The sequence below is a fragment of the Bradyrhizobium zhengyangense genome, from assembly GCF_022012435.1.
In the GTDB taxonomy this organism is placed as follows: domain Bacteria; phylum Pseudomonadota; class Alphaproteobacteria; order Rhizobiales; family Xanthobacteraceae; genus Bradyrhizobium; species Bradyrhizobium zhengyangense.
This window is the reverse complement of sequence record NZ_JAKLUA010000001.1, coordinates 452,425-509,725: the sequence shown is the minus strand read 5'-3', so window position 1 is coordinate 509,725 and position 57,301 is coordinate 452,425. Positions and strand designations below refer to the sequence as shown.

The window sequence follows — 57,301 nt, the reverse complement described above, 5'->3', positions numbered from 1 at the left end:
TCCATCGCGCCAGCGTCACCGAGATGGTGGTGCCTTACGCCGATCCGACCGCGAACCATTTCTGGAAGTCGGCGTTCGACGCCGGCGAATACGGCCTCGGCATGCTCGCCAACGCGCTGGAGCTCGGCTGCGATTGCCTCGGCCATATCAGGTATTTCGACGTGCCGGCCGCCGACAACAACGGAAAACCCTTCGTCATGCAGAACGCCATCTGCGTGCATGAAGAAGACTACGGAATTGCCTGGAAACACTACGAATTCCGCAACGGCCTGTTCGAGGTGCGCCGCTCCCGGCGGCTCGTGATCTCGTTCTTTGCCACCGTCGGCAATTACGATTACGGCTTCTACTGGTACCTCTACCAGGATGGCACCATCCAGCTCGAGACAAAACTCACCGGCATCATCCAGACCGCGGCCGTGCAGCCGGGCGAAAAGTACAAATGGGGTGGCATGGTCGACGACGTACTCGGCGGCCCGACGCACCAGCACTTCTTCAACGTGCGCATGCACATGGATCTCGATGGCGGCGGCAACACCGTCAGTGAGCACGAGTTCGTGCCGCGGCCCTGGGGCGCGGACAATCCACACGGCAACGCGTTCGACACCACCACGCGCGTGCTGTCGCGCGAGCGCGACACCGCTTCCGTTGCCAATGGCGAGACCGGCCGGTTCTGGAAGATCAGCAATCCCAATGAGACCAATTCGGTCGGCAATGCGCCGGCCTACAAGCTGATGGTCAATCCGAGCCCGCTGATGCTGGCGCAGGAGGGCAGCTATGTGCGCAGGCGCGGAGGGTTTGCGACCAAGCACGTCTGGGTCACCGCCTTCGACAAGGACGAGAAATACGCCAGCGGCGATTATCCCAACAACCACGCCGGCGGCGACGGCCTGCCGCGCTACGCCGCGCAGAACCGCAATATCGAGAACGCCGACATCGTGCTGTGGCACTCGTTCGGCCACACCCACATCTGCAAGCCCGAGGATTTTCCGATCATGCCGGTCGAATATGCCGGCTTCACGTTGAAGCCGACCGGCTTCTTCGCGGCCAATGCGGCCTTCGACATCCCGCCGGATCGCAACAGCCGCAGCGTGCTCGCAGGCGAACAGGACGCCGCCAGCGAATCGTGCTGCCACAAGGGCTAGCGGAGCGGGGCCCCGGCAGGCTCTTGCCCGTGCGGCCCCGCGATCGACGCCGGACCGGCAACGAGCGAGTCGAGATCGACCAGAAACAGATCGGCCATATGGGTGAGCTGGTGCAGCGGGATGCTGATCTCACCACGCTCGGCACGAGCGACAAAGTCGGGCGAGACGCCGACGAGGTTCGCAATCTGGGCCTCGGTGTAGCCACGCGCCTCGCGCGCGCCCTTCACTTGGGCACCGATGTGCCGCCGATGCAGGGCCTGTTCTTCCTCGGTCATCATCAGGGCCTGCTCGTCCGCGCTCGCGACGCCATCGGCGAACGCGACGCCGAGCAGCCGCCGCTTCTGCCAGGCCACCCGGCAGGCCTTGCGCAAGCCGTCGGCGAAGATCAGCGTGGCCTCTTTCGGAAACGCCAACGACCAGTCGAGCTTCAAGCGTGCGCCGGTGCCGGAGACATCGGCGATGGTGCAGGGGATGCTCACGGTTCCCCTGGCACCCTCGAACTCGATGATCCCTGTTCTCGCCGTGGATTGCCTGGTCGCAGCGCGCAAGTCGCTCATCAAGTCGCTCATGGAGCCCCCGCGAAACATTGCGGCGGATTTTACCTCTCGGTCTCCCGGCGCTCAATCGAACCCGCACGCCATGGTGAAGGATTGGTTCTCCGGCGGAGCACGGCGCGCCGCCCGGGATGAACCTTCCGGGCCGGTCGCGTCACCAAGATTGGAGACTGCCCCAAAACCCTTCGGACATCGCAATGAGATCGATCGTTCTGCTCGGCCTGCTTGCCTTCGCCACGCCTGCACACGCAGCCTCTTCCGAGCAGCACTATCTCGATCTGCGAGACCGCTACATTACTAGGTTTTCGAAGGCCAAGGAGAGCGACGAGACCAGCAAGCAACACGATGCCGCGCTCAACGAGCTGACCGGCGTGCTGCGTGGCCTGGTGGGACCAGTTGTGATCAAGGGACTCCCGGCCGAGGGCAAGTCGAACGTCGATACGCTGTTCAAGGGCGACATCGGCTTTGGTCACCTCGACGGGCTCGCCTTCGCCACAGAGGGCGACAAGCAGCAGGCAGTGGTGACGACAACGACGCTGCTCAAGCACTGGCTTGCCGAGCACCGCAGGGATCCCATGCCGCAGGAGACCGACGCGGCGTTCAAGTCCGATACCTTCTACTATGCCGCCATCCAGGACGCGGCCTTTGCCAAATATGCCGAGCTGCCCATCACCAAGCCGGCATCCGTGAGCGCCGCCGTCGCGGTGCTCGGCGTGCGCGGCAATGGCGATTTGAAGGGACCGCCGCACGAGATCGACGTGGTGGCCATCCAGGGCGAGAAGGTCTACTTCCTTGCTGCGACCGAGGCCATCAAGACAGCTGAAATCCCCGCCTGCGAAAAGGTCTGGAAGCAGATGATGGCGAAGAAAGTGCCGGAGGATGCCATGGCCAAGGAAGACCAGGCGATGGCGGCCTATACCAAGTGTTTCGCCAAGGAGGCGCCCAGCCAGAGCTGGTTCGCAGCGGCGGTCAAGAAGGCGCAGGGCCAACTGGATTTGCTGCCGTTGCGATAGCGTGCATCGGCCGGAGATCGCGACGTGCGAGAGTGGTGCCGCGGGGGGCGCGTCTCAGCGCCGCTGGTCGACCCGCAATGTCTCCAGATAGGCCACGACGGCTTCGATCTGGGACTCGTTGAGCCTCGGATTCGGCATGGCCTGGTCGGGTCCCAGTCGCCGATGGCCTGACGTCAGGAAATGCCGGAGGCCGTCCGCGGAGAAGGATGATCGGCTGACGATCTCCGGGAAAGCTGGTGGGGACGGGCGGAACGCTGGTGTTTCCTTGGCAGCGTCAGCGACGACGTGGCACGTCCCGCAAGTGGCGTTGGCGATCGCGCGCCCCTCGGACACCTGGTCGACAAACAACTGATTGGGAACGGGCAGGGTGAGCGGGATCTGCATGGCGATCCAGGCATATCCGCTGCTCCGGTGGCAACCGTTGCATTCGTTCGTCAGGCCGGCATACGATGTCATGAACGCGGGGACGTCCTTCGACTGGAGCGCCTGGCGTACGGCCCGGACCTGCTCCTTGGCGCGATCGGCTTGTGACGGGTTCGCGAGCAATCTGCTGGTCGCTTCAAGATTGGCGTCGATCTGTTGAATCTCGTAATTCGCCAGACTCCAATTGCTCAGCTTGCCCGCAAACCAAAGCTTTGCGTGCTGGAGCTGAAGTCTGGTCATGAGGTCGGCCAGTGTCGCAGACAATTCGGCCGGCGCCGCCGCGCCGAAGGCGGACAGCACGATGATGATCGCACTCAACAGAACCGTTCGTAGGCGCATGTTCGAAATGTTCCGATGTCGCATTTGAGGATGGCATTGCAGACCGTACTGGCGTTGATCCTGATCAAGACGTTGTTCGCCACGGCAAATACCTGTTGTGTCTCTCTCGGAGGAAGACATGCGCGCCCACCAGATCATGTCCAGATGCGTTGTGACGATACGGCCGGAGGCGCCGGTCGCCGACGCCATCAAGGTGATGCTTGCGCATCATATTAGCGGCCTGCCCGTGGTGGACTCAACCGGGACACTCGTCGGCATCCTGTGCGAAAGCGATTTCCTTCGGCGGACTGAAATCGGCACCGAGCATGAACGCAACCGTTTGCTCACGATGTTGCGCGGAGCCGATCGGATTGCAGCCGAGTTCGTGAAGGAACACGGACGCACAGTCGAGCAGGTGATGACCCGCCAGCCGGTGTCCACCACCGAGCAGGCGCCGCTTGTGGAGGTTGCCGACCTGATGGAGCGGCGGCATCTGAATCATGTGCCTGTCATGCGCGGCGAGCGCGTCGTCGGGATCATCACCCGATCCGACTTCCTGTCCGCAGTTGCCGGCCCCCTGACCAGTGCTTCCGGCTACTCCAGCAATGACAGCCAGATTCGTCGCTCCGTCCTTGCTGCACTGACCCGGATGCCGTGGCAGCCGACCTGCCTGAACGTCAGCGTGAAGGGCGGAACAGTCACGTTACGTGGCGTCGTCAGGGGTGAAAACGCGCATCAGGCGGTCATTGTGGCCTGCGAGAACGTTGCAGGCGTTCGAGCGGTGGAGGACCGGCTTTATCTCCAGCCCGATCGACCGGATCCCGAGGATGATTACGGCGGCGGCGATTTCGTATCGTTGCAGATGGAGCCGTCCACGCTGGACGACGAGCCATTGTAGTCAAAGCGCACACCGCAGTCGCGGGGTGCGTCCTCCTGAATTTACCTGTCGCGGGCGCGACGGTTGCCAGACGGCACGATACGCTTGGCGAATTTGCCGATTGCCGGGGAAAACAGCGCGATCTCAAGGATCCCGTAGAGCGCAAGTACCATCAGCGCCTTGATCGCTTCGTTGGTCATTCGTTGCTCTCCGTCAAATGATCTAGATTGGATGCTTCTCGTGTCGGGTCAGTTCGGTCAGGGTATGACCGGGATCAGGCTTGTAGACGGTCCGGGTCGCCGTCGCCCGCGCATTGACTTCAGGATGAGCCAAATGGGCAGTCAGCGTGATCGCCATCATGGCGATGCTGCCGACGAGCACCAAGACAACCACCTTCAGATGGGTTGTCTTATCGATGGTGTAGATCGAGTGATTCACGGCAGGCTCCATCGTCAACGAGCCGAATTCACGCTGGCAATGGATCTTTAACGCATCGGTCGGAGGGCCGAAATTCGGGCCTTTCACCTAAGGACATATCCGTAAGGACGCATGGAAGAGGGCGCGGCGGTCCGACGTTCACGAGGAGGTTCCGAAGCCGGCGTGGCGAACATTGAGAATTCTCAAATCGCGCCGAACCGCTGTTGTTAGGCTTCTTGAGTGGCGTCACTCGGATCGCCGGAGGCGTCCCTCATGCCGCTTTGTACCTTCTCCCGCTTCCTCAAATCCACGATCGTGTCGGCATTGAGCCTGGCGCTTGTGCTTGGATCGGGCGTTTGCCGAGCCAATGAATTTGACAGGGAGCAGGCAGAGACGTTCTCGACCATGAACCTTGCGCCTCTGGTCAAACGCATCTCGCCGGCCGTGGTGGGAATCCGGGCTTGGGGCCTGCCCTCGGAGCCTCGAATCTTCGATCCGGAAGCCGGATTCCCGGATCCTCCCACACCACGAGAATGGCAGGGAGCGGGTGTCGTCGTGGACGCCCTGGCGGGTTTCATCGTGACCGCAAATCACCTGGTCGCCAGCGCCTCGGTCGTAAAGGCACAGCTCCAGGATGGCCGGGCGTTGGACGCCCTTGTGCTCGTACGATCCGATCGAGACGACGTTGCGCTGCTCCGCGTCGCCCCCGACAATCTGCGCGCGATAACTCTCGATTACGCTAGCGCGCTCGAGGTGGGAGCGCCGGTCCTGGCGATCGGAAATCCAGGGGATTGGGGACAGAGCGTGACAGTTGGCATCGTGTCAGCCCTCCATCGTTCGTGCCCCGGCATCGCCAACGGCGATCTGATCCAATCGGATGTTCGCGTCGCCCAAGGGAGTTCGGGCGGCGCGCTGGTCAATCTGCAGGGGAAGCTGATCGGGGTCGTCCTGGCGCGACGGAGCGGGTTTGCCTTCGCTGCGCCGGTCGACGCGGTCAGGAGGCTCTTTGTGGCCGCACAGTAGGAAGCCGGGCGATCGCGCAACGGATCGTCCGGTTCGCGGTGGTATCGTGCTGACGCCCGACGCCGGTATCGCGGATTTCGGCCGGAGCGGGTCCCGGTTCTGTCGCGACCGAATGTCACCGGGCCTTTTGGGAGGGGAGGTGCCGGCCGTCCTGCCTTCCTGCATCAGCCAATTATTTGGGTGATCCGCCCGAGGGGCGTGCATCAGGTGATTAGAGCTGGTTTTCAGGCGGCCGCGGCCGCGAATCTGTCATTCGCAAATGCCGCTGCGCGAGATTTACCTTTGCACCTGCGGACGCTAGCCGGCAACTTGCGGGCGTGTATGATATATCTTGCGGCATCCGGTCTGGCGCCAGCTTGGGCCGTGCTTGCTGTTTGGGAACGAGCTGGCCTCGACAGCGCCGATGAACACGCAGTCCCGCGACCTGAAAGGCGAACGTCATCGATTGACGGTGCTTTTCTCTGACCTCGTCGGGTCCACCGTGCTGGGCCGGGAAATCGAATCCGAACATCTCTCCGAACTGCTGGGGCAGCTCAGGGATATCTGGCATCGCGCGGTGTCCAAGCATGGTGGGCGCGTCATCCGGACGCAGGGAGATGGCGTTCTCGCCGTGTTCGGCTATCCGCGGTCCGGCGAGGATGACGGTCGTCGTGCCGCCGAAGCCGCCATCGACATTCACAGGTGGGTCGGGTTGTTGCGCCACGACAGCGTGTCCCCAGCTCTGCTGCCGCTCCGCATGCATTCGGGCATCCACGCCGGCACCTTGCTCCTGACTGAGGGGGATATCGAGTCCGGCCGATATGACCTGGTCGGCGATGTCGTGAACACGGCTGCGCATCTGTCGCGTCGGGCTGCCCCGGGCCAGATCCTCGCCAGCGTTGATGCCCTCGGTCCGCATGCGAATTTCTTCGAGCTCGGCGCCCCGGTTCAGGTGACAGATGCGGGACCGGACATGCCGCAGGCGCGCGCGGTGCTGCGACGAAGCACGGTGACCCGGCGGTTTGACGCAACGTCCAGGCGCGGCTTGACGCCCTTCACCGGGCGCAATGAAGCATTCGACTTCTTGACCGGCTTTCTCAGCGAACCACAGCCGGTCTCGCGACGTTGTGCGGTCATCGTCGGCGGTCCTGGACTTGGCAAAACGCGGCTGCTGGAAGAGGTGCTGCGAGACTGCGATACCGATCAGTTCAAGCTGCTGCGGGGCAGTTGCGAGAGCTATGTCGGTGCGGAGGTGCTGCAACCGTTTCTGCAGATGCTGCGCACATCTTTGGGAATAGGACCGAACGCATCCATCGCCGAGGCCGACGAGACGGCGCGCGACGCCCTGCAGCCATGGTTCGCCCAACTCGGTTCACGCGCGGAAACGATCATCGCACTCGCCTCAACGGGTGCCGATGCGCGCGGCGGTCGCATGACCGTCGATGGCGTCGTCGGTGACCTGCTCGGCTTCTTTACCGTCCTGTCCGCGCAGGGCGCGTTGATGATGGTGATCGACGATTGGCAATGGTCCGACGACGCGAGCCGGCAGTTGCTGGAAAAGCTCCTGCAATTGCCTAACGGACCGCGCTTCATCCTCGCCAGCCGGCCGCGCGACGACGGAACCGAGTGGATTTCCGGCGCGCCGCATATGCGGCTGGAGCCGTTCGAGGGACAGGAAACCGACATCGCCGTACGACGCTGGGTGCCACAGGCCGATCCTTTCCTGGTGGCCCGTGTTCACGCCTATGCCGGCGGGGTGCCATTGTTCATCGAAGAGCTGTGCCATTCGATCGCAGCCAACGACAGTGCATCGTTCGAGATGCGCAGCCAGCAAGGCGGATGGATCGCCACGCTGGTCGCTTCGCGCCTGTCGCGCCTGCCGCCCGGTCAGGTGAAGGTCGTCCGCGCCGCCGCGGTGATCGGAAACACGGTGCCGAAAAGCCTACTCATGGCGGCCTGCGGCAGCGAGCCCGACGCGGAGACCTTGCGGGCGTTGGCCGACGCGGATTTTCTCTTCGCCGATCCAGCCGGCGATGTGCTTCGCTTCAAGCACGGCATCACGCGGGATGCTGTCTACGACAGCATCACCCTGCACGAGCGTCAGGCCTTGCACAAGCGCATCGAAGCCAGTTTGCTGGCGCGGTCCGAGCAGGCCGATCGCGAAGATACGCTGGAAGCCCTGGCCTACCATTCGCGCGGCGCAGGCCATTGGGAAAACGCGGCTCATTATGCCGAACGCGCTGGCGACAAGGCCATGGCCGCCTTCGCGCTGGACCTTGCCGGGTCCCAATATAAGGCCGCCATGGATGCGCTGGATCGCGTGCCGGAACGCTCGCGCGAGCAGTCCCTGCGCTGGTGCTTGCTGGCGAACAAACTCGGCATGGCCAACATCTTCGATCCCCTGTCGTTGACCGAGGACACCAGCGTGTTCGAACGGGCGGTCGCGATCGCGTCCTCGCTCGGCGACACCGGCGCAACGGCCGGTGCCTATGAGTGGCTCGGCTACATGTGCTACGGCTTCGGCCGCTTTCGCGAAGGGGTGACGCACACGAGAACGGCGCTGGAATGGGCGCACAAGCACGGCGAGCCGCGCCTGATCGCCCGGATAAAAGCCGTGCTGGGCCAGATTCTCGCCGCGAGCTGCCAATACGACGAGGCCACCGCCTTGATCGACGCCGCCATCTCGACTGCGCGCAGCCGCCGACATGGCGCGATCGCCGTCGGCTCGGCCTATTCGCTGTCCTGCACGGGCAGCATCCTGGCCGATCGTGGCGATTTCGATGGCGCTCACGAGTGCTTCAACGAAGCGATGAGCCTGGTCGAAGGTTCGACCCATCCGGTCGTCAGCTCGGTGCGCAATTGGATCTCGGTCGCGCTGGTCTGGCAAGGCCGTTGGCAGGAGGCTGAGCAATTGGCCGTGGAGGGCGCCCGCGCCGCCGAAAACATGCGCAGCCTGCTGATGCTGGCAGCGTGCCGCGCTGCGTCAGGATTTGCCCGCTGGTCCACGACCGGCGACGCCGATGGTTTGCAGCAGCTACGAAACGCCGCGCAATGGATGGAGCGGCGCAACTTTCACTTCTACACGTCGGTTCAATATAGCTGGCTGGTCGAGGCGGCGGCGGCCGAAGGCGATGTCGATACGGCACGGCGGTATGCAGCCCACGTGCTGGGCCGCGCGCGCGAGGGTGAGCGGCTGGGCGAGGCAATGGCGTGCCGCGCGCTCGCGAGGCTCGCGGCCCGTCGGGGCGATTTTGGACGAAGCCGGCGCTGGTTGCTGCGGGCCGAGAGCTCCGCAGGCTGGCGCGGCTCGCTGCGCGATGCTGCTCTGAATCTGGCCGCGCGCGCCGAGCTTCTCGCGCAGCAAGGGCAGGGCGAAGCGGCCCGTCAAACCGCAACCGAGGCTGCCGAAAGGCTCAACGCGCTCGGCATGCACTGGCATGCGGAACAGACAAGCCGTCTCCTGTAAGCCGGCGGCTCTCTTCAACCGATATTGAAATCGTTCTTGAGCTTGTCGGCGACCACCTTGGCGAGCAGGTCGAAGCCGTCCTCGGTCGGATGAAATTCGTTGGCCCATAGCAGCTTGTAATTTCCTGGAAAACGAGGGTCCGCTTCCAGCGTGCCCGCGGTTTTGACGGGGAATACGCGGCCGGGATAGCTGGCCGCGACCGTTGCCACCATCGCGCCGACCCTGTCGATCAGACGTCGCGTCACGTCTCGCGACACCGCCAGATCGGTGATCCCGCGCGCCTGGAAGATCGGGAACAGCCAGGGCCCTGCCACCGGATCCTTGCGGCCGTCAGGAATCGAATGATCGTAGTCATGGATCAGGATCGGAATGTTGGTCAGATCCTTCAGCTCGTGGACGACACAATCGAGGATCGTCCGGTAGAAGTTCGCGATCTTGACGTCGATGAACGCGTGAACCTCACTCTCGATCAGCGGATCGGTGCCGGCGGGCGGCGCCTGGAGCAGCATCTTGTACAGCGGCGTGCTCGCCGGCGAGGTGTAGCCGGAGACCACGTCATTTCCGCCGCCACCGATCAGCATGGCCTGCGGTGCCGGTACGGAGGGATCGGGGTTCTGGAAGCAGTTCCTTATCTCATCCAGACTATTGGCGCCGGCCATCTCCTCCAGCCGCCGGCCATACGTGCCGAAGCGCTGGCTGTCAGCCGCAACATAGCCGAGCTTCTCGAGCGAAGAGACGAGGCTTGGCCGGAGGCCGAATGGGAATTTGAACAGCCAGGAGTCACCGAGTGTCACGAGTTGGGCCGTGGCCACTTTCTGGAGCTTCTTGGCCTCCTGGATCTGAAATTCATGGGGATCGTGGAGCGCGGCAACAGACGGCGAACGCAATTCGAATGCACGAAAATCGTTGGCGGTTAGCATTCTGGTCTCCAGGGCAAGGGTGAGGGGAGAGCCGGGGTTTTCCGGCAGCCTTCCGTCCAAACTCAACGTCAGCGGCGCGGGGCCCGCGCGCAACGGCAGCGTCGACTCCACCAGGCCGCTGAAGAAACCCAACATCACGGCCAGCGCCGGATGCGCGCCGGGACACGCATGCGTGGGATGGCCCGCGACCCTCCTGTTGCCGCCGAAGGCGTGATAGTAGTCCTTACGGCCGTCGACGAGGTTCTGCTGTGTCGCGGAGACCGCGCCGGCGACGACGATGTCGCCTGGCTTGACATCGACCGTGTGCTCGCCCGTCCCCAACGCGAATGACGCGACAGCCGTCCGCCATATCAATTCGGGCACCGCACGCAGCTGCATCGCGGGAATGAAGTCGTCTCCCAACCGGTTGAGGGCATCGGTGTAATCCGTTGCGGCCGTGCCGGCATAGCGCGCGCGCAACGACCACAAGGTCCCTTCGCGCAGCCATTCATTCAAGATCCTGCGCAAATTGCCTTCGACGGTTGGAATGAAGCCCATCATGGAGCCGGTAATGGTGCGCGCCACAAACGGGATGTCGCCCTGAGCCCGTTGGGAATCGAGCACGGCCCGTGTCACGGGCGCCTTGATCGTCGCGTTGAAGCGGTTGAGGAAGCCGATCATGGCGGTCCGTGCCGCCGAGCCGTGCGCAGCACCAATCGCCTCCACCTGCTGATTGGGATGCGGTTGGAAGATGTAACGCGAGGGTGACAGGAAATGGCCGGGATAGTTGGGTGGCTGGCCAGGCGTCCAGTCCCAGCGATAGCCGGCGCGGCGGAAGAAACCTCCGTCCTGGGTCAGCCCGAACCACTCTTCACAGAACACGGCCAGCAGCGGCTCCAGCAGCTCGCGCACATCGACCGTCAGCTCCCAGCTCGCTTCGCCGTCGGCCTGGGCAAAGCCGATCGATAGGTCTACCAGGGTTTGCAGGACTTTCTGGGTGGTCGCACGTGCAAGCGCGAATGCGGCTGGCTGGTCGAGAGCCATGATGGCGTCATTGCAGACGGCGGATTCCTGCTCGTAGGCCTGGTCTTCCTGTCCGGCGTCGCGGCCGAGATAGAGAATGCCGAACGACACTTGCATGCGGGGGAGATAGCCGGTGATCGTCAAATGGCGGTAGGGATCGGTCAGCACCTGTGTGACCATGTCCCGGTCGGCCACCAGCACCCCGAAGGGTGTGCGCAGCACGCCGCCGTGGCGCTCGCGGATCGCAGCCCATACCGATGCATTGATGAAATTCGCAGCTGAATCCGGGTCCTCGATCGCCGTCTTCCAGCCTGCCATCGCAGCGGCTTCGCCCTCGACGCGCTCGATCTCGCGCAGCCGTGCGATTTCTTTTTCACCATCGTCCACGCTCCACGGCACCAGCGGCTTGCGGCCGAGGCTTGCGGCCCATTGTTGCAAGCTCGCCAACGCCTTCTTCGATGGCGCGAAGAAATACGCGCCCCATTCGAGACGAACGAAGGGGCGGGGTTCGTCGTGGAGCCGGTCCGAACCGTCGAGCGACATGCGAACGGTCTGGCCTTCGTGCTCGAAACGGAAATGCCGGAGACGGCCAGCTTCGGCGAGACCGAGGAACGGATCGCTCTCCCCGGAGGAACTGCCCGAGCTGTTGCCGCCGGCGAGCCAGCTCTGCACCACCTCGAACTGCTCGCCGAGGCTGGCGTTGTAGGCCATGAAGACGAGACCGCGCTCCTGTTGCAGGGCATCCTTGGCAGCCTGCGCGTCGCCACGCTTGACGGGCGGACCGTAGGACATGCCGCGTCGGACGATACGCGGCGGCCGGGCGCCGCCGTCGGCCAGAGTCAATCGCACCCGTGGATTTGCGCGCCTGATGTGCGCGTGGAACGGGCAGGACTGGGCCTTCGTGTCGTAATCATAGTTGAAGTCATTGAACCCCGGGCCGGCTGGTGGAGTAGGGGTGAGCGGCTGGCCCGCCTTCGGGTGGCCGGTGGGCCAGCGCCCCATCATCTTGGCCAGAAGCGTCTCGCGCGTCAGGACTGGGGCGGGGTCGCCGGCGGCCGCCGCGTCGGTCGCCTGCCGCGTGCTGCGAAGCAGGACCTCCTCCAGCTCCTCGATATCCTGCCGCAGTTTGCGCAGCGCCAGAAAACTGCCGTCGCGCAGCATGGCGTGAGCACGATTGCTGGCGTCGCCGTAGGGGGCGGTCTTGTCGGCCACATTCGGATAGCCGCACAGGATCTCGCCGAGATGTACCTGATTGGAATAGCGCAGGCCGGCATCGCGTTTGTTGAGCACCGGATTGGACGTCCCGTCCTTGAAACCGAAATGGTCCTGGACGTTACCGGCGGCATCGCGCTGCCGCTGCATCCACTGGATCGAGAGCGGCCTGACGCCGGGATCCACGTCGACCAGACGCTTCATCTCGGCCAGCAACGCTGCTCTCGTCTCCGCCATCGGCGTCGCCGTGGACAAGTGGCGCAGCTGAAGCATGGCGTGGACGGCGCCCAGGTCGATGCGCGGAGTAGGATCATCTGCACGCAGGTCCGGCGCATCGGCCCCGAGCGTCCAGTTGCTCGCCGGCAGGCGCCATCGCTCAGGATGATTCCAGCGGACGTCGCCCAGCAGGCCGGCGCGCCGTTGCATGCCCTGCACGAACTCATCCGGCAGGCTGCGCACCTCATCATCCGTCAGGCCGGCGTGGCGCAGGCCCTCGACCGTGAAGGCGATGTTGGTGACGATCTGCCCCGCGCTCAGAGCGTCGGCTTCGGTCGTCACCTTCAGGACGTTCAAGAAGGCGGCGAGCGCAGCGGGCGTCGCGAACTGCAACAACAGCAGGGCGCCATGGTCCGAATCCGGGTAAGCCTTCACGATGCCGGCCTGCACATTGCCGGGATCCTGCAATTTCTGTTCGTCCGGCGGGATAAATGGCAGGTCCCGGCGCGGCTCTGCGACATCAGGCGGGGTCATCAGCCAGGTCATGGCCTCGTCAATGCGCAAGCGCGCGCGGCCGATGCCTTCGGCGTAGCTGTTGCCATCGTTGATCATGGCGACGAATTCGGGCAGCAGCTCATGCGCCGCACGGTGCAGGATCACTCCGTCATGCGTGCCGGGCGGGTAGAAGTCGGCGAGATGGTAGAGCCCGGCGAGCGCGCGTACGCCGTGACGGAAAGGGGGCCGACCGGCGGCTTCGAGAGTGAGGGGCTTGCTGAAGCCTGCGTCGGTGGGATCGACACCGATCAGGCCGTCCACCTGGAAGATGGACCGTCGCGCAATCTCCTCCGGCGAGGGAATTTTGATTTCCGTGACGATCTTGTCGGCACCGGCGCCCGAGGCGCGCCGATAAACCCGCTCTTCCATCCGCAGGAAGCGGGTGTCGTCCACGGTCAGGTCCGGCGTGGTGTAGAGGAAGTAGGCTTCACTCTGCCGGCTCTTCAGCCAGATGCCCCAGTCTTCATAGGTGTTTTCGTAACCGAGGACATAGCCCTCGGTATTGCAGAAGATGAGATCGAGCAGGCGCGCGGCCTTCTGCCAGATGACGCGGACATAGGCCTCCCAGGACCCGTCGAACGTTGCTGTCAGCAGCACATAGTCGACGGGGTCCTCGGTGCCGTCCTCTGGCTCGAGCACGGCGATGCCCACCGAATGGATACGTCCCACGCGGTCCACGGAGTCGGACAGGACGCGAGCGAGTTCGTATTCATATGCGCTCGCACGTCCGCCATTCAGCCCCCGCAGAACGTATTTGGCCCGCGTCTTGTACGTGGTCGCGTCCAGGGACGGCACGAACCCCTTCTTGATCGGAGCCAACACCCTGAAATCCGACGTGCCGGCCATGCTGCCGGTCTTGATGGTCAAATCGCGACGCATGTCCTGCCTCCCTGGCGGCTGGCGGCCGACCTGTCGTCGCGACCCAGCCGAAATACATCTTTTGCGTACTATTTTACCCAATGCACTTTAAGCTTGTATGAGATCGGCCGGCGCGGCCATAAGAATTTGCCCCATGCCTTCGGTCGCAAAGTCGGCGGCACCTCAACCCAAAGTCGCTATTTCTAAACTTCAACTGTGCTGTTCCGGCGCTGGCGGTTCTATGAACTGGCCCACACTTTTTGATTCATTTTTGGTGCGCAGCGCCCCAGTCGCACGAACCAAGTAAAGCAGCTCCATTGGGGAGGGCGCCTAACCGGCGCTACGGCTCGATCCACACGCGATTCATTGACCTCGGCAGCGCGCCGCCGTCGGAGGGGCACAGGAGAGGCCATTTCGAAGGCCGGACGACGCGGCGAACGCGCCTCAGCTCGGCACAGCTTCCGAGGAGCTTTGCTGCCGCTCCGTCCCGCGCGCCGACACCGGCTCGTGCTGCCAAGGCCAGCGGCCCTCGATCTCAAGCGTCAGGGTCCAGCTCAGGAAGGTGCGGACCACAACGAGGCCGGCGAGCAGGCCCAAGCTCATGAATGTCAGCTCGATGGCGATCGTCTTCACGATATCCGCGGCAACCAGCACCTCGAGGCCGAGCAGAAGCGACCGCCCGATGCTGATCTTGTAGTTGTCGTAGCGAGACTTGATCTCTTGCCCAAGCTGTCCTGGCCCGACCGGGTTTGATCCGAGGATGTAACGGGCGGACCAGATGATCCCCACGACGATGATGAAGACGCCGAATATCTCGATGCCAACGCCGATGAGGTGAATCCAATGGCTGGTGGCAGTCTCAAAGGAGGGCGGGGAATCGACGGCGAAGTTCATGGTCGAGGCTCTTGTCGCATCGACTTTTGATCGATCCACGGATCGTCGTGCCCATGTTGATCGAGATCAACGAGCCGCAGGCAATCACGAAGATGCTAAATACTCGACGGTTCACCGATCCAGATTGCGGGACAACGGAAAGGAAGTGGCATGCAGCTCTGGCTGATCCCCACTCTCTACGCCGCTGCGAGCATCGCGGCGGGCTTTCTCGTGCCGCGCTTCGAGTCAGCGTTTCTGGCCGTTAGTCTCAATTTGTCCACGTCCTCTGCTCAGGCGTATCTGTCCGCGGTTGCCTCGGGAATGATGGCGCTGACTGGCATTGTCTTCTCGATCGCCTTCGTACTGGTTCAGTTCAATGCGGTGGTCTATTCCCCACGTCTCGTCGTCTGGTTCGCGCGCGACCGGCTGTTGTTTCACTCGCTCGGCATGTTCGTCGCGACCTTCATGTACAGCCTGGCCACGTTGGCCTGGGTCGACCGCCAGGGTACCCAAGGCGTACCCTTCCTGTCCGCAGCGATCGTGGCGGCCATGCTGATGGTCAGTGTGTTGATGCTGGCGCAGCTCGTCCAGCGCTTGAACAATCTTCAGATCGTGCGCGTGCTGCAGACGCTCGGCGATACCGGCCGCCAGGTCATCGTCAGCACCTATCAGGCCGCCCAGTGGCCCGTATCTGGAACGCGCGCGCGACCGCAGGAGCAACCTGCGCGGCCGGAGCTGATCGTCAGGCACGTCGGAAGGCCGCAATCGGTGACATCGATCGATATTTCGCGGCTGGTCGCGCTTGCCCGCCGCATGGACGGTCTCGCGGTGATCGAGTGCGGCGTCGGCGACACGCTGCTCGAAGACACTGTGGTTCTGCGAGCCCACGGGGCGGGCGCTGTCCTCTCCGAAAAAGAGCTGCGTCGTCACGTCCATCTTGACGACCAACGGACCTTTGACCAGGATCCCAAATATGCCATGCGCCTGCTGGTCGATGTCGCGATCAAGGCGCTGTCTCCCGCCATCAACGACCCCACAACTGCCGTGCAGGCCATCGACCAGATCGAAGATCTGCTGCGACGGCTGGCGAAATGCGACCTTGAAACCTGCCGCGCGATGAGTGGTGTGTGTAGTACGCGCCCGATTTTGGCACGGCGCCGGCTTTTCCCGCAACCTAACCTATTGATTTCACTGCGCCGATTTTCCGAGCCGGTGGTTGATTTTGGCACGGAAGACCGAATTTTGGCATCCTGCGCGCTGCCGCTACTCAAATCTGGCACTGACCCGTCGCGTGCGCAATGAAGGACACGAACAACCGCAGCAATTGAGCTGGTTTTCCCCGCTTTCGGATAGGGACGCCGTTGACTTGGGGCAACTTTCGAGTCGGGCTAGAACCCTCTGACGCCCCAATCGTGAGCCTCAAATGTTCGACGCGGAGAATCCAGACAGCCAGCTATTTCTGAGCAGGGTGTTTCAGTGTCTCGCTAACCCCAACACCCGCAAGATCGTCGAACTGCTGGCGTTAGGGCCGCGCTCCGTAGGCGAATTTTTACAAGTCCTGGACAGCACGGAAACTCGAATTAAAGCGGCCATGACGGTCCTTCAAACGGTCGGTCTGGTAACCGAAGGGAAGGACAGAGGGGGCACAACGACAGTCTATCTCCTGAACCGGATGGGTCTGAACCTCGCACAGTCTTGGCTCGGTCGAGTCGATGCGATCGCTGGCGATCCGGTCAAAAGCGAGAGTTGACGAGCTCGGAGATCGGCACCATCACGTCCTGGAACCCTTCGCTGGAGCCATCTAGGAAGCCGAAAAGCGTTTCAAGGCGGGACTTTACGATTGCTTGGGCCGCTGCGGACGGCAGGCGCGCGACAGAGGACGAAAGCGTGCCCGCAGCCTTGATCCGCGAGATCACGTCGCCCTTTGCCAAGTCTTCCGCAGTGGATGCTTTCATCCTTTTCAGCACGATTTCGTCAAAGCAGGTCGGCCATCGCTTCAGCAGGAGGAATCCCGCCGGCACGTTTTTGGGAGAGATAGCGAGGCCGAGATCTTCCGGCAGCCATCTGAAGTAGCTCAGCCATGCGGAAAACTTGAGCACGTCGGGGGACGGCAGGTCGCCGAGCGGGGCGGGCAACCGAATGTCGCGCTTGAGCAGATAGCGCGCAAGTTCCCTGACTGCGGCAACAGCTTCGGGTGGGCTTTGTCGGGGTGTTACCGAACGCAGGTCTAGCTTGCAGACTTGACAAGACCAGATGTTCGGGAGGTTTCTCCATGCCAGTAGATTGAGGCATGCGGGACACCGGTCGAGCAGCGTTTCACCCGTTTCGACGTCGCAAATCAGGCCCGACAGCAGCCAGGTATTCTTGACCCGTGCGTTTTCGCCCGCGGATGCCATCTGCCCGGGCGCCAGACGGCGGCGTTCGGGAACGAGCCATCCCACTGGTAAAACGCAGCCTAGGAACTCAATGCGATCCTTGAACATACGCCAGGCTCCCTTCGAGAGCTTCGCGTGATCGAATGAACCCAAGGCCGCGAGCTCGGCGATGGCGTCAGCTCTCGAAGCGATCGTTGAAACCGACTGGTCAGTCATTCCGAGATGCAACGACAGTAAGGTGTCTGTATCGATCCTGCCCATCGGTGCGAGCCGAACGGCGGTCGAGGCGATCGCCTCGTCTTCGAATTGTTCGATCGTGCGCAACCAGGGAATATTGGATCTCATGAGTGCAGATCCGTATCGTGCTTTGCGGTAAAAACCGCTTCCGGCAGTTGGTCATAATTCTCGTCTCGGAAGGGGTTGAGGCCAAGCATGATCTTTTCGTTGCGAAATACTCGATCGAAGCCGGCGGCGATGTCCGCCTTCGTGAGTTCGTCCGGCTCCGTTCCGCCGGTGCGGATGAAGGCATGAACGGTCGCCGCGTCGACTAGAAGCGCGTGTCGGCCGGGTCTCCCGCGCTGAGCGTAGAATGTCGAACGCATGGTTCGAGGATCGTCTTCGTTTTCGGTGAACCAATTCTTGCGGTAAGGGAGCCGGTCAGAAAACGTGCCCACGAAGGCTTCGTGTTCCTCGGTGTTGAATCCCAGCGGCTCCAGCTTCTTGAATCCCCCAGACCGTTGCTGGGTGGCGTCGACTTCATCTCTCATGTTCTCGAGCGCGGGCGCGCCGATTACGCAGAGCGGCGCATTGCACTGGTTTTCGAAAGAAAGAATGAGGCGACCGAGCTTCACGATGCCTTTTCGGTCGTCCGCCATGTTCTGAGCTTCGTCCAAGAACACGCCGTCGATGCCGTTGTCATTGACGTTCTCTATGAGCGCCCCGACACCTTCGTCCTCGCCCAGGCGAAGACTGCTTCGGTCGTTAAATATCTTATCGTTGATCAGGCGCGCCAACGTCCGCGGCGTCGCGCCTCCCGTAAGATCGGCGTAGATGAAGCGCTTTCCATTGCCGGACAACAATTGAACCTTCGCTTTCGAAATCTTCTTGCCGGTCTGTTCCCGCAACAGGCGCTTAACGATCTCGCTTTTTCCGCAACGAGACCAACCTATGACGTACGCACTGGCGTTCTCGCCATCGTCGCGGGCCGAGCCGAGAGACAGTCGGAGCATATCGCGCGTCTCTTTTGCCTGCGGGTGCTCGACGAAAATCTCTCGGATCGACCTACGCTTCGCGGCCAATAGCGGAGAAGAAAGGATATTTTGATAGCTGCTATCCATATCCTAGTCGCTCCGCACTTCGTCGACCGGAAACCTCAGTTTGTTTCGCGGTTTGGGCGCCGGCGAGGGCGATACGGTAGCTGTCTCTCCGTTAACGATCGTCGAGGGGGACGACGCTATCGGTGCGCCAGCAAGGACCGAATCGACTGAATGCGGCTCGAACGTCCCGAATTTTTGGATCAATTCTTCCGTGCGAGCCAGCGCCGGCCGCTCGGCGCCATAGGCCAGCACTCCGGCCAAGCGCGGAAGACGGGCATCCGGCAGATCGGAAATCTTCGGCGGCTTTTGGTCGGAGGGCACCATACCCATCGTCTCCAAAGCGGTATCGAACAGATGATTGAACCCTTCCTTGTGAGAGGCGTGGACCGTCGGGAGGTGATTTTTTCCCATGATAAACTTACGATGCATTTGCCACTGAAAGCGGTTGAGGCCGTGCGCCCTCTCATCCGTAGATTCCACCTCGAATTCCTTCGGAAGATGCTCGTTCCCGTGGTCGAGGGCGGTCGGGTCGGAGACGATAGCCCGGCCGACGTCGAGGAGAGGGATGCGCATCCTGAGAGGCGTCGGCGCCTGCTCTCTCGGTCCGAAGCAGCCGGACCGCGCCCTCATGGCCTGCAGTTGCTTGGACTGGTAGACGATGTTGTCGCGTTGAATGCCGTTCCGATCGGCTTTCGCATCGACTTCGAGCGAGGGAATCAGATCCCACTTTTCCGTCTCCTCCTTGGTCATGACCTGGGGCCGGTGGGAGGGAGACGTTGCGCCGGCGAGCCAGCGTTCTTCGGGCGTGTCATAGTCCATTCCGCGCTGCTTCCGGCGCGCATAGACCTCGATCATCCACATGTGGAGCAACATGATGAAATCGTCGATGGTGATGATGGCTTCCAGCTTGGGCCGTCGGGCGCCCCGGTGCTGCGGGCTCGATCCGGTCGATCCCTTCAGCCAATCGATGAAGTCGGATTCTAAAGTTCCGAACCAGCGCTCGATGAACGGCTTCGTGTCGGGTCGATGGGGAACGGCGTGCTCGAAACCGATTTGGACACGCGCCAGAGCCCTACGCATCTGTTCGCTGACAAACTCCTTCGCGTTGTCGTATCTGATCTTTCTCGGCTTGCCGTAAGCGAGCCATGAACCTCTGATTTGAGGAAATCGCTTCGCCAGCCAGTGCTTCGGCTTGATGGCGTTGTCCAAGGCCATCAGTGCGGGATAAAGGCCGCCTGGCTCGAAGGACGGAAACAGACCGAGCGGATAGCCCGAATGGGTATCGAGGATGACGCAGACCCAAAATCGAGGAATCGCCGCGGCCGACCAAGCCTTGCCGAAAGGCGTCTCTCCGAGAATGCCGATAAAATCGAACTTGTGGTGGTCGATTTCGGCGATGTCCAAGATGCGGGTCGGCCGTTCGAATTTGCCCGAGCCGCCGAACTCGAGGTCCGCCGCTTGTTTGCCTTTGTCTTTCGCGAGCCTGATCCACGCGTTGTAGCGACGGAACTCGTTTTGGATCGTCGTCAGTTTGGCTTCGGGAAGGGGCAGTTCGAGTGGCTCCTTCTCGACCTCTCCGTTCGCGATGCGCTCCTCGTTCGCGGCGTTCCGCGCTTCGGCCTCTCTATTTCTGCCTAGTAGAGGCGCATTCCGCTTCGAAATCTCGAGGTTGACGCGGATGAGGATCTCGGTCGGTCCGAACTTGGACGAGATGTCGAGCATTTTCCTGATCTCCAGCGCGATGATGCTGAAGATCTCGTCCGGCAGTTTGCGCTTGCGGGCTTTGATCGCGTTCAGGTGCACGCAGGCGCGTTCCTGCATCTGCGTTTCCAACTCCTTCTTCACCCAGCGAAGCAAGGAGCGGCTCGAATTGTTGGGCTGGAAGATCTTCCTGTCGGCCGGCAGGGCCTGGTTCTCCACGAAGATCTCGGCGTTGACCTGCTCGATGATGAGGTCGGCGTTGCCGTGACTTCGGTCGAACGGTTGCCCCGGCGGTGCGATGAGCATCCGGTTCACGAAGGCGGCGATATAGCGGTACTTCGTCTCCGCCCGCGCGCGCGGTCCTTTGTTGATCGTGCCGTAGGCTTTCGCGATCAGCGCGCGGGCCTCGTCCAGGGATTTGGAGACATCGAACGCGGGCCGCGTTCTGCCTGGATGGTAGTATTTTCCATCATCGAGCAGTTCAAACAGTCTGGTGGTCGAATAACGGGCGACTTCGCCGCGATCAACGTTCAGAAAGAGATGGGGACCCCGATCTGGCATCTTGCGCAGGAACCTATGCGCAACATGGTCGATCAGGACTATCTGATCCGCCTCGAGACCGTCGAACAGTATCGAGTCGATCGATGGCTCGATGTCTTTGCCCTCGGTCGCGTGATAAGGAAGCGCAGTGTGGGGCTGTTCGGTGACGATATCCAGCATCAGACGTATCCCTTGCGGACGATCGTGTCGCCGTCGATCGGCGAGAACGTGTCGATCGAGACGATGTTTTCGGGGATGCGCGAGAGCACTACGCCGCGCGGGAAGATGGTCTCGGCCAGGATGGCTTCGCAGGTCGACATCGGCAACGACCCGCCAGCGTCGATCAATGCGGAGACGAGCCGGTTGAGGTCCTCCGGGTCGATATCCCAACGATCGTTCGCAATGATCTCGTCGATGATGTTCGGCTTGCCCCACCGCTTCGCGAGTCCGCGCTCCGTGACAACGCGCCAAGGAACGCCGGCTTTTCGGTAGGCCGATCGAACGCGGCGCAGGCGAGCTCGCAGGAGCTTGGCGTCCTCCCATTTGGCCTTTCCGTCCTCATCCCAATCCGCGGGTCTGGGCGGCCTGAGGTCTTCCCACTCCTTGACTTCGTAGCGTACGAAGCCGGCATCCTTGACGCAGTATCGTACGAACGCTCCGACCTCCTCGACCAGGAAGTCCGGGGTGTAGATCTCGTTCGGATAGTCGGCAAACAGGTTCATCCGGATCGTCTCCGGCTGAGCCCAGATACGCTTCACGCGCAGCAGGCAGTCGGCCGCCCTGACAAGGCGTTCCTCGAAGCCGCCTTCGTGAATCAGATGACAGCCCATCTTCCGGCTGAAGTGGCCGCCGACCACGTGATTGCGCCGGCCGGTGATCACCTGCCGCGTGGCATCGTTGTTCTGCAGGCGAAATACCTCGACGCCTTCGCAGAAAAATCCCCAGACCGGCGCGATCTTTCGTCGGCTACGAGGCATCGCTGCCTTCGTCGGAATGATGCTTCGCGCGCGCTTCTGCCTTTTCGAGTTGATCCAGAAACGCTATCAGATAGCGGGTGCTGATGAACTCGGTCGAACCGTCGGTGTAGATGCGGGTCGGCTTGCCGAAGCGACCATCGTGATCGTCGATGAAGCGTTCGAGTTTATTGAAGAAGCGTTCGGACTTCGCTTTGTAGGTAGGAGAGTGGATGAGCGGCATGTAGGATCTCTTTGCTGGAAAGACGGGACACGCAGCCGAAAGGAGATGCGTGGGTACGATCCGGCAAAAGATCTTCGAAGACTCTTGCGACTTGGAATCGGACGTGCGATTCTCAGTCGGCCAAGAGCATCTCTTGGTCGTTCTGCCGAACGAGTGCCGGATTCAATCCGGGGATTGGCGGACTTGGGTCTGAGGTTTGCTTTGCGGGCGCCGAAGACCTTTCCAACTACGCGCGATCGGAGTCCGCTCCGGTCGCGCGTCTACTCGGGCATATCCTTGATGTTCTCCTTCGCGCCGGCTGGCGTATCCTCTTGAGATAGCATGTGTGTTTTGGAATCCTACCGAAATGAATCCGGTGGATTTCCGCGACCGCTTTTTGGTCGTCTTGCTGGAAATCATCTGAGCGGTCCTGATGGCGTCCACAAATTTTGCGCTATTGACTCTCGCTTCCGACTAGTGCACGCGCGCGCGAGACGACGCGCGCTGTTCGATAGCTACGTGTCCCTCGTCTCGAAATATCGAAAAGCACTCGCCACGCCAATGCCAAGCGCCTTAGCGACGACCTCGGGCGCCACGCCTGACCGCGCTAGATCGAAGCCGATAGCATTGCGCAGCGAGGTCGGGACGGCAGTTCGCGAAACTCCGGCGAGACGTCTGGATCGGCGGAAAGCCAGTTGCAGTGAACGTGCCGAAAGACGCGTGCTCCGCATCGTGACAAACAGGGGATCGTTGTCGCCGACCTTGAACGGAACGTGATCAAGGTATTGGTTTAGCCGACACACGGCTTCTTGCGAGATCGCCGCTGGCCTCTTTTCGAGATGTGAATGACGGACCAGCACGACGGCGAGAGCCTGATTAAAGTCGCTGCGGTTCAGTCCGACGACTTCGGCCGTCGTTAGAGCCGAGGTGGCCGCGACTTGTATCGCCGCGCAATCGCGCATGCGGATCCAACTATCCTCACGGTCCGGCGTGGAAGAAGCGAGGATCACTTCGATGGACTCTTTTCCGATCGGTTCCCGGTGCACCCTGCCGCACGCAGGAAGTCGGCAGCTCAGGAGTTTCGAGCAATCTGCCGATCGTTCTTGGACGAGAAACCGGCCGAAGCTTCGCAGGCTCGCAAATCGTCTGTAGATCGTGGAGGTGGCCGCGCCATCGGCGCGCCAGCGCTCCGCGACCAGGTCGACCACAGCCTGATCGATCGCCGCGACGCCTATACTCCCGATGGCGTCCGCGACGTCCCGCAGGTCGCGAGCGTAGCAGTCGATAGTGGAGGTGGCGGAGCCGGTCCGGGCGAGGTCCTCGAGCCAGGAACTACTGTCCGGATGGAAGGGCAACGGCGCCTGCTGCTGTCTGGACATTATGAGACTCGCGGGATGAACCAAAAACGATGGCTGTCCGCACCCAGTTCGAAGTCACTCCGCACGATGTCTACAGTCTCGCAACGCATGTGTGCCTCCATTTGTCGAATTACGATGCCGGACGGCTCTTGTGTTCAAAGATCGCGCTTATCGCTTCTCCAGACAGGTACCTAGCCAAAGCGAGCGCATCGGCGATTGCCAAGATGGCATCTCGATTACGCCGCACCAGCCGCTCAGCTTCCTTTTCCAAACGGACTAGATCGGCCTCAACCAGGCGGCGCAGCGACTTGTCACGCGAAACAGCCCTGAGCACGTCGTTGTGATCAGATGTATAAGTGAGTTTGCTTCCCAAGCCCGTCGACGCATGAAGTGATGCGACCAATTTGGTCGCGATCGCGATGTCGCTTCGCTTATCGAGACCGCTTCCAACAGAAATGTCTCCCAACAATAAACGCTCGGCGGCCCGACCGCACAAGGTGGCGACGACGCGGGCCTCAAGGTCACGTTTCGTCGGAAGATCGGTATCATCGTGGACCGACATTGTCCGTCCCGCCGCTCCATCACGCGTTTGGACTACGATGCCGCGCAGGGTACCGCAACGTAAGACCAAGATACCGATCGCGTGCGCTGCCTCATGCACGCAGATTCGGCGCAAGCGCCCAGGTGGAATATCCTCATCGGACATAGCGGCGGCGCGCACGTCCTCGGCGCGGAGCACGCGCTCTTCACGGCGCGCGATGCGCCGGGCGTCGCGCGCGACCATCATCAGTTCGGCACCGGTCGATCCCTCAAGCAGCCGTCCGAGTTCGGCGCGCTCACCGCCTTCGATCTCAGGCAGATAGTGGCCGAGAATATTGATGGTGCCGGCGAGATTTGGACGTCGGACCTCGATTGCCCTTTCGTAGCGGCCCGGGCGCATGAGTGCGGCATCGATGCGTTCGATGTAATTCGTGCATGCGACAAACACGACGATATGCCCGTGGCCGCTGCCGGAGCGCGCAAAAGCAAGATCCTGCTTCAACATAAAGTTTGTCAGTACAGGTAGCCACCAGTCCCTTCCTCGATCCGAGATAGTGGCTCGATCGGGCAGCGCGTCCAGTTCATCTAGTAGAAAAACACAACTTTGAGATGTCGCCATCTCGAACATCGCGTTGGTAGCTTGCACGACTCCGCCGAGCGCTCCGTCGGACCGGGCGAAAAGATCCGCAACGGAAAACGCGAGCAGCGGAAGATTCAAGTGCGCCGCGACTAGTTTCGCAAGGGTGGTCTTACCAGTTCCACTCTCGCCGTACAGAATCACGGAACGGCTCAGTTGGCTGAAAGGGACGCCATCTTTTAGATCGGTTGCGAGGTCCAAAAAAAATTGGCGAGCGTCTCCGTATTCGATGGCGCTCTGGAGCAAGGGCAATCGATCGTTGCTTTCGGAGCCGATCCGCCGCTTCGTGGCTCGCTCCATCCGGGCGACAATCTGGCGCGATGTCGATCGAGGACGAAAGGCCGCTGCTAGGTCGTCGATGTCCAATCCGGCGCCGACCTGCGCTGGCACAGGGGTCGCAACAGGACGTCCGAAATGCTTTTCCAAGATCTGGCGAAGCACGTCGCCAGACGGAGACGACAAGTAAAACGTGTGATCTGCGCCAACCGCGAGAGTCGATGGCAGAATGTCGATCGAGGTGGCGATGCCCACTATCGATTGCCCGGCGGCGAGCGCCTTGGACACAGTCTGGTTTCCCACCGTAGGTTTGTGTTCGGAGCGGCTCGCTCCATCCCGACCGAGGATATGCCAGCGATTGCCGAAGCGACGTTCCCAGAACGTTTTGCAGGGTGCGACCCATGCCGCTGTCGGAACGATCACGATGATTGCATGCGCCGCCTCACCCGAAAGCGAGCGCTCAAGGGCCGGACTCAAAGCCCTCCCAAACGCGACTTCGAGGATCGCATCGATTGGAGACCGCTTATCGACCGTAGGCATTTCGGGACTTTCCGGGATTTCAGCTTCTTCGGTTGGGCGCAGATCTCGAAAACTCACTCGCGCAGCCTCGTCACAGTGCGCGGCCCTAGGGGCGTCGAGATCAGGTCGAGTTCGATGAGGTCGCTACAGGCCAGGGACATCACAGCGGCGACCGGATCGCGGTGGCTCCGCAGGCGGAGCAGAAGCTCGCCGAGCGGCATCGCACCGTCTTCGGTGAGCGCGCCGAGGATCTGCAAGCGCAGCCCGACGTCCACGGGCCGACCGGCGTGCGCGAAAACCGCCCGGGCGTTGGTGCAGCGAGGCTCGCGCATGACGTCTGACTCCATCCGAACCAATGGACGAAGCCCCAGATCGAGCAACGCCTGCGTAATCATGAGACGCTGAGCTGTTGAGCGGCGCGGTCTGGCCTCGACGATGTCCAGATAATAGCGGCAATCGTCGCGTTCGATGACGATGGCGTCGATGTCCCATGTCGGAGGCGCCGCAGGAATGGCGGGGAGATACTCGATGGATCGGACCGTCGGGTCGAGCGCAGCTTGCAGCAGCGCATCCCTCATCAAGGGATGCCGCACCGGGACAGATCCACCGCACTTCACAGATACGAACTGACCCACTTGGGGCGGGCGCTCGCTATTCTTTCTGATTGCCATGCTCAGTCCTCTTTGCGCACTCTACAATTCACAATCATCCGAAAGGCGCTTTGGCCTCGAATCCGCCGAGGTCGGCAAATCGAGGAAAGCATCCGACTCCCAGTCGTATCGGGAACAAACGAGAACAGGGCGCTGCCTCACGACGCCTCGCCGGAGATAGACGTCGCGACCCGCGACGATGGGTACGGGCGTGCCTCGCTGGTGGAGCCTGCAGAGCGGTGCGAGTACGAAGTCGGTGGCGAACAATCGACCCTCGGCACCGCAATCGATGCATGCGCTTGCGGAGCGAGCCTCGGCGAGGCCAATCGCTTCCTCGATTTTGAGAGCCAGTTGTTGCGGAATTTCGGACCTACTACTCCAATGGGTGCGCAATACACCGTGTTCGCAGACCATCTGCGTGAAGTAGACAGAGCCGTCGTTCGCTGCAGCTGCCACTCGTTCGACGAGGCGCGTGACGACGTGCTGCCAACCCGGGGCGCAGCGGGGATATCCCGGTGCGAACGCCACCCCCCGGAACGGCCGGACGAAAAGAGTAGGATACTTCTGGATAAGCGCCCCTTGCCACGTCGTCATGTCGCACCTCCCGGTTTCAATTTCATCGGTCCCGCAGTCTTGCGGCTCATCAAGGAACTTCCGACCGCGCGATCAGAGCGACGAACCACCCAGGCGTCCAGATCGAGAAAGGTCGAGAGGTCGGCCGAGAGAACGCGTCTGCAGATCAGGGCGCAGACGATTGGCACGATGTTGCGTTCTCCAACGGCGTCTCCCAATTCGCGAACCGTGAGACGTTTGCTCTCAAGAGCACGTTCAATTCTTCCGCCTAGCCTATGGTTGACCTGAAGCGCGCGATGTTCCCAGATGCGCTCGCAATGGTCGGCGAGGGGATGCGCGCCGATCGTATTGGTGTCCACCGCTCGCAGCGTGATGCCGTGCTGATCAAGCGCAATCAGCAGCATCCCCTCGGTGTCGATGTCCCGATGCGCGCGCTCGTCCACGATGTCATATGCGACGAGACCGTCGTCGTACTCAGCCACCAGCATGCCGACTTCGATTTGCTCGCCGGCGAGGGGAAGGGAGGCGATAAACCGAAGCGAACGGACCCCCGGGTCCAGTGTCAACTGGACGGCAAGGCGCCGACTGCTGGACTCATTTCCGCACCCGAGCATGGCTCGGCCGCCCGCCGAAAGAAGGTTGATCGATCGATAGCGACGAACTTGAGAGTCTGTCTGCATCACGAATCGTCTCCGACTTCACGGGAGAAGCGTGTTGGCTAAGACGCCAATAGGTCGTCGGATTGCCGTTGCCTCACCCGGTCCGTGCGAGCCAGAGAAAAGCAGGTGGCGTCTCCGGAGTCAAGATAGTCAGCTATCTAGAGATAGAAGGTCGGCTGTCGGCTGAACGGATGGCGCTGTGGATATCTTGGGTTTTTCCGAAAATCAGCACTTCCGCCAGACTCGGCGCAGTGTTAAAAGCGTCCTAGATGGTCAGCTATCTGACGCCGGAGGAGCAAGTCGTGCGCGAGCCGAAAAAGAAGGCGTCCAAAGCGCGGGTGAGAAAGGACAAGAGAAGTCAACTCTTGATCTATATGTTTCCAAGCGTGATCCGGCAGCTCAAGCTCGCAGCGCTTGCAAAGGGGCAGCCTTCGTACGAACTCGCTGAGGAGGCGATTAAAGAATGGCTAGAGAACCATCAGGACGAGATTCGTCAGGGGACCGCGAAGATCTCGCGCGGGGAGTAAGAGATCTCAACTAACGCGACCGGCGATCGCCGGCCGGAGCGCGGTTTTGTACGAACGTGTACCTCAGTGGCAGCACCTTCAGACCGGCAACGTCCGGAGCCGCAGCGCGTTGCCCACCACGCTGACCGAAGACAGCGCCATCGCCGCTGCGGCCACGATCGGCGAGAGCAGAAGCCCGAACGTCGGATAGAGCACGCCGGCCGCGATCGGAATTCCAGCCGCGTTGTAGGCGAAGGCGAAGAACAGGTTCTGCCGGATGTTGCTCATCGTCGCCCGCGACAGCCGCCGGGCGCGAACGATGCCGGTGAGATCGCCCTTGAGCAGGGTGACGCCGGCGCTCTCCATCGCGACGTCCGTCCCGGTCCCCATCGCGATACCAACTTCGGCGGCGGCCAAGGCGGGCGCGTCGTTGACGCCGTCGCCGGCCATCGCGACGATCCGCCCTTGTTTCTGCAGTTTGGCGACCACGGCGCTCTTCTGATCGGGCAAAACCTCGGCTTCCACGTCCGCGATCCCCAGCCGGCGCGCCACCGCCTGGGCGGTGGTCCGGTTGTCGCCAGTCAGCATGATCACCTTGACGCCTTCCGTCGCGAGGTCCCGCAGCGCCTCCGGCGTCGACTGCTTCACGGGGTCGGCGATCGCCAGGATGCCGACGAGCTTGCCGTCCACGGCCATGTTGATGACGGTGGCGCCTTCGCCGCGCTGACGCTCGGCCTCGGATTCCATGGCGGAAGTGTCCACCCCTTGCGAGCGCATGAAGGCGGCGTTGCCGAGCAGCACTTTCTTACCCTCAACCGTTCCGAGCGCGCCCTTGCCGACGGGCGAATCGAAGTCCTGGACGTCGGCCGTCTGGATGCCCCGATCCTTGGCTTCGTTCACGATGGCGTCGGCGAGCGGATGCTCGCTGGCGCGTTCGACGCTGGCGGCGAGCCGCAGCACCTCTGCGTCGGTGATTCCCTCAGCGGGAATCACGGCGACGACCTTCGGCTTGCCTTCGGTCAACGTGCCGGTCTTGTCGACGACCAGAGTGTCGATGCGCTCCATGCGCTCGAGCGCTTCGGCGTTCTTGATGAGGACGCCCATATGAGCGCCGCGGCCGACGCCGACCATGATCGACATCGGAGTGGCCAAACCCAGCGCGCAGGGACACGCGATGATGAGGACGCTGACGGCGGCGACGAGGCCGAACGCGAAACGCGGCTCGGGACCGTAGAAAGCCCAGGCGGCGAACGCCGCGATCGCGACCACGATGACGGCCGGAACGAACCAGCCCGCGACCTGGTCGGCCAGGCGCTGGATCGGGGCGCGAGAGCGCTGCGCCTGCGCGACCATCTGCACGATCTGGGACAGCATCGTGTCGGCGCCGACCTTTTCGGCCCGCATGACGAAGCCACCGGAGCGGTTCAGCGTGCCGGCGATCACCTTGCCACCGACCTCCTTGCTGACCGGCATGGATTCGCCGGTGACCATCGACTCGTCGAGCGAAGACCGCCCCTCGGCGATCTCGCCGTCGACAGGCACCTTCTCGCCGGGGCGGACACGCAGCCGGTCGCCGACCTCCAGCACCGAGATCTGAACTTCTTCGTCGGAGCCGTCGGACCGGATTCGGCGGGCGGTCTTCGGAGCGAGGTCGAGCAGCGCCTTGATCGCTCCGGAGGTGGCCTCGCGCGCCCGCAGCTCGAGAACCTGGCCGAGCAGGACGAGCACGGTGATGACGGCGGCGGCTTCGAAGTACACGGCAACCGCGCCCTCATGGCCTCTGAAGGTGGCGGGAAAGACGCCGGGAAGCGCGGTTGCGACGACGCTGTAGATCCAAGCGACGCCGGTGCCCATCGCGATCAGCGTGAACATGTTCAGATTGCGGGTCAGGAGAGATTGCCAGCCGCGCACGAAGAACGGCCAACCGGCCCAGAGCACAACCGGCGTGGCCAGGACGAACTGAATCCAATTCGAGAGCGACTGCTCGATCCATCCATGGGCACCGACGAGATGAGCGCCCATCTCGAGGGCCACGACGGGCACCGAGAGCGCGAGACCGACCCAGAAGCGGCGGGTCATGTCGATCAATTCGGGGTTCGGGCCCGTCTCCGCGGTGGCGAGCTCCGGCTCGAGCGCCATGCCGCAGATGGGACAGTTGCCCGGCCCGACCTGCCGGACCTGCGGATGCATCGGGCAGGTGTAGATGGTGCCTTCCGGAACGCCGGCATTCGTCGCTGGCTTCGTCTTGCCGTGGGCGTACTTTGCGGGATCCTCGGCGAATTTCGTCCGGCATCGCTCCGAGCAGAAGTAGAAGGTCTTCCCATCGTGCTCGATTTTGTTGCGAGCCGTCGACGGATCGACCGTCATTCCGCAGACGGGATCCAAGACGGTCCCGGCGGCATGATCGTGATGATGAGCATGTCCGGAATGGTCGTGGGCACCCGAGTGCGAGTTCCCGCAGCAGCTCCCGCTCTTCTCACCGTCGTGCGCGACCATCAGCGGCTCCATCTTGCAAAATGTACCCTAGGGGGGTATATACGATCCATGAGGAACGACATCAAGGCGTCCTGTCAGAAACGTCTGAACCGCATCGAAGGCCAGGTTCGCGGGCTCGCGAAGATGGTCGACGAGGACCGGTACTGCATCGACATCGTCACTCAGATTTCGGCGGTTCGTTCCGCGCTCCGCCGGGTCGAGGAAGAGATTCTCAAGGATCACGTGGCCCATTGCGTGGAACACGCGATCCATAGCGGCGACAAGGCCGATCAGCGCCGCAAGATCGCCGAACTGATGGAAGTCGTCGGTCGGGTGGATAGGTAGCCCGGCTAGGGTCACGAATGCTTGAGCGGGATCAAGGACTGCGTCCCGCACCGGAATATGCTACTCAAGCCGCGTTGCGGCCCGAAAGGTAAGTCGATCACGATGCGGCTCGTCCGTACCATCCTCGCGTTTGCCATCGCCGTCTCGCTGGCGATGCTGCCGCTCGGCGCGTCCGCCGCCGGCTACGCGACGTCGTCGGACGAGATGCACGCGACCATGCAGATGACGGGCGGCGGCGACATGTCGATGGACGACTGCTGTCCGGACGACATGAAGGGCACGACATCCCACAAGGACGGCTACAAGTGTGGGATGGGTTTCTGCTGCATCGGCGGAGCTCTCGCGCTCGGGGGCGTTCGACCCATCGCATTCGGCTTTTTCGCGGTAGCGGCGAGCAAGATCGCCATTCCCTCCGACCAAGTCGTCGATTTTCGCGGCGGCAGCCCTCCCTTCCGACCTCCTCGAATCTGATCTCGCAAAACCCGGCACGCGCGCAGTCTTGCTCGCGCAGACGATGACGTGCGCGCCCGTGGCGCCACGGCCGAGATCAATTCATGAGGACAGGACAATGCTTTCCAAATTCACGACCGCGGCTCTTGCCGCCACCCTTTCGCTTACCGCTTCAGTCGCCATGGCGGGCGCCGGCGACTACACGTTCGAGCCGGTCAATCCGGAGATGAAGAAGGGCGACGACGTCACGCTCGCCGTCCGTCTGACGAACAAGCAGACCGGCAAGCCGGTTCCGGATGCGGTGATCTTCAAGACCCGCGTCGACATGGCCCCGGACGGGATGGCCGAGATGGAATCGGCGGTCTCGCCGCTGCCGTCCAAGGAGCCGGGCGTCTACGCCTTCAAGACCGACCTGCCGATGGCCGGCCGCTACCAGGTGACGCTGTCCGCAAAGGTGCAGGGCGAGGCCGACACCGTCACGGGCAAGGTGATCGTCAAGGCGACGAAGTGAGCCTTCGGGCGCCGCCCGGCGGCGCCCGAACTTCTCTCTCTCATTCACATGGACGCGCGCCCCGAGCGCGCGGGTAGCACACCATGAACACGCAGCGTCTTCTGACGGCACTCGCACTGGTGGCCGGCATGGCCCTCGGCGCCACCTGGTACTCGAGCGGCGAGCGTTGGTCCGCCCATGCCGAGGCGCCCGCGGCGGCCTCCGCGGACCGAACTCCGCTCTACTTCCGCGATCCGAGCGGCGCGCCCCTCTGGTCGGCGGGCCCCAAGAAGGACGCGCGCGGGCAGGATTTCCTGCCGGTCTACGACGACGAACAGGCCGCCCCGGAGCCGGCGAAGCCGCAGCAACAGGCGGATTCGTCGCGCAAGATCCTCTACTACAGGAATCCCATGGGCCTGCCCGACACCTCGCCGGTGCCGAAGAAGGATCCCATGGGGATGAACTACGTGCCCGTCTATGAAGGCGACGACGTCGACGACGGCACCGTCAAGCTCTCGCCAGGCAAGATTCAGCGCACAGGCGTGAAGTCCGAGCCGGTCGAACGGCGCGCGGTCCGCGTCTCGGTGAAGGCGCCCGGCACGATCCAGTTGGACGAACGCCGCGTGTCCGTGATCGCCATGCGGGCCGAGAGCTTCGTCCAGAAGATCGCCGACGTAACCACCGGCACCCGCGTCAAGGCGGGCCAGCCGCTGATGCAGATCTACAGTTCGGCGGTCGCTTCCGCCGCGGCGGAATATCTGGCGACCATCACCTCCAAAACGGTCGGCGGCGTCGAAATGTACGGCCGCGGGTCGCGCCAGCGGCTTACGAACCTCGACGTCCCCGAACAAGTCATCGCCGAGATGGAGAAGTCCCACGTTGCGCCCGTGACCGTGCAGTGGTCGGCGCCGCGTGACGGCATCGTGCTCGAACGCAACGCGATCGAAGGCATGCGGGCCAATCCCGGCGACGTGCTGTTCCGGATCGCCGACACCTCGGTGGTGTGGGCCTTGGTCGACGTGGCCGAACGCGATCTCGGCAACATCGCCGTGGGTCAGCCCGTGACGGTACGCGCGAGGAGCTTTGCCGGCCGGACCTTCGCCGGCAAGATCGCCGTCATCTATCCGCAGGTGAACCGCGACACCCGAACCGTTCGCGTCCGCATCGAACTCGCCAATCCGGACGCGGCGCTGCTGCCCGACATGTACGTCGATGCCGACATCGACACCGCCGATGCCACGCCCGTCCTCGCGGTACCCGACAGTTCGGTGCTCGACACCGGCAGCCGCCAGGCCGTCCTCGTGGACAAGGGGGAAGGGCGCTTCGAGCCGCGTGAAGTCAAACTCGGGCGCAGAGGCGGCGGCTACGTCGAGGTGCGGGACGGTCTTGCCGCGGGCGAAGCCGTGGTCACTTCCGCCAACTTCCTGATCGATGCGGAAAGCAACCTGAAGGCGGCGCTGAAGGGCTTCGCCGAAGCCGGCCCCTCGCAGCCCGAAGCTCCGTCCAACAGCGGCATGGGAGAACACAAATGATCTCCCGCATCATCGCCTGGTCGGCGCGCAACCTGCTTCTGGTGCTGTTCGGCACCGGCTTCGCGGCTGCCGCCGGGCTCTACGCGCTGGTCCACCTGCCGCTCGACGCAATCCCGGACCTCTCGGACACGCAGGTGATCGTCTACACCGAATACCCCGGTCAGGCGCCGCAGGTGATCGAGGACCAGGTCACTTATCCTCTGACGACGGCCATGCTGACGGTGCCGAAGTCGAAGGTGGTGCGCGGTTTCTCGTTCTTCGGGGTGTCGTTCGTCTACGTGATCTTCGAGGACGGCACCGACATCTACTGGGCGCGCTCGCGCGTGATGGAGTTCCTGAACAGCGCGACCTCGCGGCTTCCGGCCGGAGTGACGCCCACGATCGGGCCCGACGCGACCGGTGTCGGCTGGGTCTACCAATACGCGGTGATATCGAAGGAGCTGAACCTCGCCGAGACCCGCACGATCCAGGACTGGAATCTGAAATTCGCGCTGGCCAAGGCCGAAGGCGTGGCCGAGGTCGCCAGCATCGGCGGCTTCGTCAAGCAGTACAACGTAGTCCTCGATCCGCAGCGGATGCGCGACCGCGGGATCAGCATGCAGAAGATCCGGGAGGCGATCCGCGCTTCGAACGCGGACGTCGGCGGTCGGACCGTGGAGCTGTCCGAGTTCGAGTACGTCATCCGCGGCAAGGGCTACATCAAGAGCATCAACGATCTCGGCAACATCGTGCTGAAGACCAGCAACGGCACGCCGGTGCTGCTGCGCGATGTGGCCACCGTCGAACTTGGTCCGGACGAGCGACGCGGCATCGCGGAACTGAACGGCGAGGGCGAGGTCGCCAGCGGCATCGTGCTGCAGCGCTTCGGGGTCAACGCGCTCGACGTGATCGAGAACGTCAAGAAGCGGTTCAAGGAGATCGCGAGCAGCCTGCCGAAATCCGTCGAGATCGTCCCGGTCTACGACCGCTCCAACCTGATCTACGCCGCCATCGACACCCTCAAGCACACGCTCCTCGAAGAGAGCATCGTCGTGGCGCTCGTCTGCGTGGTCTTCCTGCTGCACGTCCGCAGCGCGCTCGTCGCCATCCTGATGCTGCCGGTCGGCGTTCTGATGGCGTTCGGCGCCATGAAGCTGCTCGGGCTCGGCTCGAACATCATGAGCCTCGGCGGGATCGCGATCGCGATCGGCGCCATGGTGGACGCAGCGATCGTGATGATCGAGAACGCCCACAAGCACCTCGAGCGGGCCAAGCCCGGCGAGTCCCGCGTCCAGATCCTGATCGATGCGGCCTCCGAAGTCGGCCCTGCGCTGTTCTTCAGCCTGCTGATCATCACGGTCTCGTTCATGCCGATCTTCACCCTGGAATCCCAGGAGGGGCGGCTGTTCAGCCCGCTCGCCTTCACCAAGACGTTCTCCATGGCAGCGGCGGCGCTACTGTCGGTGACGCTGGTGCCGGCGCTGATGGTGATCTTCGTCCGCGGCAAAATCGTCCCGGAAAGCCGGAACTTCATCAACCGTTTCCTGATCTGGATCTACCGGCCCGTCATCAGGGGCGTGCTGCGGGCCAAGACGCCGGTGATCCTCGCGTCGCTGGCGACCCTGGCCGTTTCGATCTGGCCGGCCCGTCAGCTCGGCACCGAGTTCATGCCGGCGCTGAACGAGGGCACGCTCCTCTACATGCCGACGACGCTGCCGGGCATCTCGGTCACCAAGGCGGCCGAGCTGATGCAGATGCAGGACAGGATCATCAAATCCTTTCCGGAGGTCGCGTCGGTCTACGGCAAGGCGGGACGGGCGGCGACCGCGACCGACCCGGCCCCGACGGAGATGTTCGAAACCGTGGTCAACCTGAAGCCGAAGGAGCAGTGGCGCCCGGGCGTCACCGTCGATAGCCTGATCGCCGAGATGGACAAGGCATTGCAGTTTCCCGGTGTCTCGAACGCCTGGACCATGCCCATCAAGGCGCGCATCGACATGCTGTCGACCGGCATCCGCACGCCGATCGGCGTGAAGGTGATGGGCACGGACCTGGTCGAGATCGACCGGCTGGCCAGGCAGATCGAGCGCGTCATCAAGGCAGTGCCCGGGACCTCGTCGGCCTACGCCGAGCGGGGCATCGGCGGCTACTATCTCGAGATCGTGCCGGATCGCGAGGCGCTCGCCCGTTACGGAATCCTGATCCAGGACGTCCAGGACACCATCGCGGCGGCGCTCGGCGGCCAGACGGTCACGACGACGGTCGAAGGCCGGCAGCGGTTCACCGTGAACATGCGCTATCCGCGCGACCTTCGCGACAACCCGAAGGCCATCGCCAGCGACATCCTGGTGCCGATGCCGGCTGGCGGGGCCGTGCCGCTCGGGGAGGTGGCGAAGGTCGAGCCGGCGAGGGGACCGACGTCGATCCGGACCGAGAACGGGCAGCTTGCGACCTACATCTATGTCGACATCCGGGATCGCGACATCGGAAGCTACGTCGCGGACGCGCAGCGCGCGGTCAACGACAGCATCCAGTTTCCCGCCGGCTACTACGTGGTCTGGAGCGGACAGTACGAATATCTGCAGCGGGCCGCCGCACGGCTGAAGATCGTGGTGCCGGTGACGCTGACGATCATCTTCCTGCTGCTGTACCTGAATTTCAGGGCCATCGCCGAGACCCTGATCGTGATGCTGTCGCTGCCGTTCGCGCTGGTCGGAGGCATCTGGATGATGTGGTGGCTCGGCTTCAACCTGTCCGTCGCGGTCGCGGTCGGATTCATCGCGCTCGCCGGCGTCGCCGCCGAGACCGGCGTCGTCATGCTGATCTACCTCGACCACGCGCTGGCGGAAGTGAAGGCCAGGCGCGGCGCCGAGGGCCGCGCGCTTACCCGGCTGGATCTCCATGATGCCATCATGGTGGGCGCGGTCGAACGCGTCCGGCCCAAGATGATGACCGTGGTCGCGATCATGGCGGGTCTGCTGCCGATCATGTGGAGCACGGGGACCGGCTCCGAGATCATGCAGCGCATCGCCGTGCCGATGATCGGCGGCATGATCTCCTCGACGCTCCTGACTTTGATCGTCATCCCGGCGATCTTCGGCCTGGTGAAGGGCAGGAGCCTTCCGCCGGGGCGCGCACGTGATGTCGCCATCGAGGGACATCCTGACGAAGCCGTGAAACGGGCGCACGTTCCGCAAGCGGCCGCGTAGGCTAGATTGGCTCCATTGCACAAACCTGATGGCAAAAACTCGATGAAAAAGACCGTATTCGTGATCGCCTTCCTGGCCCCGGCGCTCGCCTGGGCGGAGACCCCCTACGCCGGTTTGCAGTCTCGGCCGATCAAAGCGCTGTCGGACCAGCAGGTCTCCGATCTGCGTGCCGGCCGCGGCATGGGGCTCGCACTCGCGGCCGAGCTCAATGGGTATCCGGGCCCCTCGCACGTGCTGGAGCTTGCGGATCAATTGGGATTGAGCGCCGAGCAGCGGATGAAGGTCCAAGAGATGTTCTCGGCGATGAAGTCGGAAACAACCCCGATCGGCAGCAGGCTGATCGAGGAGGAGAGCACTCTCGATCGGCAGTTCGCCACCCGGACCATCAGCCCGGAAAGCCTCAGATCGGCGACCGCCGCCATCTCGAAGACGCAAGGCGAGCTGCGCGAAGCTCACCTCAAGTACCATCTGCTCACCGCGGCGACCCTCGACAGCTCCCAGTTGGCCAAATACGCCGAACTGCGCGGGTACTCGAGCGCGGCACCGGTGCAGCAGCATCACCACCACCACGACAACTAGGAGACAAGTGCTTGAACAGAATCTCTCGCATCGGAATGCTCGCCCTCGCAACGTCTTTGGCGACCGGCACGGCCGCACGGGCCCACGAACACGGCCAGCACGTATCCTACTCGGCCGGAGAGCCCGGAGATCCGTCACAACCATTCCGAACCATCGAGATCGCGATGAGCGAGATGGACTACGAACCGAGCCGCATCGAGGTGAAGCGGGGCGAGCAGATACGGTTCGTGCTGCGCAACGTCGGGACCGAGGATCACGAATTCCTACTGGCGACCACGAAGGAGAACCTGAAGCACGCCGCCGTCATGAAGAAACATCCGCACATGGAGCACGACGAGCCGAACGGCGTCCGCGTCGCGCCGAAGAAGACGGCGGAGGTGCTGTGGAAGTTCACGAAGCCGGGGACGTTCGAATTTTCGTGCCTGATTCCGAACCACCGAGAGTACGGCATGACCGGGCACGTGACGGTCAAGTGAACGGGAGCTCAAGATGAAACATGACGCCTATCCGCCCACCCGCCGAACGGTCCTAAGGCTTATCGCTGCCGCGGTGCTGGCGGCACCCGCCGCCGCGGCATTTGCCGATGAGGCGACCGTCACGGTGCACAAGGATCCGAACTGCGGTTGCTGCTCGGGTTGGGTGCAGCACCTGCGCGACGCCGGATTTGCCGTACGGGTGGACGAGACCTCCGATCTGGAATCGATCAGGATCCGGCTCGGCGTCCCACCAGATCTGGCGGCGTGCCACACCGCGGAGGTCGCCGGCTATGTGGTCGAAGGGCATGTGCCCGCGGCGGCCGTGCGCCGCCTGCTCGCGGAACGCCCGAACGCGAAGGGTGTCGCCGTCCCCGGCATGCCGATCGGGTCGCCAGGCATGGAAGGCGGTCGGCCCGCGCCGTATTCGGTGATGCTGTTCGGGGCCGACGGACAGAGGCCCTTCATGCGGTTCGTCGGAGACCGAGCCGTCGGCTGACGCTACGGCAGGCGTGCCGATGACGACCAACTGAAGGTGCGGCGTTCCGTCCGTGACGACTCACGCCGGCTCGGACGGGGCGGACGCGTCGTTACTTCTTGTCACCCATGTGGTGGGGCGACGAAGTGCCGGGGCCGCCCGTGTAGTGATGGCCTCCGGACGCGCCGTCCTTGGCGGAGCCGACCGTCTCCTTGGACGTGTCCCTGTCCTTCTTGCCCATGTGATGAGGGACCTCGGTCTTCGGGCCGCCGCTATAGTGGTGACCGTTCTTTTCCGTGTCCGTGCTCTGCGCCATCGCGGGCACAGCAAGTGCGGCTGCGGCTAAGATGGCAATCAGCGTTCTGGTGATCATGTCCGTTCCTCCCGAGGAATGGGTTGCAGATCGAAGCACAGAACCGCGGACGGATCCTTGATACATCGCAAGGAGTGATCGAAGTCGTGCCGAGCCCGACCTCCATCGCTTCGCATTGACGTGCATCAAGCGGTCGGCGGCGGGAACGAGTCATCCTAAACGTCGGCCACCTACGATCAGGAGCTTGCCATGCGCGCTATGACCTTTGCCGCCGCACTACTCGCCACGACGCTCGGGCACGCCGCCTGGGCCCAATCGGCCGCGGAACACGAAGGGCACCACCCCGACCAGAAGCAGGAGCAGGCCACGCCAAAGGCAGACCAGCGGGCGCCTGCTGGCTCTCAGGGCATGAATGGCAGCGGAATGATGGGCGGGAAGATGCCCATGATGGACATGGCGAAGATGATGGAGATGATGCGGCAGTCCGGCGACGGAATGGGCATGGATGCGATCGATCACATTGAGGGCCGGGTCGCGTTCCTCCGCACCGAGCTCAAGATCACCGAGGCGCAGCAGCCCGCCTGGAACGGGTTCGCCGACGCGTTGCGGGCCAACGCCAAAACGTTGGGAGAGATGCGCGGCTCGATGATGTCGCAGCAGGGCGCCGGTGCCGGCCTGGTCGAGAAGCTCGCGTTCCAGGAGAAATGGCTCGCGGCGCGGCTCGAAGGCACCCGCGCGATGAAATCGGCGCTCACGAACCTGGTCTCGACGTTTTCCGACGAGCAGAAGAAGGCCGCCGACGAACTGCTCGCGCCGCAGATGGGCATGATGCCGATGATGTCCGCGATGCGGAGCGGAGCGACGATGGGCATGGGAATGCAGCCCGGCAAACCGATGCAATGACCTTCGGGGGCGGGAGATCCTCCGGCGGCCCTCATTGGCCCCGGCGTCCACGAACAAGGCCAGTGAATCTTACGGGACTGCCGCTGTTGATCTAGCGCAACAATGATGGCAAAGGCGCCGCTAAGCTCCGACGAACGATAGGAGCAAGCCGATGTCGGTGCAGGACCATCCCGCGTATCGGGAACGCCCGCAGCAGGGCATGTCCACGAAATCCAGGGCCGGCCTGGTCCTGATCGGATTCCTGATCATCGCCGGCGCGCTGCTGTTCACCGAGCACAGGGCGCACGTGCTCGGGCTTCTGGTCTGGCTGCCGCTGCTCGCTTGCCCGTTGATGCACCTGTTCATGCATCACGGAGGACACGGCCACCATCACGCCGAGCGCCAGCCATCCGACGGAAGGAGGGAGTGATGCACGACACCGCGCCCGCCTACGGCCTCTGGGGCCTCGTCATCGTCAACTCGGTGGTCTTCATCCTTTTCGCCTACAGCTTCTTCAAGCCGCAGACCTCGCGCGACTGGCGCTCCTTCGGCGCCTTCAGCGCGTTTCTGGTGGCGTTGTTCGTGGAGATGTACGGCTTCCCGCTCACCATCTACTTCCTTTCGGGCTGGCTGCAGTCGCACTATCCGAACGTCGATTGGTTCTCCCATGACGCCGGGCACCTGCTCGAGATGATGTTCGGCTGGAAGACCAATCCGCACGCCGGACCGTTCCACATCCTGAGCTTCATCTTCATCGGCGCGGGTTTCGTCCTGATCTCCGCCGCGTGGAGGGTGCTGTACGACGCGCAGCAGACCCGTAGCCTCGCGACGAGCGGCCCCTACAGCTACGTCCGCCACCCGCAGTACGTCGGGTTTATCCTGGTGATGTTCGGCTTCCTGCTGCAGTGGCCGACCATCCTGACGCTGGCGATGTTTCCGGTGCTGACGATCATGTACGTGAAGCTCGCGCGCGACGAGGAGCGGGACGCCAGGTCGGAATTCGGCGAGGCCTATGTCAGATATGCGGCCGATGTGCCGGGATTCATTCCGAAGTTGAGCCGGGTCTTTGGCACCGAGTCCACTGGAGGATATCGGCATGGTTAGCCGGCGGGCGGTCGGCGCTCTGCTCGGAGGCCTCTGGCTGGCCGGTTGCTTGATCGGCGTAGCGACCGCTGCGGACACCGACCTCTCAAAAACGGCAGGAGGAGTGACGGTCTACCTGGGCATCGTGCCGGCCGAGATCGTGAAGGGCCTCCCGTCGGGCTCCACCACCGAACGACCGATGCACGGGCGCCCCCCAAAGGGGCCGCATGAATATCACGTCGTTGCCGCCGTCTTTGATGCAGCAAGCGGCGCGCGTATTTCTGATGCCGTCGTGACTGCGGAAGTATCAGGATTGGGCTTGTCCGGCGCCAAGAAGAAGCTTGAGCCAATGCAGATCTCGGGCACCACGACCTATGGCGGCTTCTTCGACCTTCCCGGATTTGATCTCTACACCGTGAAGCTCACTGTCGAGCGCACCGGCGCGAGTCCGGCTGCCCTGCAGTTCAAGTACGACCATCGCCGGTAGACCGGCCCTTATGGTGCGGAAAAGGGCTGACCGCCTCTATTTCGATTGGCTACACCGATGTTTGATCTTGTCCTTTCGCAGCTTGACAATCGCGATGACGTGGAGGTCGTCGAGCGCAAGGGAGCCGGTCACCCGGACACGATCTGCGATGCCCTTGCCGAGACGCTGTCCCGCAATCTCTGTCGCGAGTACCTGCGCAGATTCGGCCATGTGTTGCACTACAATGTCGACAAGGCGCTACTGTGCGGCGGCAGGGCAATGCCTACCTTCAGCGGCGGAAAGGTGACCGATCCGATCAGAATCCTCCTGGCAGGACGGGCCGTTACCAACGTCGGAAACGAAGCGATTCCAGTCGAGGACATTGCCATCGACGGCTCAAGGGCCTGGCTGAAGGCCAATCTCCATGCGCTGGACGCCGATCGTCACGTCTGTATCGAGGCCCTGGTTCATCAGGGCTCGCAGGACCTGCAATCGCTGTTCTCTCGGGGGAGCGCACGGCAAATTCCGCTTGCCAACGATACGTCTTTCGGAGTTGGTCACGCACCGCTCAGTGCGCTCGAACGCCTCGTGCTTGCAATCGAACAGGGGATTCACGGCCGCGATCGCGCGCGTGACCATCCGGCTTGGGGTGAAGACATCAAAATCATGGCTGTCCGAAGCGGAGAGGGCGTCAGGCTGACAATCGCCTGCGCCATGATCGGGCGGTTTCTTAACGACATGGACAGCTATCTGCAACAAAAGGCGGCGCTCGCCGAGTACGTCCGTGAACGCGCAAGCGAGCATGGATTTAGGGATTGCGAGGTGGCCGTCAACGCTGCTGATGATGCGGCGTCCGATAGCATCTATCTGACCGTGACCGGCACCTCAGCGGAGGCTGGCGACGACGGGCAGGTCGGTCGGGGAAATCGCGTCAATGGCCTGATCACACCTTGGCGGCCGATGAGCTTGGAGGCTGCCGCCGGCAAGAACCCTGTTAGCCACGTCGGCAAGATCTACAACATCATGGCAAAGCGAGTAGCTGAAACATTGGTCACCGCCATTCCGGAGGTCTCCGCAGCGCAGTGCCTCATCGTCAGCCGGATCGGTGCGCCGGTGTCCATGCCGGATCTCGTTCATCTCAGGCTGGCGACGAAGGAGGGCGTTCCCCCGGAGGAGTTAAGAGAGCGAGGCGCGGAGATTGTATCGGATCACCTTGGCCGGATCCCGGAACTGGTCGGCGAGCTCGTCGCCGGAGTAACTCAAGTCTACTGAGCGTCTGTTTTGAGAAAACCGAGCGAATTCAGCGAGCTGCCTGATCTAAATCAATCCAGGGGCGCCTCAAAGGCGGAGAGTGACTGCGCACACTGTTTGAGACGCAATGACCCAATCCGTCTTCACAGCCACGGCTCTGACCAAGACCTACGTCTCCGGCGAGGTGGCGGTCCATGCCCTCAACAATGTCGATCTTGAGATCGCTGAGCGAGAAGTTGTCGTGCTGCTCGGTCCCTCCGGCAGCGGCAAGACCACGCTGCTCAACATCATGGGCGGTCTCGACCGGCCGACCAGCGGCAGGCTGTTCTTCCGCGATCTGGACCTGACCGATCTCCAAGACCGCGAACTCACGAAGTATCGCCGCGACCACGTCGGTTTCGTCTTCCAGTTCTACAATCTGGTGCCGAGCCTCACCGCCTACGAAAACGTGGCGTTGGTCACCGAGGTGGCCAAGAATCCGATGCGGCCGGCCGACGCCCTCGCTCTGGTCGGGCTCGAGGAGCGGATGCATCACTTTCCGGCGCAGCTATCCGGCGGCGAGCAGCAGCGCGTGGCCATCGCACGCGCGATCGCGAAACGCCCCGCGGTGCTGCTCTGCGACGAGCCGACCGGGGCGCTGGATTCGAAGACCGGCATTCGTGTGATCGAGGCGTTGCTCGGGGTCAACCGGCAGCTCGGCACCACGACAATCATCATCACCCACAACGCCAGCATCCAGCAGGTCGCCGACAGGGTGCTGTTCTTCGCCGACGGCCGGATCTCCAGGATCCAGAGGAACGAGACCCGTCGCGAAGCCGCCGAACTCACCTGGTGACGGCATGAGGGCACTCGACGTCAAGCTGTTCCGGGACGTCAGGCGAATGTGGGCGCAGGTCCTCGCCATCGCGCTGGTCGTCGGGGGCGGCGTCGCCACGCTGGTGCTCGCCGTCGGCTCGCATCGATCGCTCGAAGAGACGCGCATCGCGTACTACGAACGCTACGGCTTCGGCGACGTGTTCGCCCAGGTGAAGCGCGCACCCAAGGCGCTCGCCGACAGGATCGTTGATATCCCCGGCGTCGCCGCCGTCGACGCGCGCATCGCGAAGTTGGCGCTGCTCGACATCCCCGGCTTCTCCGAACCGGCCAGCGGGCAGTTCGTATCTCTACCCGACAACGGCGAGGCGCATCTCAATCGGCTCTACATCCGTTCCGGACGGCTTCCGGAGTCGGGGCGGACGGAGGAGGTCGTCGTCAACGAGCCGTTCGCCCGCGCCCACGGCTTTTCGGAGGGGGCGCGGTTCTCGGCCATCCTGAACGGCAAGAAGCGCGAACTCGTCATCGTCGGGACGGCCCTGTCCCCCGAGTTCGTCTATACGGTGGGCCCGGGCGACCTGATGCCGGACGACCGCCGCTTCGCGGTCGTCTGGATGTCGGAGAAGGCGCTCGCCGGCGTCTACGATCTCGATGGCGCCTTCTCGGCGGTGTCGGTCAAGCTGCAGCCCGGCGCCTCCGAGCGCGAGGTGATCTCGCGGCTGGACGCCTTGCTCGATCCCTACGGCGGGCAGGCGGCCCACGGCCGGAAGGACCAGACCTCGCACGCCTGGCTCGACCATGAGCTCGACATGCTCAACAACATGAGCCGCACGCTGCCGCCGATCTTCCTTCTGGTCTCCGCGTTCCTGGTCAATCTCACCCTCAGCCGGCTGGTTGCTCTCGAGCGCGAGCAGATCGGACTCCTGAAGGCATTGGGCTACACGGACGGCAGCATCGTCCTGCACTATTTCAAGTTCGTCGCCCTGATCGTGGCGGCGGGAATCGTCCTGGGCAGCATCGTCGGGACTTGGCTAGGACTGCGCATCACCGCGCTGTTCGGTGACTTCTTCCACTTCCCCTTCCTGGTGTTCGCCAAGGCGCCCGATCTGTATGTGATCGCCGGTGCCCTCAGCGCGGCCGCCGCGGCGATCGGCGCGCTGCGGGCGCTGCGCGAAGTGGTGACGCTGCCGCCCGCCGTCGCCATGCAACCGCCGGCCCCTCCGGTATATAGGCGGCTGCTCCCGGCGAGCATCCAGTTGGACCAGATCGTGTCACAGCCGACCCTGATGATGGTCCGCAACATCGCTCGGCACCCGGTCCGGGCGACGTTCACGGCGCTTGGGATGGCGCTGGCCACCGCGATCCTGGTCGTCTCGCTGTTCACCCGGGACACGATGGAGCAACTGATCGACGTCACCTACTTCCTCGCCGACCGGCAGGACGCGACCATCGGCTTCGTCGAGAAGCGGATCGGGAACGTCGTGGAGCAGGTGCACCGGCTGCCCGGCGTTCTCGCCGCCGAGCCTTTCCGCGAGGTTCCCGTCCGGATACGACATGGCAACGTCGAGCGCCGGATCACGATCAGCGGCCGGCCCGCCGATGCCGACCTGAGGCGCATCATCGACGTCGACCTCCGGCCGGTCGTGCTTCCGGAGACCGGCCTCGCGATCTCCGGCATGCTGGGCCACATCCTCGGGGTCGCGGCCGGCGATACCGTCGAGCTCGATCTGCTTGAGGGCGCCCGTCGTACGGTCACGATGCCGATCGTGGCGACCGTCGAGGATTATTTCGGCATCAGGGGGATGATGGACATGGACGCGCTTCGGCAGCTCATGCGCGAAGCTCCCGTCGTCAACAGCGTCAACCTCAGCCTCGACGAGAACCGGAAAGAGGACTTCTACGCGGCGGTGAAGTCCATGCCGACGGTCGCCGGGGTCGCGCTGCAGCGCGTCTCGCTCGCCAATTTCCGCAAGACCGTCGCGCTGCTCATCACCACGATGGCGAGCATCTACACCGGACTCGCGGCCGTGATCGCATTCGGCGTCGTATACAACAACGCGCGGATCTCGCTCTCCGAGCGGGCGCGGGAGTTGGCCAGCCTGCGCGTGCTCGGCTTCACGCGCGGCGAGGTCCTGCGGATACTGCTGCTCGAGCTGGCCATCCTGACGCTGATCGCGCAGCCGCCCGGCTGGCTGATGGGGTACGGGCTGGCTTGGGTCATGAAGACGAACCTCGCCGGCGAGCTGATGCGCGTCCGCCTCGTCGTCGAGCACTCGACCTACGTGCTCGCCACATCCGTCGTGGTGTTGGCAGCCGTCGCCTCCGCGGCCGTCATCCGCCGACGCATCGACAACCTGGACCTCGTCGCGGTCCTCAAGACGCGAGACTAGCCATGCCGGCACAGTGGATGAAAAGGATCATCGGTGTCGCGGCCTTGGCCGGGATCGCGGGAGGACTGGCGTGGTTCGCATGGCCCCGGCCGGTTCTGGTCGATCTCGCGACCGTCGCGAAAGGCCCCGTCGAAGTCACGGCGGACGACGACGGCAAGACGCGCGTCCGCCACGTGTACACCGTTTCGGCGCCCATCGCAGGCAAAGTCCTGAGGATTTCGCATCCGCTCGGCGAGCAGGGACCTTCGCTTCACGTCGGCGACGAGGTCGTCGCCAACCAGACCATCATCGCCCTGATGCAGCCGACACTGCCGGGCTTCATCGACGTGCGCTCCCGCGACCAGCTTCAGGCGGAAGTTGCGGCCGCGGACGCAGCCATCCAACAACAGGAAGCCGAGGTGCAGCGGATCGGAGCGGCGTTGGACTTCTCCAGGACCGAGTTCCAGCGGGCGCAGACGCTCCTGCGGACGCAATCAACCTCGGCTCAGGCCTTCGACAAGGCGAAATTCGACGTGGCCACCAACGAGGCCGCCCTGGCGAGCGCGAAGGCTCAGGTTGAGATGCGTCGCGCGGTGCGTACCAGCTTGGCGGCCCGACTGATGGACCCGGCCAACGCCGCGCTGTCCGCGGAGCCGGCCTGCTGCGTCCGGGTGCTCGCGCCGGCGGGCGGACGTGTCCTGAAGATCATCCAGGACAGCGAGGCGACGGTCCTGCCAGGGACGGCGCTGGTCGACATCGGCAACCCTCTCGATCTGGAGGTCGTGGCCGACCTGCTCTCGACCGACGCGGTCCAGATCAAGGTCGGCGCCCCCGTCCGGATCGACGGCTGGGGCGGTCAGCCCATCAAGGGCAAGGTGGTCCGCGTGGACCCCGCCGGCTTCCTGAAGGTCTCCGCCCTGGGGATCGAAGAGCAGCGGGTCCGGGTGACCATCGATTTCGTGGACCCGCCCGAGGTGTGGTCCCAGCTTGGCCACGACTACCGGGTCGTCGTCCACGTCACCATCTGGAGCGCCGCCGACGCGCTGACCGTGCCGATAAGCGCTTTGTTCCGGAAAGGCGACCAATGGGCCGTCTTTACCGACGACAGCGGGCGCGCCAAGACCCTGCCGGTTCAGATCGGCCACCGCAACAACCGGACGGCCGAGGTCCTCTCCGGGCTGGCTGCGGGGGACCGGGTGGTGCTGCACCCCAGTGATCGGATCGCCGACGGAGGCAGGATCGCGCAGCGGGAAGGGCGCTGAGGGTAGCACTCACCACTCAACAGGCGCTGCGGGTGATCGCTGACGTGGTTCTCCTCAAGCCCCGATCTTTCCGCTGGTCGGCCGCCGATCCGCAGGGCAGGTGACGTCCCCATCGATCGCGCCACCTACCAGGCGAGCGAGGGAGCCAAAACTCTCGACAAAGGAGAGTCGATCCGGTTTTGCCAGGCCTAGGCCGTTTGTGGAAAGGTCGATCTTATGGTTGAGGGGGGAGTGGCGCGTCCTTTGGCCATGGCCTCTCTCGTCGGAGAAAACGGGGGTCTCAGAGTTTCTTGCGGGCTCGCTCGGGTGCATAGTCACCTCCGAGCTGCATGCCATACCTGATTGGTCCGTTAGCGATCGCTTCGATAGCTCCCTGACCGAGCAGCGAACGTGGCTTAGCTTCCCATCTTTTCCGAAAGCGACCCGAAGATCGATTTTTCGGTCGAAACGCAACCAATCCCCCCTTTTTAGGGGCCTAGGACGGCCTCGGCAGGCCGACCCAGTTATGGCAGCCTGCTTGGACGCTGGCGGCCGCACGGGCTTGGACGATGCCTCACCTCTCGGAAGCCGCGTCTTCCTTTTCGCCGCTCGCCACGATCTTCAGGGTGCCGTCCGGAAGTGGCCGCTGCAGCGCCTCCGCCTCGTCCCAGGGGGCGCGCATCCAAACGTCGTACTCTTCGGTAGTGGTGAGGATCACCGGCATCGCCTTCGGGTGAACGCGCTTTACTTCGACGTTCGGCTCGCAGGTCAGGAAGCCAAAGACGTCCGTGGTGACCTCGCCTTCCTTCGCCTTTCGCACGCTGGTCCAGTTCGTCCAAATCCCGGCGAATGCGGCGAGGGGGCGAGACTTATCGAGGGCGAACCAGACGGGCACCTTCTTGCCGTCGATAGTGTCGTATTCCGAGAACGAGGTAAGAGGCACCAGACAGCGATTGTCTGGGCCGAGCCATCGCTTCCAGTGCTTGCTGCCGGTGTTGCGGATGTTCGTTGTGCCGCTGTCCGGCTCCAGCCGCAGGAGCTCCTTGAAATCTACGGTCTTGCCCTTCGCCTCCAGCTTCTCGGCCCGTTTCTTCGTCGCATCCATGAGGGCTTTCGACGAGGACGGCATGCCCCACCGCGCCATGACGATCTCGCGACCGCCCGCCGCGTTCCGGACGATCGGCGCCGGATAGTCCGGGAAGATGCCGGGCATGCTGGGCAAGTTGCCGACGCTGCTGTTGAGGGCTCCGAACAATCGTCGGATCGCGTCGACGTTCTTGGTCATGCTGTAAAGGTTGCACATTCAGGTTTCCGGCCCGGCCTGGTGGGGGCGGGGCGTCAATTGCAGGAGGGTTGCGGCGGGACGTCGGCCGGCCTTAGTACATTTGCTACAGCGGAGCCGGCTCGCAAGATCGTGGACGGCCGTCGTTGGCGGATGGCGCAGCGCGGCCAGATCGACCTCCCGCTTCGTCTTGCATCGCGAGCATTCGATTTCAAGCCAGGCATAGCCGCCGTTGATGGCCTGATCGACGGTGGGTGAGGGGTCGATCGGGCCGCCATTTGCCCACATGCGCTCGTTCCAGCTTTCTGCGAGAAGCTTATCGGCCTCGCGGATCAGCGCTTCCCCTTTAGCTCGGGCTTCGGCGGATTGTGTTGCCAGGATGGTCGTCATCGCGCGTGCGCGGCCGAGCTCCTTTGCGAGTGCCTTGCGGTCGCCTCCTGATAATGGCGTGGGGTGATAGCGAGGGGCCATCCGGATAACCTAGTGTCAGGCTTCGCCGGCGCGGCTACTCGAACGCAGGCCAACAACCATCCTCTTCGTGGCGGCCCGTGCGTTGCTGGCAGGTGTTGTCGAGCAGGCGCTGACCGACGTCTCTCCAGAAGGCTTGCGGACCGTACAGCCTAGTGGCGTCCGCCTTCTGGATCTCGACGATCCTGGCGCAGCGGCGGCATGAGACGCGCAGCACGTGACGGCCGATCTCGGACAGATTGCGAGCCTGGATCGGCTTCCCGGGAGCCACGGTGTCGGCACCGGCCTCGGCGAGCAGCGCCTCCCAATAGGGATCGGGCAGATCGTCGGCCGGGCCCACGGCTGGCGTTGGAGGAGTGCTTTTGCCGACGACAGGGGCATTGGCGAGCTTCTGTATCTGTTTCATGGTCGGAAAACGCCAACTGGCCGGACGATCTGACATTCAACGATAAGAACATAACAAGAACGAAAACGCGAGTCCGGCTCGGAGAAAAATTGCCGCTCGCGGTCCGCCCTGCTGTCGGAACCGGGCGCGCTCGTTCGTCTTGAGTCCGAGTCCCGTCACGGAGTGTTGCGTTCGCCATGGCCCCTCGCGCGAATTGGAAAGGGTTCCTGCGTCTCTCGCTGGTGACCTGTCCGGTGGCCCTTTATCCAGCCACCTCGGAATCCGAAAAGATCTCGTTCAACCAGCTGAACCGGCAGACCGGCCATCGCATCAAGTACCTGAAGGTCGACGCCGATACCGGCGACGAGGTGCCCAACGAAGACATCGTCAAGGGCTACGAACTCGATAAGGGCCAGTACATCGAGGTCACGAAGGAAGAGCTCGAGGAGCTTGCACTGGAATCGACCCGGACGATCGAAATCGACGAGTTCGTCGACCGCAGCGAAATCGATCCGAGGTATCTGATCCGGCCCTACTATCTTCGTCCCGACGGCAAGGTCGGCCACGACGCCTTCGCGGTGATCCGCGAGACCATCCGCGAGATGGACAAGGTGGCGATCGGGCGGGTGGTGCTGACCAACCGTGAGCACATCATCGCGCTCGAAGCACGCGACAAAGGCCTGATCGGCACGTTGCTGCGCTATCCCTATGAAGTTCGAGATCCTGCTGAGTATTTCGACGACATCCACGACGTTAAAGTCACGAAAGACATGCTCGACCTTGCCAAACACATCGTGAATCAGAAGGCGGGCCAATTCGAGCCGGACAAATTCGAGGATCACTACGAAAGCGCGTTGGTTGATCTCATCAATCAAAAGCGCGCGGGTAAGGTCATCCGCCCCAAGGAGCGGCCGAAAGGCGAGAACGTCGTCGATCTCATGGAGGCGCTGCGGCAGAGCGTCGGTCGGGAGGCGGCGCCAGCGAACGCAGGCAAGCGCGCTAAGAAGGCGAAGAAGGCATCCGTCGGCCAGAAGGAAATGTTGATGCCCATCGCCGGCAAGAAGCCGGCGAAGGAAGCGGCTGCGAAGAAGCCGGCTGCGGGGGCGCGGCGGAAATCGGCGTGAACTATCCGGGCACCCGGAACGGCCGGTACTTCGTCCACCGTGACCGGCCTTGGCGCAAGGCCAATCCGGACCTCGCAGAGGCGGAGAGATCGAAGCTGACGAAGCAGACGCCGCATTGAGGGAACGGCGCGGGAAAACCGCAGAAATCTAGGCCTGGTCCGGGGGGCACTCGGGGCAAGTATCGCCGACCGAGTCGAGGAGGTCTCGGACCTCCGCGACAGCTTCGCAGGCGGTGACGCCGTTAGGAGGATCACGACGGGCAAGATCGATGGCGCGCTCGCGGGCGTGCGGATCGGCCCGGTCCTTCGCCCAACCATGCTCCTCGCATTCGTGGATGGCGCCCGCCTCCTGCAGCACGTTGACTGCCCATCCCCGCAGCGTCTTAGCTCTCGGTCTTCGTTCCTTCGTCATCAGCATGGTGGCCGGTCTCCTGATGGGACGAATCCTCGCGCGCGCGGCTCGTTCCGCGCCGTTACCACAGAGCAGGGATTCCCAAAGGGTAAGGCTGGGGGTTCCGCAGCGCTTGTGAGGGCGCGCCGACAGCGTGCCGCGCACGTCGTCCGGATCGCACGGTAGGATACCGTGCGATCCGGGCTGTAGAAAAATTAGCTTCCCAATGCCGGTCTCCAAACCGGTGGCATGTACACCGCAATGATGCAGGCGGCCCCACTCCGATCCACGACGCGCAAACAAGGCGCCGAGCGGCTCTATTAGCGTTCGCAATCAGTCTGCCGTTGGCGGCGAAATGCGAATTCGACTGAAGGAGATGAACTGTGCCCGGCGCGGCAAAGCAGACGCGGACTCACAGTTCGAGTGCACCTAAAACTGTGGACTCACAATTCGTGGGTCCGACACTCGGAATAGGTGAAAAGGAACTGCCTGATTTCGCTGGATATTTCCGACTGCTTGAGAATTCGGAGTGCGGAAAACGCGCATTTTTGAGTTCGCGGGCGAGTTTTTTCAGGTTATTCTGAGTCTGTGCGGACGTGCAGTCCATGCGGACAACGCCGCAAACCGGCGCTCGGTCGCTTCGCCAATGCGTCTGAAAGAGGGGTATCGGAGGAGCCCCGCCCGAGTATAATTTTTGCTCGCCTCAGTTGACGGCCCAGGCCTCTGCAACGTAGCGTTTGTTTTTGTGTCTTTGGCCAATCAAGCGTCCATTTTATCACGATGCAATTCGAACAATCGGTTATCGACAATTTGGTCGCTTCACCTGCCGAAGCACTCAACGTCGAATTAAAGACATGGATTGAGCCCGCTCAGCCAGCAGGGGTCGAAAAGATTGTCAAAGCCACATTCGCGCTCCGCAATCGCAACGGCGGATACATGTTGATCGGCTTCGACGATAAGACGCTTGCACCAGATACTGCCAACAGGCCGTCGGACGTCCGGGCAATCTTCAACCTCGATGACATCCAAGCGATAATCTCGCGATACTCTCAGGAGCCATTTGAGATAGCTGTCGCGTTTGGCTCCCGCGATGGCAAGGAGTATCCCGTCATCGTCGTTCCGCCGGGCGTGAAGACACCGGTCGCAGCTACCCGCGATCTCCAGGATGGAGGTCGAACAAGAATTCGGGTCGGAGCAGTTTACTTCCGCACGCTTGCCTCAAACGGTGTCCCGAGCTCGTCTGAAGCGAGGCCGGCTGACTGGCGCGACATTCTGGAAATCTGCTTTGATAACCGGGAGGCCGATATTGGCCGCTTTCTGCGGCGGCACCTCGCGGGCCGCGACTTGCCCGGCCTGCTCGCAAGCCTTGCTCAGTACGGCACATCACTCCCGCCTCCCGTACCGACACTCTCTCAGCGCAGCACCACTCTTCTCGACGATGGCGAAAAGCTGTTTTCGAATGCAATCGGCGCAAGGCAACTTAGCGTCGAAGAACAACAGCTTGTGGATTCGGGTTCATGGAGTGTCGCGCTCGTCATTGAGCCGCCGCATGCCGCAGCGAAGCCGGATCAAACATTCATAAACACGATCGCATCAAGCAATCCAAACTACACGGGCTGGCCGGTGTGGCACGACACTCAGGGGGCAAGCAACGCTCTCAACCGTCCCAAAGTGACCGGCGGGTGCCTCGAGGCATTGATTTTTTCGATCGTGACGGGGTGGTCCGCTCACCTGGACTATTGGAGGCTCAATCCAAAGGGCGAATTCTACCTTCACCGGGTACTTCAGGATGATGGTGTTCCCGATAAAGTTCAGCCAAGAACAGCGCTTGATCCAGTTATAACTATCCTTCGTGTAACCGAAGCAATTGCTGTCGGTATTTCATACGCGAAGGCACTCGGTTGGGAACCCGATAAAACGACGCTCGCGTTTGCGTTTCGCTGGAGAGGGCTTGCAGGGCGTCAGCTCACTCGGTGGGCCGATCCCTTCGATACGATCATGGGTGGCACGGCGCATGATGATCAAGTCACAGCGCAGGTGGAGCTACCGCTCGACACGCCCTTGTCCGCTCTCGCTCCCGCCGTGGAAAAGGCGGTCGCCGATTTATTCGTTTCATTTGGCGGAGCCACAGTTCCAAGCGCTACGATTGAGCATTGGGTGCAGCGCCTTATCGAAAGGCGGCTCAACTGATCAAGAGCGTAGCTTCTTGACCAGCATCTCCCCGATCTTTTCGACGCCGGTGCTGATCGGCACATAACCGATGGTAGGGAGCAATCCTTCGAGATCGGTGTCATCGACCCGGATAGGCAAAATGTACTCGTTGCCTTTTTCGTCCAGAGCGCGCGCCTGGGCGCTCCGCGCTTCATGGATCGTCCACTTGCGTTCCCGGTATTCCTTCGAGATGAACATCACGCAAAATCGTGCCTTCTTCCGGAATATCTCGTCGAAGAACACCGTTAGGTTCTTCCCCCACAACTGCTCCGGATAGAAATCGTCATAGAAGACGGTGTACCCTGCCTCGCGCAATTGCTCTGCGAGCTTCTGCGCGTGCTCTCGCTCAGTGCCTGCAAACGAGATCGCGACGTCAAAATTGTCCGGAATCGGCGGCGCGGTCGGTTTGCCGGCCTGCTTCGGCGCCGCGGGCTTCACAGGCCGGATCACCTTTGTCGCGATGTCGGCTTTCATGCGCTCAGCCGGACGAACAAGCGGCAGGAATGGCATTCCGACGTTCTCCACTGCTGCATTCGCGGCAAGTAGACTTTCGATCCCGGGGGAGAAGCGGGTCAGGAGCGCATCGAAACAACGATGAGCGTGCTCCACATTCCCATCGAAAGGTCTGCCCTCGTTCTGTGCGAAACGCCGCGTCGTGAAGTAGCACGGCTCGAACTCGAATTCAGGACAACTGTGGAATTCTTGCAAGCCGAGGTATTTGAACACACCGGTAATTTCCGACGATGCGGGCAAGTGTTTCGGCCGGTAGTGCGTAATGAAGGCCTTGTCCCGGCCGGTATCAATGAACGTGAAGCGAAATTGAAAGCGATCGTCCTCAGTCGCTTTCATTGGCCGCACGTTCATTGCCGTGTGTCCGTCTCCGGAAATCTGCTCACTCACATGCGACGAACGTCCGCTCGGACGACCGTTGAAGAATCCCCAGCCCTCAGGCTGACGCAGTTGGAAGCCGCAGGCTTGCAGGGCCTCCTGCGCTCGGCCTACGTGCCCGTAGCCGGCGTTAAATGCACTCGCAAACTCCTGGAGATTGAAGTCTTCATTGACCCACTTGCAATAACATCGCTGGAAGCTGGTGAAGTTGCAGCGGTCGTGCCGCTGAAAGCCAAGATAGCCGAGGAAATCGGTCGTCTGTAGTCCTGCGGTCGAGTATGAGCTAGGGTTCACATGTAGGCTAAAGCCCTTGACGTCCTTGCCCCATTGGAGCCTTGCCAACACCACCTCTATGGTGCCGGCATTGATCTTGCTAATGACTTCTGCCTTTAGGGCGCTGTGGAGGTCGCGGTTCATGCAATAGGGCTATTTCTACAATTCGCGAGGAGATAATTTGCGGGAGAGATAGGGTGTTAGTCGGCTCATACAATTCCGCCGATGGTCAGAATATTTGTGACCATTGCTCGTTTTCCGCTTGCGATCGGACGACTCAGGTAGAGAGACGGCTAAACCGTCAGCTTCTTTAGATTTCGTAGCACGACAGCAGCGCTTTCCTCGCTCGATATGCCTCTCGTTGTCGCCAGTTGCTTCACTGTCTGTCCAACGTCGCGCGGCCTGGCGGGGTCCGCACCCTGGGACGTGAAGGGGCCATCGGTTTCGGTGAGAAGGCGGTCGATCGGCAGGGAGGTGACCAGCGCCCGACCCCGGTCCGTCGCCAGCATCTGACTGTTGATTGAGAAGTAGCAGCCGAGATCTGCGGCCCGCCTTGCGTCCGCGGCCGATCCTGTGAACCAGTGAAAGACGAATTTCGCGCGCCCCTCCGGAATCTCTTCTTCGATCAGGTCGAGTACCTTGGGAGCCGCGCGCACGCTGTGGATGGACAGGATTTTGCCGCCCGCCTGGGCGCAGGAGCGCAGGATGCGGCGGAAGACCTCAATCTGACGGTCCATCGACGCGTAGAAGCGGGGGCCGGCATCGAGACCAACTTCGCCGACGTATCGCGTTTCGGCAAGGAGCCTTTCCCAGAGATCGATCTCCCTCCAGCGCTCAGCCACCAACTGCGGATGCAGGCCGAGCGCGGCTCTGACGTATTTCGTGGACGAGGCGAGCTTGTTGTTACGCGCCCACGCCTTCGGGGTCGTGGTGACCGCGAGCGTGAAGATTCCGAGCCGGTCGCTCTCGGCGACCAACGCTTCGAAGTCAGGATAAAGGTCGAGGTGGCAGTGGAAGTCGACGAGCCTCATGCCGTCATCTCGGCCTCTGCCGCCGGTGAAAATGTCTCTACGTCGCGCAGCAATGCGCCTACCTCCGTGATACCGCGCGAATAAACTCCGGCCAGCCCGTCTAGGTCGGCGAGATCTTCGATCAGCGGTCCCGGTTTATGGACCAGAACACGGGCGAGATCGGGGCGGCCCGTGAGGCGCGCCGCGGCGTATTGGAACGCTCGCACCTGTCTGCCTTCCGCCGTCTGCGTACTCAACCGGTCATGGTGGATGTCGACCCGGTATCCGGTGGGATCAGCGCCGCGACCCCATGCGTGGTCGAAAGCGGCCTGGCGGATGATGCACGGGACGCAATGGCCACAATGGGTATGCCGCCCCGCTGCCGACTTGACCCAGCGGCCGGCCGCGGGGTGAGCGCAGGAGAGGGAGTCTCCGGCGAGTGCCCGCAGCAAATCCTGATTGAGGCAACCGTCCATCATCTCGCCCTTGGTCCTGTTCCAGTACCGATTGACGATGACGCCGTCGATGCCGACCTGCGACAATAGTTCGTTCCAGCGACGCAGATAGTAGGGATGGGTCGTGCGGGTGCTCAACGATCCGAGCCGGACTGCGTCGAGCGGGACGTTCAGCGCGATCAGGCCGTTCTCCGGGACTTCGAGCGAAAAATGGCGCGCCAGACCCGAGCCGGCCATGGCGGCGAGGGCGATGAAGAGGAAGGAACGGCCGCGGGTGCTCTCTTCGCGACCGACGCCTGGGGAGATTTTGTCGGTGAAGCTCATTCCCAGGCGGACGCGTTTCGGTTCGCGGTTGCCGTTACGGTACGCCGAAGCGACCTCGACAAACAGATCCTTCTGAGGTTTGCTTATCGCTCCGTCGCCGCCGTGGCTCACGAACAGAGGAGAGGAGCCCTGCTGCAGGCGATCTATCGCACCGATCAGACTGTCCAATCCGCCGGAGAAGAGCGCGACGCAGTCGAACCCGTGGTTCTGGAGTCCCGCAACTGGACGTCTGACGAAGTCGGCCATTCCTTCGGGGCGCGCCCTGAACAAGACCGTCCAGTGGTCGCCTGTCAGGAATCTGAGCATTTTCTCGAGCAGGGTGCGCTGGCCGGTCCAAAGTTTGGGATCTGATACCGGAACGCAGATGCCGAGCTCGCGCGTCCACGCGTCCTGCGACGTCTGCACGCGATTGATCCGCGTATCGGCGGCATGGACCATCGCCGCGAGGACCAGGATGTCGATGCTGACTTCGCTCGGATAGACGCCGAGCCTTCCGAGATTGCGGACGACGAGGCCCATCCCGTATCCCAGCGTTTGGTTGCCGCTGAGGAGATCGACGGGAAACTGTGCTTGCCAACGTCCTACAAGATCCGGCGGCTGGTCCGCTGGTCCCATATGACCGATCAAAGCGTATGCCGTCATCACGCGATCTCCGAGTGGTCTTCAGCTTCGAAACCGTTGTCCGAACTCTCGTGGTCCGATCCCTCCAGCAGGACGACCGAGCGTTCGTAGATGTCGTCGATGGTCGAAACGATGCGCTCGACGGGAAAATCTTCGCCCGCTTCCGCCATCGCGTCGTTCACGTTTCCGCGGATGTAGTCGTTGATCTGCTGTTCGACATTCTGGACAGAGGCGACATCGAGCGGAATCGAGACGACCTTGTTTCCGATCGCGTTCAGCAGACGGTTCTGGATCGCGTTCGTGATGAAGGAGGCGAGGAACGACACTGTTGTCTCGGGGGAGGGGCGTTCGAGATCCGCCTTGGCCTCGCTGATTTCGGTCAGCGCCTTAATGTAGGCCTCACGCGCGAACGACTCGTCGAGTTCGCCGCCCGGTTCGCAGATTACGTCGACGAGGGCGGCGTAGATGTCCTGGACCGGCAGTGTTGCCAACTGTGCGAAGCCGAGGCGGCGGACGGTTTCTTGGATGCCGGCAGTACCGGCGGTCGAAAGGATCCGCCCCAAGTTCGCGGTGGCGCTGCGTTCCGATGCCATGCGCTGCGTCGCTCGGCGTGCGCCGCCGCTCGACTTGCCAATGAACGAGCGGACCGCGCGGCGCAAGTTGCGATTGGTCCCGCCGCCGCGGCCTCCGCCAACGCCGCCGGCAGCACCGCCGCCGGCCTTGGCGAACTTGAAGAAGTTGGTGCGGGCGCTCTGGAAGCGGTTCGGAGCTGGCGCATCGCCATCACCCGGACCGCCGGAATTGTTACCGCCTGCAGGTGCATTGCTGGGATTTGCGTTTCCGGGGGCGGGGGCACCTGGAGGACCGCCTGGACCTGGCGCACCCGAAACTGGGGCGCCGGCGGGCGGAGAACCTCCGGGCGCGGGTCCGGCCCCACCGACCCAGTCCGGCACCAGCGGATTACGATTGTTGCCGCCGCCGAACGGGTTAGACGTTCCCATGGCCGCGACCCCCGCGTACCGGCCTCTTTGGCTCCAGCTCTGTCCGCAGCAACTGATTCTTGGTGGCTTTTCTCCACTTCTCGCGAAGGGCCTCGATGCGGGCCTTCGGGGCCGCTTCCGTCACGAAGGCATGCCCGGATGCGACCCACAGACCGACGCGATCGGGCGGCAGGGCTTCGAGGATATCGACGTACCGGCCCTGCAAGGGCGGGTGGGCCTCCACGACAACGGCAACGCCGGGCATGGCCGCCGGTCGAACGTCGAAATTCGGCGCCTCCCGCACTTTCCTGCGCAAGACATCGAAGATCAGGACCGCTTCCGCGAGATTGAGATTCTTGACGTCGGCGAGGGCGCCCTTGGCGGACATGTCGCCGCCGAGCAGCTTTTCCAGCAGCGCCAAGAGTTTGGACGGCAGGGGAGCGGCGGAGCCCAGATAGTTTTTCCTGTCCTTGATAACGAACAGGTACGGCTTGAGCGAAACCGCGCCGAGGTCCGGCTTGACCGATGCCCATCGCATGACGTCGGGGCGCGTCTTCCACTCGTCGATCACGGGGTTGGTGGCTTCGGACGCTCCATCTTTTTCGTCGTTCGCCGGCGCAGGCTCGGTGCTGCCGACCGCAGCGACCTTTTCGATCAGCGCAATCTCCGGACAGATGCCGTCCTCGGAGTTGGCTGCCGTCGTGGCGATGTGATCGAAAACAGTCTGGTGGAGGAACATCTCGGCCAGCATCACCTTCGCCAGGTGGGCCTGTTCGATGGCGTTGCCG

General features: G+C 62.8%; 52 protein-coding genes (2 of these 52 running past the window's edge). 26 read left to right on the top strand and 26 right to left on the bottom strand.

The features are described 5' to 3' along the window. Positions 1-1,142: the 3' portion of a primary-amine oxidase gene (locus L6637_RS02400; RefSeq protein WP_237869008.1), read on the top strand. The gene continues 850 nt to the left of window position 1, outside the view; the window shows 1,142 of its 1,992 coding nt (coding positions 851-1,992); the start codon falls outside the window, past its left edge; its stop codon occupies positions 1,140-1,142. Here L6637_RS02400 and L6637_RS02395 read toward each other — a convergent pair. Next, the gene (locus tag L6637_RS02395; RefSeq protein WP_237869007.1) at positions 1,139-1,699 is read right to left on the bottom strand and encodes a helix-turn-helix domain-containing protein; all 561 of its coding nucleotides are present in this window, start codon (positions 1,697-1,699) and stop codon (positions 1,139-1,141) included. The genes L6637_RS02400 and L6637_RS02395 overlap by 4 nt on opposite strands. A gap of 194 nt (positions 1,700-1,893) precedes the next feature. Between L6637_RS02395 and L6637_RS02390 the strand changes: the two genes are divergently transcribed. Then, a complete protein-coding gene (locus L6637_RS02390) occupies positions 1,894-2,709 on the top strand; it encodes a hypothetical protein (protein ID WP_237862420.1) in 816 nt (271 codons plus the stop codon). A 54-nt stretch (positions 2,710-2,763) separates the two neighbouring features. Here L6637_RS02390 and L6637_RS02385 read toward each other — a convergent pair whose 3' ends face one another. Next, positions 2,764-3,609, bottom strand: coding sequence for a c-type cytochrome (locus tag L6637_RS02385; RefSeq protein WP_237869006.1), 846 nt, complete (start codon positions 3,607-3,609; stop codon positions 2,764-2,766). Here L6637_RS02385 and L6637_RS02380 point away from each other — a divergent pair. Continuing rightward, positions 3,590-4,348 (top strand): CBS domain-containing protein, encoded by a 759-nt coding sequence (locus L6637_RS02380; protein ID WP_237869005.1) that lies wholly within the window; start codon positions 3,590-3,592, stop codon positions 4,346-4,348. The two genes, L6637_RS02385 and L6637_RS02380, sit on opposite strands and share 20 nt — an antisense overlap. 41 nt (positions 4,349-4,389) lie before the next feature. Here L6637_RS02380 and L6637_RS02375 read toward each other — a convergent pair whose 3' ends face one another. Both L6637_RS02375 and L6637_RS02370 read right to left on the bottom strand, forming a co-directional pair. Then, positions 4,390-4,527, bottom strand: a complete 138-nt coding sequence (locus L6637_RS02375) for a hypothetical protein (RefSeq protein WP_237869004.1) — start codon at positions 4,525-4,527, stop codon at positions 4,390-4,392. Between the two features lie 22 nt (positions 4,528-4,549). After that, on the bottom strand, positions 4,550-4,852 hold the full coding sequence (locus tag L6637_RS02370; protein WP_237869002.1) for a hypothetical protein: 303 nt from the start codon (positions 4,850-4,852) through the stop codon (positions 4,550-4,552). 165 nt (positions 4,853-5,017) lie between these two features. On the opposite strand from L6637_RS02370, the gene L6637_RS02365 reads away from it, so the two are divergent. Both L6637_RS02365 and L6637_RS02360 read left to right on the top strand, forming a co-directional pair. Then, complete coding sequence (locus L6637_RS02365; protein WP_237862415.1) at positions 5,018-5,767, top strand: trypsin-like peptidase domain-containing protein; 750 nt, start codon at positions 5,018-5,020, stop codon at positions 5,765-5,767. A 331-nt stretch (positions 5,768-6,098) separates the two neighbouring features. Beyond that, a complete protein-coding gene (locus L6637_RS02360) occupies positions 6,099-9,212 on the top strand; it encodes an ATP-binding protein (RefSeq protein WP_237869000.1) in 3,114 nt (1,037 codons plus the stop codon). Positions 9,213-9,226: 14 nt separating this feature from the next. Here the strand turns inward: L6637_RS02360 and L6637_RS02355 are convergent, their stop codons facing one another. Continuing rightward, positions 9,227-13,996, bottom strand: coding sequence for a hypothetical protein (locus L6637_RS02355; RefSeq protein WP_237868998.1), 4,770 nt, complete (start codon positions 13,994-13,996; stop codon positions 9,227-9,229). Positions 13,997-14,419: 423 nt separating this feature from the next. After that, positions 14,420-14,869: a DUF1622 domain-containing protein gene (locus L6637_RS02350; RefSeq protein WP_237862413.1), complete on the bottom strand. Its 450-nt coding sequence runs from the start codon at positions 14,867-14,869 to the stop codon at positions 14,420-14,422. A 150-nt stretch (positions 14,870-15,019) separates the two neighbouring features. Between L6637_RS02350 and L6637_RS02345 the strand changes: the two genes are divergently transcribed. Next, positions 15,020-16,150, top strand: a complete 1,131-nt coding sequence (locus L6637_RS02345; protein WP_237868996.1) for a DUF2254 family protein — start codon at positions 15,020-15,022, stop codon at positions 16,148-16,150. A 121-nt stretch (positions 16,151-16,271) separates the two neighbouring features. Then, positions 16,272-16,598, top strand: coding sequence for an ArsR/SmtB family transcription factor (locus tag L6637_RS02340; RefSeq protein ID WP_237868994.1), 327 nt, complete (start codon positions 16,272-16,274; stop codon positions 16,596-16,598). Here L6637_RS02340 and L6637_RS02335 read toward each other — a convergent pair. The 9 genes from L6637_RS02335 to L6637_RS02295 form a co-directional block, all read right to left on the bottom strand. Continuing rightward, complete coding sequence (locus L6637_RS02335) at positions 16,582-17,568, bottom strand: TniQ family protein (RefSeq protein ID WP_237868992.1); 987 nt, start codon at positions 17,566-17,568, stop codon at positions 16,582-16,584. The genes L6637_RS02340 and L6637_RS02335 overlap by 17 nt on opposite strands. After that, positions 17,565-18,560 carry an ATP-binding protein gene (locus L6637_RS02330; protein ID WP_237868990.1) on the bottom strand — a complete coding sequence of 332 codons (996 nt, stop codon included), beginning with the start codon at positions 18,558-18,560 and terminating at the stop codon, positions 17,565-17,567. The genes L6637_RS02335 and L6637_RS02330 overlap by 4 nt, the downstream gene beginning before the upstream one ends. 3 nt (positions 18,561-18,563) lie before the next feature. Continuing rightward, positions 18,564-20,960: an integrase catalytic domain-containing protein gene (locus L6637_RS02325; protein ID WP_237868988.1), complete on the bottom strand. Its 2,397-nt coding sequence runs from the start codon at positions 20,958-20,960 to the stop codon at positions 18,564-18,566. Then, positions 20,960-21,757, bottom strand: a complete 798-nt coding sequence (locus tag L6637_RS02320) for a hypothetical protein (RefSeq protein WP_237868987.1) — start codon at positions 21,755-21,757, stop codon at positions 20,960-20,962. The genes L6637_RS02325 and L6637_RS02320 overlap by 1 nt, the downstream gene beginning before the upstream one ends. Beyond that, positions 21,747-21,977: a hypothetical protein gene (locus L6637_RS02315; protein WP_237868986.1), complete on the bottom strand. Its 231-nt coding sequence runs from the start codon at positions 21,975-21,977 to the stop codon at positions 21,747-21,749. Before L6637_RS02315 ends, L6637_RS02320 begins: the two co-directional genes overlap by 11 nt. A 494-nt stretch (positions 21,978-22,471) precedes the next feature. Continuing rightward, the gene (locus L6637_RS02310) at positions 22,472-23,335 is read right to left on the bottom strand and encodes a tyrosine-type recombinase/integrase (RefSeq protein WP_237868985.1); all 864 of its coding nucleotides are present in this window, start codon (positions 23,333-23,335) and stop codon (positions 22,472-22,474) included. 109 nt (positions 23,336-23,444) lie between these two features. Beyond that, on the bottom strand, positions 23,445-25,307 hold the full coding sequence (locus L6637_RS02305) for an AAA family ATPase (RefSeq protein WP_237868984.1): 1,863 nt from the start codon (positions 25,305-25,307) through the stop codon (positions 23,445-23,447). A gap of 53 nt (positions 25,308-25,360) precedes the next feature. Further along, a complete protein-coding gene (locus tag L6637_RS02300) occupies positions 25,361-25,957 on the bottom strand; it encodes a hypothetical protein (RefSeq protein WP_237868983.1) in 597 nt (198 codons plus the stop codon). Between the two features lie 569 nt (positions 25,958-26,526). Further along, entirely contained in the window at positions 26,527-27,192 is a 666-nt protein-coding gene (locus tag L6637_RS02295) for a hypothetical protein (protein WP_237868982.1), read from the bottom strand. Positions 27,193-27,437: 245 nt separating this feature from the next. Here L6637_RS02295 and L6637_RS02290 point away from each other — a divergent pair, with 245 nt between their 5' ends. Next, entirely contained in the window at positions 27,438-27,695 is a 258-nt protein-coding gene (locus L6637_RS02290; RefSeq protein ID WP_237868980.1) for a hypothetical protein, read from the top strand. A 78-nt stretch (positions 27,696-27,773) separates the two neighbouring features. Here L6637_RS02290 and L6637_RS02285 read toward each other — a convergent pair whose 3' ends face one another. Beyond that, complete coding sequence (locus L6637_RS02285; protein ID WP_237868978.1) at positions 27,774-30,182, bottom strand: heavy metal translocating P-type ATPase; 2,409 nt, start codon at positions 30,180-30,182, stop codon at positions 27,774-27,776. Positions 30,183-30,218: 36 nt separating this feature from the next. Between L6637_RS02285 and L6637_RS02280 the strand changes: the two genes are divergently transcribed. The 8 genes from L6637_RS02280 (at position 30,219) to L6637_RS02245 (ending at position 37,705) form a co-directional block, all read left to right on the top strand. Then, on the top strand, positions 30,219-30,494 hold the full coding sequence (locus L6637_RS02280; protein WP_237868976.1) for a metal-sensitive transcriptional regulator: 276 nt from the start codon (positions 30,219-30,221) through the stop codon (positions 30,492-30,494). A gap of 102 nt (positions 30,495-30,596) precedes the next feature. Next, positions 30,597-30,965, top strand: coding sequence for a hypothetical protein (locus L6637_RS02275; protein ID WP_237869992.1), 369 nt, complete (start codon positions 30,597-30,599; stop codon positions 30,963-30,965). A gap of 97 nt (positions 30,966-31,062) precedes the next feature. Continuing rightward, positions 31,063-31,455: a FixH family protein gene (locus L6637_RS02270; RefSeq protein WP_211377403.1), complete on the top strand. Its 393-nt coding sequence runs from the start codon at positions 31,063-31,065 to the stop codon at positions 31,453-31,455. Positions 31,456-31,538: 83 nt separating this feature from the next. Then, positions 31,539-32,966, top strand: a complete 1,428-nt coding sequence (locus L6637_RS02265) for an efflux RND transporter periplasmic adaptor subunit (RefSeq protein ID WP_237868974.1) — start codon at positions 31,539-31,541, stop codon at positions 32,964-32,966. Further along, complete coding sequence (locus L6637_RS02260; protein WP_237868972.1) at positions 32,963-36,154, top strand: efflux RND transporter permease subunit; 3,192 nt, start codon at positions 32,963-32,965, stop codon at positions 36,152-36,154. The genes L6637_RS02265 and L6637_RS02260 overlap by 4 nt, the downstream gene beginning before the upstream one ends. A 42-nt stretch (positions 36,155-36,196) precedes the next feature. Next, positions 36,197-36,733 (top strand): Spy/CpxP family protein refolding chaperone, encoded by a 537-nt coding sequence (locus tag L6637_RS02255; protein WP_237868970.1) that lies wholly within the window; start codon positions 36,197-36,199, stop codon positions 36,731-36,733. A gap of 35 nt (positions 36,734-36,768) precedes the next feature. Continuing rightward, complete coding sequence (locus L6637_RS02250; protein ID WP_237869990.1) at positions 36,769-37,209, top strand: cupredoxin domain-containing protein; 441 nt, start codon at positions 36,769-36,771, stop codon at positions 37,207-37,209. Between the two features lie 13 nt (positions 37,210-37,222). Continuing rightward, positions 37,223-37,705, top strand: coding sequence for a DUF411 domain-containing protein (locus L6637_RS02245; protein WP_237868968.1), 483 nt, complete (start codon positions 37,223-37,225; stop codon positions 37,703-37,705). 91 nt (positions 37,706-37,796) lie between these two features. Here the strand turns inward: L6637_RS02245 and L6637_RS02240 are convergent, their stop codons facing one another. Next, positions 37,797-38,057, bottom strand: coding sequence for a hypothetical protein (locus L6637_RS02240; RefSeq protein WP_237868966.1), 261 nt, complete (start codon positions 38,055-38,057; stop codon positions 37,797-37,799). A 189-nt stretch (positions 38,058-38,246) separates the two neighbouring features. On the opposite strand from L6637_RS02240, the gene L6637_RS02235 reads away from it, so the two are divergent. The 8 genes from L6637_RS02235 to L6637_RS02200 all read left to right on the top strand — a co-directional run bounded on the left by L6637_RS02235 (position 38,247) and on the right by L6637_RS02200 (position 46,123). Further along, entirely contained in the window at positions 38,247-38,900 is a 654-nt protein-coding gene (locus L6637_RS02235; RefSeq protein ID WP_237868964.1) for a Spy/CpxP family protein refolding chaperone, read from the top strand. A gap of 151 nt (positions 38,901-39,051) precedes the next feature. Next, positions 39,052-39,309 carry a DUF2933 domain-containing protein gene (locus L6637_RS02230; RefSeq protein WP_237868962.1) on the top strand — a complete coding sequence of 86 codons (258 nt, stop codon included), beginning with the start codon at positions 39,052-39,054 and terminating at the stop codon, positions 39,307-39,309. Then, positions 39,309-39,983 (top strand): methyltransferase family protein, encoded by a 675-nt coding sequence (locus L6637_RS02225; RefSeq protein WP_237868960.1) that lies wholly within the window; start codon positions 39,309-39,311, stop codon positions 39,981-39,983. The genes L6637_RS02230 and L6637_RS02225 overlap by 1 nt, the downstream gene beginning before the upstream one ends. Beyond that, positions 39,976-40,449, top strand: a complete 474-nt coding sequence (locus L6637_RS02220) for a hypothetical protein (protein ID WP_237868958.1) — start codon at positions 39,976-39,978, stop codon at positions 40,447-40,449. Before L6637_RS02225 ends, L6637_RS02220 begins: the two co-directional genes overlap by 8 nt. A 57-nt stretch (positions 40,450-40,506) precedes the next feature. After that, positions 40,507-41,700, top strand: a complete 1,194-nt coding sequence (locus L6637_RS02215; protein WP_237868955.1) for a methionine adenosyltransferase — start codon at positions 40,507-40,509, stop codon at positions 41,698-41,700. A 106-nt stretch (positions 41,701-41,806) separates the two neighbouring features. After that, the gene (locus L6637_RS02210) at positions 41,807-42,514 is read left to right on the top strand and encodes an ABC transporter ATP-binding protein (protein WP_237868953.1); all 708 of its coding nucleotides are present in this window, start codon (positions 41,807-41,809) and stop codon (positions 42,512-42,514) included. A 4-nt stretch (positions 42,515-42,518) separates the two neighbouring features. Next, positions 42,519-44,882, top strand: coding sequence for an ABC transporter permease (locus L6637_RS02205; RefSeq protein WP_237868951.1), 2,364 nt, complete (start codon positions 42,519-42,521; stop codon positions 44,880-44,882). A gap of 2 nt (positions 44,883-44,884) precedes the next feature. Further along, on the top strand, positions 44,885-46,123 hold the full coding sequence (locus tag L6637_RS02200) for an efflux RND transporter periplasmic adaptor subunit (RefSeq protein WP_237868949.1): 1,239 nt from the start codon (positions 44,885-44,887) through the stop codon (positions 46,121-46,123). A gap of 553 nt (positions 46,124-46,676) precedes the next feature. Here L6637_RS02200 and L6637_RS02195 read toward each other — a convergent pair. From L6637_RS02195 to L6637_RS02185, 3 genes are read right to left on the bottom strand one after another with little or no spacing between them, the layout of a single operon-like run. After that, the gene (locus tag L6637_RS02195) at positions 46,677-47,405 is read right to left on the bottom strand and encodes an SOS response-associated peptidase (RefSeq protein ID WP_237868947.1); all 729 of its coding nucleotides are present in this window, start codon (positions 47,403-47,405) and stop codon (positions 46,677-46,679) included. After that, on the bottom strand, positions 47,406-47,855 hold the full coding sequence (locus tag L6637_RS02190; protein WP_237868945.1) for a zinc-ribbon domain-containing protein: 450 nt from the start codon (positions 47,853-47,855) through the stop codon (positions 47,406-47,408). Between the two features lie 34 nt (positions 47,856-47,889). After that, positions 47,890-48,294 (bottom strand): hypothetical protein, encoded by a 405-nt coding sequence (locus tag L6637_RS02185; protein ID WP_237868943.1) that lies wholly within the window; start codon positions 48,292-48,294, stop codon positions 47,890-47,892. A 140-nt stretch (positions 48,295-48,434) separates the two neighbouring features. On the opposite strand from L6637_RS02185, the gene ku reads away from it, so the two are divergent. After that, entirely contained in the window at positions 48,435-49,361 is a 927-nt protein-coding gene (ku, locus tag L6637_RS02180; RefSeq protein WP_237868941.1) for a non-homologous end joining protein Ku, read from the top strand. Positions 49,362-49,508: 147 nt separating this feature from the next. Here the strand turns inward: ku and L6637_RS02175 are convergent, their stop codons facing one another. Next, positions 49,509-49,778 (bottom strand): hypothetical protein, encoded by a 270-nt coding sequence (locus tag L6637_RS02175; RefSeq protein ID WP_237868939.1) that lies wholly within the window; start codon positions 49,776-49,778, stop codon positions 49,509-49,511. Positions 49,779-50,531: 753 nt separating this feature from the next. Between L6637_RS02175 and L6637_RS02170 the strand changes: the two genes are divergently transcribed. Further along, positions 50,532-51,941, top strand: a complete 1,410-nt coding sequence (locus tag L6637_RS02170) for an AlbA family DNA-binding domain-containing protein (protein WP_237868938.1) — start codon at positions 50,532-50,534, stop codon at positions 51,939-51,941. Here L6637_RS02170 and L6637_RS02165 read toward each other — a convergent pair whose 3' ends face one another. The 5 genes from L6637_RS02165 to qatA form a co-directional block, all read right to left on the bottom strand. Further along, entirely contained in the window at positions 51,942-53,267 is a 1,326-nt protein-coding gene (locus L6637_RS02165; protein ID WP_237868937.1) for a TIR domain-containing protein, read from the bottom strand. Between the two features lie 149 nt (positions 53,268-53,416). Further along, a complete protein-coding gene (gene qatD, locus L6637_RS02160; protein WP_237868936.1) occupies positions 53,417-54,154 on the bottom strand; it encodes a Qat anti-phage system TatD family nuclease QatD in 738 nt (245 codons plus the stop codon). Continuing rightward, positions 54,151-55,554 carry a Qat anti-phage system QueC-like protein QatC gene (gene qatC, locus L6637_RS02155; RefSeq protein ID WP_237868935.1) on the bottom strand — a complete coding sequence of 468 codons (1,404 nt, stop codon included), beginning with the start codon at positions 55,552-55,554 and terminating at the stop codon, positions 54,151-54,153. Before qatC ends, qatD begins: the two co-directional genes overlap by 4 nt. Then, positions 55,554-56,192: a Qat anti-phage system associated protein QatB gene (gene qatB / locus L6637_RS02150; RefSeq protein ID WP_237868934.1), complete on the bottom strand. Its 639-nt coding sequence runs from the start codon at positions 56,190-56,192 to the stop codon at positions 55,554-55,556. The genes qatC and qatB overlap by 1 nt, the downstream gene beginning before the upstream one ends. Before the next feature lie 328 nt (positions 56,193-56,520). Then, positions 56,521-57,301: the final stretch of a Qat anti-phage system ATPase QatA gene (qatA, locus tag L6637_RS02145; protein WP_237868933.1), read on the bottom strand. 1,229 nt of this gene lie beyond the right edge of the window; only the last 781 of its 2,010 coding nucleotides appear in the window; the start codon falls outside the window, past its right edge; the stop codon is at positions 56,521-56,523.

Bases quoted from the DNA above. Each gene is read 5' to 3' on its own strand.
- L6637_RS02395 (WP_237869007.1), bottom strand. From the start codon at position 1,699: ATGAGCGACTTGCGCGCTGCGACCAGGCAATCCACGGCGAGAACAGGG.
- L6637_RS02390 (WP_237862420.1), top strand. From the start codon at position 1,894: ATGAGATCGATCGTTCTGCTCGGCCTGCTTGCCTTCGCCACGCCTGCA.
- L6637_RS02380 (WP_237869005.1), top strand. From the start codon at position 3,590: ATGCGCGCCCACCAGATCATGTCCAGATGCGTTGTGACGATACGGCCG.
- L6637_RS02385 (WP_237869006.1), bottom strand. From the start codon at position 3,609: ATGATCTGGTGGGCGCGCATGTCTTCCTCCGAGAGAGACACAACAGGT.
- L6637_RS02375 (WP_237869004.1), bottom strand. From the start codon at position 4,527: ATGACCAACGAAGCGATCAAGGCGCTGATGGTACTTGCGCTCTACGGG.
- L6637_RS02365 (WP_237862415.1), top strand. From the start codon at position 5,018: ATGCCGCTTTGTACCTTCTCCCGCTTCCTCAAATCCACGATCGTGTCG.
- L6637_RS02355 (WP_237868998.1), bottom strand. From the start codon at position 13,996: ATGCGTCGCGATTTGACCATCAAGACCGGCAGCATGGCCGGCACGTCG.
- L6637_RS02350 (WP_237862413.1), bottom strand. From the start codon at position 14,869: ATGAACTTCGCCGTCGATTCCCCGCCCTCCTTTGAGACTGCCACCAGC.
- L6637_RS02345 (WP_237868996.1), top strand. From the start codon at position 15,020: ATGCAGCTCTGGCTGATCCCCACTCTCTACGCCGCTGCGAGCATCGCG.
- L6637_RS02340 (WP_237868994.1), top strand. From the start codon at position 16,272: ATGTTCGACGCGGAGAATCCAGACAGCCAGCTATTTCTGAGCAGGGTG.
- L6637_RS02335 (WP_237868992.1), bottom strand. From the start codon at position 17,568: ATGAGATCCAATATTCCCTGGTTGCGCACGATCGAACAATTCGAAGAC.
- L6637_RS02330 (WP_237868990.1), bottom strand. From the start codon at position 18,560: ATGGATAGCAGCTATCAAAATATCCTTTCTTCTCCGCTATTGGCCGCG.
- L6637_RS02325 (WP_237868988.1), bottom strand. From the start codon at position 20,960: ATGCTGGATATCGTCACCGAACAGCCCCACACTGCGCTTCCTTATCAC.
- L6637_RS02320 (WP_237868987.1), bottom strand. From the start codon at position 21,757: ATGCCTCGTAGCCGACGAAAGATCGCGCCGGTCTGGGGATTTTTCTGC.
- L6637_RS02315 (WP_237868986.1), bottom strand. From the start codon at position 21,977: ATGCCGCTCATCCACTCTCCTACCTACAAAGCGAAGTCCGAACGCTTC.
- L6637_RS02310 (WP_237868985.1), bottom strand. From the start codon at position 23,335: ATGTCCAGACAGCAGCAGGCGCCGTTGCCCTTCCATCCGGACAGTAGT.
- L6637_RS02305 (WP_237868984.1), bottom strand. From the start codon at position 25,307: ATGCCTACGGTCGATAAGCGGTCTCCAATCGATGCGATCCTCGAAGTC.
- L6637_RS02300 (WP_237868983.1), bottom strand. From the start codon at position 25,957: ATGGCAATCAGAAAGAATAGCGAGCGCCCGCCCCAAGTGGGTCAGTTC.
- L6637_RS02290 (WP_237868980.1), top strand. From the start codon at position 27,438: ATGGTCAGCTATCTGACGCCGGAGGAGCAAGTCGTGCGCGAGCCGAAA.
- L6637_RS02285 (WP_237868978.1), bottom strand. From the start codon at position 30,182: ATGGAGCCGCTGATGGTCGCGCACGACGGTGAGAAGAGCGGGAGCTGC.
- L6637_RS02280 (WP_237868976.1), top strand. From the start codon at position 30,219: ATGAGGAACGACATCAAGGCGTCCTGTCAGAAACGTCTGAACCGCATC.
- L6637_RS02275 (WP_237869992.1), top strand. From the start codon at position 30,597: ATGCGGCTCGTCCGTACCATCCTCGCGTTTGCCATCGCCGTCTCGCTG.
- L6637_RS02270 (WP_211377403.1), top strand. From the start codon at position 31,063: ATGCTTTCCAAATTCACGACCGCGGCTCTTGCCGCCACCCTTTCGCTT.
- L6637_RS02265 (WP_237868974.1), top strand. From the start codon at position 31,539: ATGAACACGCAGCGTCTTCTGACGGCACTCGCACTGGTGGCCGGCATG.
- L6637_RS02260 (WP_237868972.1), top strand. From the start codon at position 32,963: ATGATCTCCCGCATCATCGCCTGGTCGGCGCGCAACCTGCTTCTGGTG.
- L6637_RS02255 (WP_237868970.1), top strand. From the start codon at position 36,197: ATGAAAAAGACCGTATTCGTGATCGCCTTCCTGGCCCCGGCGCTCGCC.
- L6637_RS02250 (WP_237869990.1), top strand. From the start codon at position 36,769: ATGCTCGCCCTCGCAACGTCTTTGGCGACCGGCACGGCCGCACGGGCC.
- L6637_RS02245 (WP_237868968.1), top strand. From the start codon at position 37,223: ATGAAACATGACGCCTATCCGCCCACCCGCCGAACGGTCCTAAGGCTT.
- L6637_RS02240 (WP_237868966.1), bottom strand. From the start codon at position 38,057: ATGATCACCAGAACGCTGATTGCCATCTTAGCCGCAGCCGCACTTGCT.
- L6637_RS02235 (WP_237868964.1), top strand. From the start codon at position 38,247: ATGCGCGCTATGACCTTTGCCGCCGCACTACTCGCCACGACGCTCGGG.
- L6637_RS02230 (WP_237868962.1), top strand. From the start codon at position 39,052: ATGTCGGTGCAGGACCATCCCGCGTATCGGGAACGCCCGCAGCAGGGC.
- L6637_RS02225 (WP_237868960.1), top strand. From the start codon at position 39,309: ATGCACGACACCGCGCCCGCCTACGGCCTCTGGGGCCTCGTCATCGTC.
- L6637_RS02220 (WP_237868958.1), top strand. From the start codon at position 39,976: ATGGTTAGCCGGCGGGCGGTCGGCGCTCTGCTCGGAGGCCTCTGGCTG.
- L6637_RS02215 (WP_237868955.1), top strand. From the start codon at position 40,507: ATGTTTGATCTTGTCCTTTCGCAGCTTGACAATCGCGATGACGTGGAG.
- L6637_RS02210 (WP_237868953.1), top strand. From the start codon at position 41,807: ATGACCCAATCCGTCTTCACAGCCACGGCTCTGACCAAGACCTACGTC.
- L6637_RS02205 (WP_237868951.1), top strand. From the start codon at position 42,519: ATGAGGGCACTCGACGTCAAGCTGTTCCGGGACGTCAGGCGAATGTGG.
- L6637_RS02200 (WP_237868949.1), top strand. From the start codon at position 44,885: ATGCCGGCACAGTGGATGAAAAGGATCATCGGTGTCGCGGCCTTGGCC.
- L6637_RS02195 (WP_237868947.1), bottom strand. From the start codon at position 47,405: ATGTGCAACCTTTACAGCATGACCAAGAACGTCGACGCGATCCGACGA.
- L6637_RS02190 (WP_237868945.1), bottom strand. From the start codon at position 47,855: ATGGCCCCTCGCTATCACCCCACGCCATTATCAGGAGGCGACCGCAAG.
- L6637_RS02185 (WP_237868943.1), bottom strand. From the start codon at position 48,294: ATGTCAGATCGTCCGGCCAGTTGGCGTTTTCCGACCATGAAACAGATA.
- ku (WP_237868941.1), top strand. From the start codon at position 48,435: ATGGCCCCTCGCGCGAATTGGAAAGGGTTCCTGCGTCTCTCGCTGGTG.
- L6637_RS02175 (WP_237868939.1), bottom strand. From the start codon at position 49,778: ATGCTGATGACGAAGGAACGAAGACCGAGAGCTAAGACGCTGCGGGGA.
- L6637_RS02170 (WP_237868938.1), top strand. From the start codon at position 50,532: ATGCAATTCGAACAATCGGTTATCGACAATTTGGTCGCTTCACCTGCC.
- L6637_RS02165 (WP_237868937.1), bottom strand. From the start codon at position 53,267: ATGAACCGCGACCTCCACAGCGCCCTAAAGGCAGAAGTCATTAGCAAG.
- qatD (WP_237868936.1), bottom strand. From the start codon at position 54,154: ATGAGGCTCGTCGACTTCCACTGCCACCTCGACCTTTATCCTGACTTC.
- qatC (WP_237868935.1), bottom strand. From the start codon at position 55,554: ATGACGGCATACGCTTTGATCGGTCATATGGGACCAGCGGACCAGCCG.